The sequence below is a fragment of the Pseudomonas sp. TWP3-2 genome, assembly GCF_049897765.1.
In the GTDB taxonomy this organism is placed as follows: Bacteria; Pseudomonadota; Gammaproteobacteria; order Pseudomonadales; family Pseudomonadaceae; genus Aquipseudomonas.
In genome coordinates, this window is record NZ_JAFCWW010000004.1 from 1 (window position 1) to 57,671 (window position 57,671).

41 protein-coding genes (1 of these 41 running past the window's edge) are annotated in these 57,671 nt (G+C 60.5%); 16 read left to right on the plus strand and 25 right to left on the minus strand.

Annotated elements, in window-relative coordinates; genetic code table 11:
- Window positions 1–79 precede the first annotated feature (79 nt).
- From ACP7EE_RS07685 to ACP7EE_RS07700, 4 genes are all read left to right on the plus strand, one after another.
- Window positions 80–1,753 carry a nitrite/sulfite reductase gene (locus tag ACP7EE_RS07685; protein ID WP_426234095.1) on the plus strand — a complete coding sequence of 558 codons (1,674 nt, stop codon included), beginning with the start codon at window positions 80–82 and terminating at the stop codon, window positions 1,751–1,753.
- On the plus strand, window positions 1,750–2,229 hold the full coding sequence (locus ACP7EE_RS07690; protein WP_426200981.1) for a DUF934 domain-containing protein: 480 nt from the start codon (window positions 1,750–1,752) through the stop codon (window positions 2,227–2,229). Before ACP7EE_RS07685 ends, ACP7EE_RS07690 begins: the two co-directional genes overlap by 4 nt.
- A 247-nt stretch (window positions 2,230–2,476) precedes the next feature.
- On the plus strand, window positions 2,477–3,451 hold the full coding sequence (locus tag ACP7EE_RS07695) for a hypothetical protein (RefSeq protein WP_426234096.1): 975 nt from the start codon (window positions 2,477–2,479) through the stop codon (window positions 3,449–3,451).
- A 120-nt stretch (window positions 3,452–3,571) separates the two neighbouring features.
- Entirely contained in the window at window positions 3,572–4,243 is a 672-nt protein-coding gene (locus ACP7EE_RS07700; protein WP_426234097.1) for a DUF3313 domain-containing protein, read from the plus strand.
- A gap of 15 nt (window positions 4,244–4,258) precedes the next feature.
- Here the strand turns inward: ACP7EE_RS07700 and ACP7EE_RS07705 are convergent, their stop codons facing one another.
- Window positions 4,259–4,684, minus strand: a complete 426-nt coding sequence (locus tag ACP7EE_RS07705) for a YciI family protein (RefSeq protein WP_426234098.1) — start codon at window positions 4,682–4,684, stop codon at window positions 4,259–4,261.
- 240 nt (window positions 4,685–4,924) lie between these two features.
- On the opposite strand from ACP7EE_RS07705, the gene tpx reads away from it, so the two are divergent.
- The 7 genes from tpx (at window position 4,925) to ACP7EE_RS07740 (ending at window position 17,873) form a co-directional block, all read left to right on the plus strand.
- Window positions 4,925–5,425, plus strand: a complete 501-nt coding sequence (gene tpx, locus ACP7EE_RS07710; RefSeq protein ID WP_258696018.1) for a thiol peroxidase — start codon at window positions 4,925–4,927, stop codon at window positions 5,423–5,425.
- A 188-nt stretch (window positions 5,426–5,613) separates the two neighbouring features.
- On the plus strand, window positions 5,614–6,921 hold the full coding sequence (locus ACP7EE_RS07715) for an MdtA/MuxA family multidrug efflux RND transporter periplasmic adaptor subunit (protein ID WP_426234099.1): 1,308 nt from the start codon (window positions 5,614–5,616) through the stop codon (window positions 6,919–6,921).
- Window positions 6,918–10,022: an MdtB/MuxB family multidrug efflux RND transporter permease subunit gene (locus ACP7EE_RS07720; RefSeq protein ID WP_426234100.1), complete on the plus strand. Its 3,105-nt coding sequence runs from the start codon at window positions 6,918–6,920 to the stop codon at window positions 10,020–10,022. Before ACP7EE_RS07715 ends, ACP7EE_RS07720 begins: the two co-directional genes overlap by 4 nt.
- Window positions 10,019–13,126: an efflux RND transporter permease subunit gene (locus tag ACP7EE_RS07725; protein WP_426234101.1), complete on the plus strand. Its 3,108-nt coding sequence runs from the start codon at window positions 10,019–10,021 to the stop codon at window positions 13,124–13,126. Before ACP7EE_RS07720 ends, ACP7EE_RS07725 begins: the two co-directional genes overlap by 4 nt.
- Entirely contained in the window at window positions 13,123–14,592 is a 1,470-nt protein-coding gene (locus ACP7EE_RS07730; RefSeq protein WP_426234102.1) for an efflux transporter outer membrane subunit, read from the plus strand. Before ACP7EE_RS07725 ends, ACP7EE_RS07730 begins: the two co-directional genes overlap by 4 nt.
- A 269-nt stretch (window positions 14,593–14,861) precedes the next feature.
- On the plus strand, window positions 14,862–16,943 hold the full coding sequence (locus tag ACP7EE_RS07735) for a putative bifunctional diguanylate cyclase/phosphodiesterase (RefSeq protein ID WP_426234103.1): 2,082 nt from the start codon (window positions 14,862–14,864) through the stop codon (window positions 16,941–16,943).
- Between the two features lie 183 nt (window positions 16,944–17,126).
- The gene (locus ACP7EE_RS07740) at window positions 17,127–17,873 is read left to right on the plus strand and encodes an SDR family oxidoreductase (RefSeq protein WP_426234104.1); all 747 of its coding nucleotides are present in this window, start codon (window positions 17,127–17,129) and stop codon (window positions 17,871–17,873) included.
- A gap of 150 nt (window positions 17,874–18,023) precedes the next feature.
- Here the strand turns inward: ACP7EE_RS07740 and mapR are convergent, their stop codons facing one another.
- The 3 genes from mapR to ACP7EE_RS07755 form a co-directional block, all read right to left on the minus strand.
- Complete coding sequence (gene mapR, locus ACP7EE_RS07745) at window positions 18,024–19,433, minus strand: GntR family transcriptional regulator MpaR (protein ID WP_426200966.1); 1,410 nt, start codon at window positions 19,431–19,433, stop codon at window positions 18,024–18,026.
- A 287-nt stretch (window positions 19,434–19,720) separates the two neighbouring features.
- Window positions 19,721–21,157, minus strand: coding sequence for a cytochrome c oxidase accessory protein CcoG (gene ccoG / locus ACP7EE_RS07750; protein ID WP_426234105.1), 1,437 nt, complete (start codon window positions 21,155–21,157; stop codon window positions 19,721–19,723).
- A 195-nt stretch (window positions 21,158–21,352) separates the two neighbouring features.
- Window positions 21,353–21,586, minus strand: coding sequence for a DUF3203 family protein (locus tag ACP7EE_RS07755; RefSeq protein ID WP_426234106.1), 234 nt, complete (start codon window positions 21,584–21,586; stop codon window positions 21,353–21,355).
- Window positions 21,587–21,708: 122 nt separating this feature from the next.
- Between ACP7EE_RS07755 and ACP7EE_RS07760 the strand changes: the two genes are divergently transcribed.
- The gene (locus tag ACP7EE_RS07760; protein WP_426200962.1) at window positions 21,709–22,227 is read left to right on the plus strand and encodes an MgtC/SapB family protein; all 519 of its coding nucleotides are present in this window, start codon (window positions 21,709–21,711) and stop codon (window positions 22,225–22,227) included.
- A gap of 8 nt (window positions 22,228–22,235) precedes the next feature.
- Here ACP7EE_RS07760 and ACP7EE_RS07765 read toward each other — a convergent pair whose 3' ends face one another.
- Window positions 22,236–22,394 (minus strand): hypothetical protein, encoded by a 159-nt coding sequence (locus tag ACP7EE_RS07765; RefSeq protein ID WP_420649902.1) that lies wholly within the window; start codon window positions 22,392–22,394, stop codon window positions 22,236–22,238.
- 217 nt (window positions 22,395–22,611) lie between these two features.
- On the opposite strand from ACP7EE_RS07765, the gene ACP7EE_RS07770 reads away from it, so the two are divergent.
- From ACP7EE_RS07770 to glgB, 3 genes are all read left to right on the plus strand, one after another.
- A complete protein-coding gene (locus ACP7EE_RS07770) occupies window positions 22,612–24,609 on the plus strand; it encodes an alpha-1,4-glucan--maltose-1-phosphate maltosyltransferase (RefSeq protein ID WP_426234107.1) in 1,998 nt (665 codons plus the stop codon).
- Window positions 24,610–24,798: 189 nt separating this feature from the next.
- Complete coding sequence (treS, locus tag ACP7EE_RS07775; protein ID WP_426234108.1) at window positions 24,799–28,140, plus strand: maltose alpha-D-glucosyltransferase; 3,342 nt, start codon at window positions 24,799–24,801, stop codon at window positions 28,138–28,140.
- A gap of 2 nt (window positions 28,141–28,142) precedes the next feature.
- Window positions 28,143–30,374 (plus strand): 1,4-alpha-glucan branching protein GlgB, encoded by a 2,232-nt coding sequence (glgB, locus tag ACP7EE_RS07780; RefSeq protein ID WP_426234109.1) that lies wholly within the window; start codon window positions 28,143–28,145, stop codon window positions 30,372–30,374.
- A 608-nt stretch (window positions 30,375–30,982) separates the two neighbouring features.
- Here the strand turns inward: glgB and ACP7EE_RS07785 are convergent.
- The 17 genes from ACP7EE_RS07785 to ACP7EE_RS07865 form a co-directional block, all read right to left on the minus strand.
- Complete coding sequence (locus ACP7EE_RS07785) at window positions 30,983–32,053, minus strand: autotransporter domain-containing protein (protein WP_426200955.1); 1,071 nt, start codon at window positions 32,051–32,053, stop codon at window positions 30,983–30,985.
- Window positions 32,054–32,399: 346 nt separating this feature from the next.
- Complete coding sequence (locus ACP7EE_RS07790) at window positions 32,400–33,197, minus strand: endonuclease/exonuclease/phosphatase family protein (protein ID WP_426234110.1); 798 nt, start codon at window positions 33,195–33,197, stop codon at window positions 32,400–32,402.
- A 65-nt stretch (window positions 33,198–33,262) separates the two neighbouring features.
- A complete protein-coding gene (locus ACP7EE_RS07795) occupies window positions 33,263–34,024 on the minus strand; it encodes a PIG-L deacetylase family protein (RefSeq protein ID WP_426200952.1) in 762 nt (253 codons plus the stop codon).
- Window positions 34,025–34,266: 242 nt separating this feature from the next.
- Window positions 34,267–34,866 (minus strand): class I SAM-dependent methyltransferase, encoded by a 600-nt coding sequence (locus ACP7EE_RS07800; protein ID WP_426234111.1) that lies wholly within the window; start codon window positions 34,864–34,866, stop codon window positions 34,267–34,269.
- On the minus strand, window positions 34,863–35,621 hold the full coding sequence (locus ACP7EE_RS07805; protein ID WP_426234112.1) for a PIG-L deacetylase family protein: 759 nt from the start codon (window positions 35,619–35,621) through the stop codon (window positions 34,863–34,865). The genes ACP7EE_RS07800 and ACP7EE_RS07805 overlap by 4 nt, the downstream gene beginning before the upstream one ends.
- Window positions 35,618–36,616 (minus strand): acyl-CoA dehydrogenase, encoded by a 999-nt coding sequence (locus ACP7EE_RS07810; protein WP_426234113.1) that lies wholly within the window; start codon window positions 36,614–36,616, stop codon window positions 35,618–35,620. The genes ACP7EE_RS07805 and ACP7EE_RS07810 overlap by 4 nt, the downstream gene beginning before the upstream one ends.
- A 2-nt stretch (window positions 36,617–36,618) precedes the next feature.
- Window positions 36,619–38,778: a glycogen debranching protein GlgX gene (gene glgX, locus ACP7EE_RS07815; protein WP_426234114.1), complete on the minus strand. Its 2,160-nt coding sequence runs from the start codon at window positions 38,776–38,778 to the stop codon at window positions 36,619–36,621.
- 99 nt (window positions 38,779–38,877) lie between these two features.
- Window positions 38,878–39,189 (minus strand): DUF2934 domain-containing protein, encoded by a 312-nt coding sequence (locus tag ACP7EE_RS07820; RefSeq protein WP_426200944.1) that lies wholly within the window; start codon window positions 39,187–39,189, stop codon window positions 38,878–38,880.
- A 29-nt stretch (window positions 39,190–39,218) separates the two neighbouring features.
- Complete coding sequence (locus ACP7EE_RS07825; protein WP_426234115.1) at window positions 39,219–42,008, minus strand: malto-oligosyltrehalose synthase; 2,790 nt, start codon at window positions 42,006–42,008, stop codon at window positions 39,219–39,221.
- Window positions 42,005–44,083, minus strand: a complete 2,079-nt coding sequence (gene malQ / locus ACP7EE_RS07830; protein ID WP_420649889.1) for a 4-alpha-glucanotransferase — start codon at window positions 44,081–44,083, stop codon at window positions 42,005–42,007. The genes ACP7EE_RS07825 and malQ overlap by 4 nt, the downstream gene beginning before the upstream one ends.
- Window positions 44,080–45,882 (minus strand): malto-oligosyltrehalose trehalohydrolase, encoded by a 1,803-nt coding sequence (gene treZ / locus ACP7EE_RS07835; RefSeq protein WP_426234116.1) that lies wholly within the window; start codon window positions 45,880–45,882, stop codon window positions 44,080–44,082. Before treZ ends, malQ begins: the two co-directional genes overlap by 4 nt.
- An 18-nt stretch (window positions 45,883–45,900) precedes the next feature.
- The gene (gene glgA, locus ACP7EE_RS07840; RefSeq protein ID WP_420649887.1) at window positions 45,901–47,487 is read right to left on the minus strand and encodes a glycogen synthase GlgA; all 1,587 of its coding nucleotides are present in this window, start codon (window positions 47,485–47,487) and stop codon (window positions 45,901–45,903) included.
- Window positions 47,488–48,104: 617 nt separating this feature from the next.
- Window positions 48,105–49,058, minus strand: coding sequence for a D-2-hydroxyacid dehydrogenase family protein (locus ACP7EE_RS07845; protein ID WP_426234117.1), 954 nt, complete (start codon window positions 49,056–49,058; stop codon window positions 48,105–48,107).
- A gap of 13 nt (window positions 49,059–49,071) precedes the next feature.
- Window positions 49,072–50,097 (minus strand): alpha/beta fold hydrolase, encoded by a 1,026-nt coding sequence (locus ACP7EE_RS07850; protein WP_426234118.1) that lies wholly within the window; start codon window positions 50,095–50,097, stop codon window positions 49,072–49,074.
- A gap of 86 nt (window positions 50,098–50,183) precedes the next feature.
- Window positions 50,184–50,618, minus strand: coding sequence for a YqaA family protein (locus ACP7EE_RS07855; RefSeq protein ID WP_426200932.1), 435 nt, complete (start codon window positions 50,616–50,618; stop codon window positions 50,184–50,186).
- Window positions 50,618–51,064 (minus strand): DUF411 domain-containing protein, encoded by a 447-nt coding sequence (locus ACP7EE_RS07860; protein WP_420649883.1) that lies wholly within the window; start codon window positions 51,062–51,064, stop codon window positions 50,618–50,620. The genes ACP7EE_RS07855 and ACP7EE_RS07860 overlap by 1 nt, the downstream gene beginning before the upstream one ends.
- 159 nt (window positions 51,065–51,223) lie before the next feature.
- Complete coding sequence (locus ACP7EE_RS07865) at window positions 51,224–53,215, minus strand: methyl-accepting chemotaxis protein (RefSeq protein WP_426234119.1); 1,992 nt, start codon at window positions 53,213–53,215, stop codon at window positions 51,224–51,226.
- Between the two features lie 381 nt (window positions 53,216–53,596).
- Here ACP7EE_RS07865 and ACP7EE_RS07870 point away from each other — a divergent pair, with 381 nt between their 5' ends.
- Complete coding sequence (locus ACP7EE_RS07870; protein WP_420649881.1) at window positions 53,597–54,130, plus strand: hypothetical protein; 534 nt, start codon at window positions 53,597–53,599, stop codon at window positions 54,128–54,130.
- Window positions 54,131–54,177: 47 nt separating this feature from the next.
- On the opposite strand, the gene ACP7EE_RS07875 is transcribed toward ACP7EE_RS07870, so the two are convergent.
- The 3 genes in view from ACP7EE_RS07875 to ACP7EE_RS07885 are tightly spaced (each overlapping or abutting the next) and all read right to left on the minus strand, a layout consistent with a single transcriptional unit that may run on beyond the window.
- The gene (locus ACP7EE_RS07875; RefSeq protein ID WP_426234120.1) at window positions 54,178–55,116 is read right to left on the minus strand and encodes a GNAT family N-acetyltransferase; all 939 of its coding nucleotides are present in this window, start codon (window positions 55,114–55,116) and stop codon (window positions 54,178–54,180) included.
- Window positions 55,104–56,405 (minus strand): phenylacetate--CoA ligase family protein, encoded by a 1,302-nt coding sequence (locus ACP7EE_RS07880; protein WP_426234121.1) that lies wholly within the window; start codon window positions 56,403–56,405, stop codon window positions 55,104–55,106. Before ACP7EE_RS07880 ends, ACP7EE_RS07875 begins: the two co-directional genes overlap by 13 nt.
- Window positions 56,402–57,671, minus strand: partial view of an aldehyde dehydrogenase family protein gene (locus tag ACP7EE_RS07885; RefSeq protein ID WP_426234122.1) — the 3' portion only. The gene runs 1,184 nt beyond the window's last position; only the last 1,270 of its 2,454 coding nucleotides appear in the window; its start codon lies off the right edge, out of view — the gene reads right to left on this strand; it ends in the stop codon at window positions 56,402–56,404. The genes ACP7EE_RS07880 and ACP7EE_RS07885 overlap by 4 nt, the downstream gene beginning before the upstream one ends.

Sequence of the window (57,671 nt, forward strand, 5' to 3'; positions counted from 1 at the left end):
GGGATCGCGCCAGATCCATCTGATCTGGCGCGATCCCGATTAAACCCGCTCCCACAGAAAACTCTGATGAGGAAGGCCGATGTATCAGTACGACGATTACGACCGGGCGCTGGTGTTCGAGCGCGTTGCGCAGTTTCGCGATCAGGTCGAGCGCTTCATGGGCGGGGAATTGAGTGAAGAGGAGTTCCTGCCGCTGCGTTTGCAAAACGGCCTGTACATGCAAAAGCACGCGTACATGCTGCGCGTGGCGATTCCCTACGGCACCCTCGGCGCCGATCAGCTACGCACGCTGGCGAGCATTGCCGCCGACTACGATCGCGGCTACGGCCACTTCACCACGCGCCAGAATATGCAGTTCAACTGGATCGAGCTGAGCGATGTGCCGGACATCCTCGAGCGCCTGGCGCAGGTCAACATGCACGCGATCCAGACCTCCGGCAACTGCGTGCGCAACATCACCACCGAAGCCTTTGCCGGGGTCGCGGCGGACGAATTGATCGACCCGCGCCCGCTGGCGGAGATCCTGCGACAGTGGTCGACGATCAACCCGGAGTTCCTGTTTCTGCCACGCAAATTCAAGATTGCCATCTGCTCGGCCAAGCAGGATCGCGCGGCGATCATGATGCATGACATCGGCCTTTATCTTTACCCCGGTCGCGACGGGCAGATGCTGTTGCGGGTGATCGTCGGCGGCGGGCTGGGGCGTACGCCGATCCTCGGTTTGCAGATTCGTGACGGCTTGCCGTGGCAGCATTTGCTCTCGTACGTCGAAGCGGTGCTGCGGGTCTACAACCGCCATGGCCGACGCGACAACAAGTACAAGGCGCGGATCAAGATTCTGGTCAAAGCGCTGGGCATCGAGGCGTTCGCCAAGGAAGTCGAAGAAGAATGGCAGCACCTCAAGGACGGCCCGGCGCAGTTGACCGAGGCGGAATTCCAGCGGGTCGCCAACGCGTTTGTGCCGCCGATCTATAAGGCGCTGGCCAATACCGATCTGGAGTTCGGCACGCACATGGCCGAGACACCAGCGTTCGCCCGCTGGGTCGCGCGCAACGTGCAGCCGCACAAAGTGCCGGGTTACACCAGCGTGGTGCTGTCGACCAAACCCGGTCAGGCTTCGCCGCCAGGGGATGTCACTGGCCAGCAGATGCTGGCGGTGGCCGACTGGTCCGAGCGTTTCGGTTTCGGCGAGATTCGCATTGCCCATGAACAGAACATCGTCTTGCCGGACGTGCCGAAATCCCAGCTGTTCGCGCTGTGGCAAAAGGCATGCGCGCACGGGCTGGGGAGCGCCAACGTCGGGTTGCTGACCGACATCATTGCTTGCCCCGGTGGCGATTTCTGCGCATTGGCCAACGCCAAGTCGATCCCGATTACTCAGGCGATTCAGGCGCGTTTCGACAACCTCGATTATCTGCATGACCTCGGTGACATCAGCCTGAATATCTCCGGTTGCATCAACGCCTGCGGCCATCATCACATTGGCAACATCGGCATTCTGGGTGTCGATAAAAACGGCAGCGAGTGGTACCAGATCACCCTTGGCGGCGCGCAGGGTCGCAACAGTTCACTGGGCAAGGTGATTGGCCCGTCATTCAGCGCTGCGGAGATTCCGCAGGTGATCGAGCGGATCATCGGCACGTTTGTGCGTTATCGCGAAAGCGAGGAGCTGTTCATCGATACGGTGGCGCGCATCGGGTTGGAGCCGTTCAAGGAACGCGTGTATCCGAAAGCGCTGGAGGTTTCGGCATGAACAATCTGCTGCGCATGGAGGAGGGTGGCGCGCGGATTGTCACGGATGATCCGTGGACGCTGGTGCGCTCGCCTGAAACCGATCTTCCCGCTGCCATGGCGATCCTGCCGCTGGCGCACTGGCTCGAATCGCCCTCGACCCACGCGGTTTGGCTCGGGCCGGATGACGGCGTTGAAAGCCTGCTGCCGTGGCTGGCCTCACTGCCGCTGATTGCCCTCGACTTTCCGAGCTTTCGCGATGGCCGCGCCTATAGCCAGGCGTATTTGCTGCGCAGTCGTTTCGGCTGGGCCGGGGAGTTGCGCGCGATTGGCGATGTGCTGCGCGATCAACTCAGCCACATGCGCCAGTGCGGGTTTGACAGCTTTGCCGTGCGCGAGGACAAATCTGCAGAGGATGCGCTGAAGGGTTTGGCCGGGATGAGCGTGCTGTACGGCCGCTCGGTGATCGAGCCACGCCCGTTATTTCGTCGGCGCTGATTCTTTTGTGGCGAGGGAGCTTGCTCCCGCTGGGCTGCGTAGCGGCCCCAAAAAAGAGTGGATGCTGCGCATCCAAGCGGGAGCAAGCTCCCTCGCCACAGGTTTTGTGTGGACTCGAGCGCAGGGGAAACCCTTAGATAGCTGCCCATTTCGGGATTTCTCCTTGGGTCGATGCTGGCCTTTTGGTAGAGTCCTCGCCGCCAGCGGGTTTTCGGCTGGACGACGGAACGAAGAAGGGAGTCTGTTTGTGACTGTGGGCAAAAAGATCTTGGGCCTCACGGCGTTGCTTTTGATGCTGATGCTGTGGGCCAGCTATTTTTACGTGTTCAAGGAAAACCGCGACGGCCAGTTGGGCGGCGCCAACCAGAGCACCGCGTGGTGCGGCACGCCGCCGTCCAATGAAGCGGCGCTGCTGGGCAAGGATCAACTGACTTTGCGCATCACCAACAACCTGCGCGGCGAGTTCATGCTCAGCGGCGCGGTGGTGGTTTCCGAGCGCACCTTCAACCGCTACGACCTCGGCCGTAACGAACTGCGCCTGCGGCTGGAGCCGTTGCAATGGTCGTACGGCGTCACACCGATCTTCCTCGAACAGGTGAAAGTTCTGCCCCTGAGCCGTAACCTGGCGGCGACCAACAAAAGCGCGTTCGCCGAACTCGAATCGCGGCCGATCGGCGTTCAGGGCCGCGTCACCGAATTCCCCTTCGACACCTACCGCTACGGCTACAAACCGGTGCTCTATTACCTCAAGGGCACCGAACGCGTTGACCTGCGCTTCAAGAACATCACCACGCTGATGGAGATGTCCAACACCTTCACGCCCATCCAGAAGTACAACCGCGTCGACTACATCAACGAGAACAACTCGATGATCCGCGACGAAGACTACAAGGCTTACGGCCGGCATGAATGCGCGTTCAGCGTCGAGCGTAAAGGGTCGTTCAAGGTTCTGGTGTTCATGCTGTTGCTGGTGCTGTGCCTGCCGTTGCTGCTAGTGTTCTTCCGCGAAGAGCCGGGGATCGATTTCCTCGCGACGCTGGTGGGGATTGCCGTAGTGCGGGTGTTGCTGGTGGGGCCGGTGGAGGACTTTCAGCTGTACAACATCGACTTCCTGTTTGGCGCGGCGATCTTGCTGGTGGGGACGGTATCGTTGATCAAGGCGATGCGCGCGAACAGTCGGCGCGAGATGAAGATGAGGAGTGGTGAGACTTCTTCCTGGTAATCAACTGTGCTTGTGATCGGTTGCGCGAATTTTGCGTTCGGCGAACGCAAAAAACCGGGGTTTAGCTATAACTGTATTTCCCCCGCGCAATAAATCCGAACATCTGACAGGAGTTACAGCATGAAGCTAGCAGTAATGATGAGCACGCTGTGCATTGCCACGCTCGGAGTGGTGGGCTGCTCCAGCAAAACCGTCGCTCCCGATGAGTACTCCGGCTTCCTGAAAGATTACAGCCAGCTCAGGGAAGCCAAATCGCCGTCGGGCGCCGAGGTGATGCGCTGGATGGATCCCAAGCTCGACACCCGCAAGTTCACCAGTGTTTACATCGAGCCGACTCAGCTCTATCCCAAGCCGCAAGCTACGGTGAAAATTCCGCAGCAGACCCTCAATGGCATCACCGGTTATTACGATCAGGCGCTCAAACGTGAGCTCGGCAAGTCGCTGCCATTGGCCGCTGCTCCTGGCCCGGGCGTGATTGTGGTGCGTGCGGCGATCACCGCAGTCAGCAGCAAGACTGAAGGTCTGAAACCGTATGAAGTGATTCCGATTGCACTGGTGGCGGCGGCGGTCAGCACGGCCAGCGGCATTCGCGATCAGGAAACCACGCTGGCCACTGAAGCGGTGTTTCTCGATGGCGGCAACAACCATGTGCTCGCTCAAGTCGTGCGCAAAGGCACCGGCAAACCGCTGCAAAACGATTCGCAGGTGATGCACGCCAGTGACGTTAAAAACGTGATAGATGGCTGGGCTTCGGATCTGCATCAGTCCTACCTCAAGCTCAAATCCAAATAACCAACGTTCCAGGTGTCAGGCTTTTCTGGACTGGTCGCGAATGCGTTCTTCCTGTTCGCGCAACTCGGGGGTGAATTCAGCGCCAAAGTCTTCGGCGCTGAACACCTGGCGAATCTCGATTTCGGCATCGGTGCCGGGCATCGGATTCGGGCAGCGTTTGACCCATTCGATGGCTTCGTCTTTGGATTTCACGTCCCAGATCCAGTAGCCGGCGATCAGCTCTTTGGTTTCGGCGAACGGGCCGTCGATCACGCTGCGGGTTTCACCAGTGAAACGTACGCGCGCGCCTTTGCTGCTGGGGTGAAGGCCGTCGGCCGAGACCAGAATGCCGGCCTTGGCCAGTTCCTCGTTGTAATTGCCCATGGCGGTGAGCAGTTCTTCGCTGGGCATGACCCCGGCTTCGGAATCCGGGCTGGCTTTGACGATGATCATGAAGCGCATGGTTTTTCTCCGGTGGTTTTGCGGCTATTCACGGTGTAGTCGAATGAGCGAAACCCGAATCGACAAATCGAGAAAAAAACAAGAATCACCGCAGACCCCCTGTAGGGGCCCGCTGGTTGTATCCAGTTTCGCGTGCACAACCATGACAATTTCAGTTCAACCATAGGTCGTCGGACAATTTCGTGGTTAACTTCGGCCTCTCAGAAATTCTTAACAACAACGTTCAGAAGGACTACGTTCATGGCTCAAGTCACTCTTAAAGGCAACCCGGTTCAAGTCAACGGCCAGTTGCCACAAGCCGGTTCCAAGGCACCAGCCTTTTCTCTGGTTGCCGGCAATCTGTCCGACGTGACCCTGGCGAGCTTCGCCGGCAAACGCAAAGTGCTGAACATCTTCCCAAGCGTCGACACCCCGACCTGCGCCACCTCCGTGCGCAAGTTCAACGCTCAGGCCAATGACGTGGCCAACACCGTGGTGCTGTGCATTTCGGCTGACCTGCCGTTCGCTCAGGCACGCTTCTGCGGCGCCGAAGGTCTGGAAAACGTACAGAACCTGTCGACCCTGCGCGGCGCCGAGTTCATCGAAAACTACGGTGTGGCCATCGCTGACGGCCCGCTGAAAGGCCTGACTGCACGTGCCGTGGTCGTGCTCGACGAAAACGACAACGTGCTGCACAGCGAACTGGTCAAGGAAATCGCTGAAGAGCCGAACTACGACGCAGCGTTGGCAGTGCTTAAATAAGCATTCGCAAACAGCGTTTTTACAATTGTTAACGGCCTGGCCCTGTCCAGGCCGTTTTCATTTGTGTATCAGTGTTTTGCCTCACACCTTGAAACGTAAGTTGAAGGTAAATTGCCGGTAAAGCTGCTTTGCTTTACCCCCATCAGTGCTTATCGTTCAGCCTCCCGTAGAAGAAGCCCACGCGCCCAATGGTTAATCACTCCATGCAATCGTCCCCCCGTAACTCCCGTCGCTGGCTGATCAGCCTGCTTGTATTGTTGGTCATCGCCGTTCTGTGCTGGAAATTCTGGCCGGCAGGCTCTGCTAGCAAGGAGGGCGCAGACAAGGCTGCGGCCGGGCATACGGGCCGTTCGGGGATGATGCGTCCGGGCTTCGGCGGTGCGGCCGGGCCGATTCCGGTGCGCGTGGCGCCGGCGGTCAAGGGTGACTTCCCGCTGTACTACAAAGCCTTGGGCACGGTGACGGCGCTGAACACCATCAATGTGCGCAGCCGGGTTGGCGGCGAACTGGTGAAGATCCATTTCGAAGAAGGGCAGATGGTCAAGGCCGGCGACCTGCTGGCAGAGATCGACCCGCGCTCGTACCAGAACGCCTTGCTGCAGGCTGAAGGCACCTTGCTGCAGAATCAGGCACAACTGAAAAACGCCCAGGTCGACGTCGAGCGCTATCGCGGCCTGTTCAAGGAAGACAGCATTGCCAAACAGACACTGGACACCGCTGAAGCGCTGGTCGGCCAGTATCTTGGCACCGTGAAGACCAATCAGGCGGCGGTCAACGACGCCAAGCTCAATCTCGAATTCACCAAGATTCGCGCGCCGATTGCCGGCCGCGTTGGCCTGCGGCAGATCGACGTTGGCAACCTGGTCACCGCCAATGACACCACATTCATTGCGGTCATCACCCAGACCCAGCCAATCAGCGTTGCCTTCACGCTGCCGGAAAACACCCTCGATACCGTGCTCGCGCGCTACCGCAGCGGCGCCAAGTTGCCGGCCGAAGCCTGGGATCGCGGTGACACAAAACTGCAAGCCACCGGCGTACTGCAAAGTCTCGACAACCAGATCGACGTGACCACCGGCACCCTGAAATTCAAGGCACGCTACGAAAACCGCGATCAGTCGCTGTTCCCCAATCAGTTCGTCAACATCCACCTTCTGGCTGACACGCTGAAAGGCGTCGTGCTGGCACCGTCGGCGGCGATTCAGTTCGGCACCAACGGCACCTTCGTTTATGCGCTGGACGGCGACAAAAAAGTCACCATCCGCCAGTTGAAAATCGGCGCCAGCGACGGCGACAACACTGTCATCACCGAAGGTCTCGCCGCTGGTGACCGCGTTGTGCTGGAAGGCACCGACCGCTTGAAAGAAGGCAGCGAAGTGGAAGTGGTCAACGACAGCCAGGACGTGCCGACCACTCCGACCGAACACCTGCAAGGCAAATCGGCCGCCACCCCGGCTGACGCCGCTGTCACCGACAAGGCCAAGAAGGGCGCATGAACATTTCGCGGCTGTTCATCCTCCGTCCGGTAGCCACTACGCTGAGCATGCTGGCCATCGTGCTGGCCGGTCTGATCGCTTATCGCTTGTTGCCGGTTTCGGCTTTGCCACAGGTCGATTACCCGACCATCCGCGTCATGACGCTGTACCCCGGCGCCAGTCCGGACGTGATGACCAGCGCCGTGACCGCGCCGCTGGAGCGCCAATTCGGGCAGATGCCGGGCCTGACGCAGATGGCTTCGACCAGTTCCGGGGGCGCCTCGGTGCTGACCTTGCGCTTCAGCCTCGACATCAACATGGACGTCGCCGAACAACAGGTGCAAGCCGCGATCAACGCCGCGACCAATCTGCTGCCGACCGACTTACCGGCGCCGCCGGTGTACAACAAGGTCAACCCGGCGGACACCCCGGTACTGACCCTGGCCATCACCTCGAAAACCATGCTGCTGCCCAAGCTCAACGATCTGGTCGATACGCGCATGGCGCAGAAAATCGCGCAGATCAGCGGCGTCGGCATGGTCAGCATCGCTGGCGGTCAGCGTCAGGCGGTGCGGATCAAGGTCAACCCGGAAGCACTGGCGGCCAACGGCTTGAACCTGTCGGACGTGCGCACTTTGATTGGTGCGTCCAACGTCAATCAGCCCAAGGGTAACTTCGACGGCCCGACCCGGGTGTCGATGCTCGATGCCAACGACCAACTGACTTCACCCAAGGATTACGCCAACCTGATTCTGGCCTACGCCAATGGCGCGCCGCTGCGACTGAAAGATGTGGCGGAAATCGTCGACGGCGCCGAGAACGAGCGCCTGGCCGCGTGGGCCAACCAGAATCAAGCGGTGTTGTTGAATATCCAGCGCCAGCCGGGCGCCAACGTGATCGAAGTGGTTGACCGGATCAAGGCGTTACTGCCAAGCATCACCGACAACTTGCCGGCCGGCCTCGAAGTCACCGTGCTCACCGACCGCACCCAGACCATCCGCGCCTCGGTCACCGACGTGCAGCACGAACTGTTGATTGCCATCGCGCTGGTGGTGATGGTCACGTTCCTGTTTCTGCGCCGCGCCAGCGCGACGATCATTCCCTCGATTGCCGTGCCACTGTCGCTGATCGGCACCTTCGGCGTGATGTACCTGGCCGGGTTCTCGGTGAACAACCTGACGCTGATGGCACTGACCATCGCCACCGGTTTTGTGGTCGACGATGCGATTGTGATGTTGGAGAACATCGCGCGTTTCATTGAAGAGGGCGACAGCCCGATGCAGGCTGCGCTCAAAGGCGCGAAGCAGATCGGCTTCACCCTGATTTCCCTGACCCTGTCGCTGATCGCGGTATTGATTCCGCTGCTGTTCATGGCCGATGTGGTCGGGCGGTTGTTCCGCGAGTTCGCCATCACCCTGGCGGTGGCGATCCTGATTTCGCTGGTGGTCTCGCTGACCCTGACGCCGATGATGTGCGCGCGTTTGCTCAAACGAGAGCCTGAGCCGCACGAGCAGGGCCGGTTCTACCGTTCCAGCGGCGCGGTCATCGACTGGATGATCGCCGCGTACGGGCGCAAGTTGCAGTGGGTGCTCAAGCATCAGCCGCTGACCCTACTGGTGGCCATCGGCACACTGGCGCTGACGGTCGTGCTGTATATGGTGGTGCCGAAAGGTTTCTTCCCGGTGCAGGACACCGGTGTGATTCAGGGCATCTCGGAAGCGCCGCAGTCGATCTCCTTCGCGGCGATGGGCGAGCGCCAGCAGGCACTGGCCAAGGTGATTCTTGAAGATCCCGCCGTGGAAAGCCTGTCGTCCTACATCGGGATCGACGGCGATAACGCCACGCTCAACAGCGGCCGCTTGCTGATCAACCTCAAGTCTCACGCTGATCGCGATCTGAGCGCGACTGAGGTGATAGCTCGCCTGCAACCACAACTGGACAAACTGGTGGGCATCCGCCTGTTCATGCAGCCGGTGCAGGATCTGACCATCGAAGACCGGGTCAGCCGCACGCAATACCAATTCAGCATGTCCTCGCCAGACTCCGAACTGCTCAGTCAGTGGAGCGGGCGACTGGTCGAAGCATTGGCGCAGCGCCCGGAACTGACCGACGTCGCCAGCGACTTGCAGGACAAGGGTCTGCAGGTGTTCCTGGTGATCGATCGCGATGCGGCTTCGCGCCTCGGCGTGTCGGTGTCGAACATCACCGATGCCCTGTACGACGCCTTTGGCCAACGGCAGATTTCCACGATTTACACCCAGGCCAGCCAGTACCGCGTGGTGTTGCAAGCGCAGTCCGGCGAGAAGATCGGCCCGCAGGCGCTGGATCAGATTCACGTCAAAACCACCGACGGCGGTCAGGTTCGCCTGTCGAGTCTGGCGCATGTCGAAGAACGCCAGGCGCAACTGGCGATCACCCACATCGGCCAGTTTCCGGCAGTGATGATGTCCTTCAACCTCGCGCCCGGTGTGGCGCTGGGGCATGCGGTGGACGTGATCGAGCAGGTGCAGAAAGACATCGGCATGCCGATCGGTGTGCAGACCCAGTTCCAGGGCGCGGCCGAAGCCTTTCAGGCTTCGCTGTCGAGCACCTTGCTGCTGATTCTTGCAGCAGTGGTGACCATGTACATCGTGCTCGGCGTGCTCTACGAGAGCTACATCCACCCGATCACCATTCTCTCGACCCTGCCGTCGGCGGCCGTCGGCGCCTTGCTGGCGTTGCTCCTGAGTGGCAACGATTTGGGGATGATCGCGATCATCGGCATCATTTTGCTGATCGGCATCGTCAAGAAGAACGCGATCATGATGATCGACTTCGCCCTCGATGCTGAGCGCAATCAGGGCATGGATCCGGAAACCGCGATCTATCAAGCCGCGCTGCTGCGCTTCCGGCCAATCCTGATGACCACGCTGGCTGCGCTGTTTGGCGCGGTGCCGCTGATGCTGGCGACCGGTTCCGGCGCTGAATTGCGTCAACCGCTGGGTCTGGTAATGGTCGGCGGTTTGCTGCTGAGCCAAGTGTTGACGCTGTTCACCACGCCGGTGATCTACCTGTACTTCGACCGTCTCGGTCGGCGCTGGGGCCGCGCGCCTTCGGCCGTGGAGCCGGTAGAACAGCCATGAACCTGTCCGGTCCTTTCATCAAGCGCCCGGTGGCGACCATGCTCCTGAGCCTGGCGATCATGCTGCTCGGTGGCGTGAGCTTCGGCCTGCTGCCGGTGTCGCCGCTGCCGCAAATGGATTTCCCGGTGATCGTGGTGCAGGCCAGCCTGCCCGGTGCCAGCCCGGAAGTCATGGCCTCGACCGTGGCGACGCCGCTGGAGCGCTCGTTCGGCGCGATTGCCGGCGTCAACACCATGAGCAGTCGTTCCAGCCAAGGCTCGACCCGGGTCATTCTGCAATTCGACCTCGACCGCGACATCAACGGCGCGGCGCGCGAAGTGCAAGCGGCGATCAACGCCTCGCGCAACCTGCTGCCGAGCGGGATGCGCAGCATGCCGACCTACAAGAAGGTCAACCCGTCGCAAGCGCCGATCATGGTCTTGTCGCTGACTTCGGACGTGCTGGAAAAAGGTCAGTTGTACGATTTGGCCTCGACCATCCTTTCGCAGAGCCTTTCGCAGGTGCAGGGCGTCGGTGAAGTGCAGATCGGTGGCAGTTCGCTGCCGGCGGTGCGCATCGAACTCGAACCGCAAGCGCTGAACCAGTACGGCGTGGCGCTCGACGATGTGCGCAAGACCATCGCCGAAGCCAACGTGCGCCGTCCCAAAGGCTCGGTCGAAGACGACCAGCGCTTGTGGCAGATCCAGGCCAACGACCAGTTGGAGAAAGCCAAGGATTACGAATCGCTGATCATCCACTACGCCGATGGCGCCGCGTTGCGTCTGAAAGACGTGGCCAGGGTCAGCGATGGCGTCGAAGACCGCTACAACAGCGGCTTCTTCAACGATGACGCGGCGGTGCTGCTGGTGATCAACCGCCAGGCCGGCGCCAACATCATCGAAACGGTCAACGAGATCAAAGCCCAGTTGCCGGCGCTGCAAGCGGTGTTACCGGCCAGCGTCAAACTGAATCTGGCGATGGACCGCTCGCCGGTGATCAAAGCCACGCTGCACGAAGCGGAAATGACCCTGTTGATCGCCGTGGCGCTGGTGATTCTGGTGGTTTACCTGTTCCTCGGTAACTTCCGCGCTTCGTTGATTCCGACGCTGGCGGTACCGGTGTCGCTGGTCGGCACCTTCGCCGTGATGTACCTCTACGGATTCTCGCTGAACAACCTGTCGCTGATGGCGCTGATTCTCGCCACCGGGCTGGTGGTGGACGATGCCATCGTGGTGCTGGAGAACATCTCCCGGCATATCGACGAAGGCGTCAAGCCGATGCAGGCCGCGTACCTTGGGGCCAAGGAAGTCGGTTTTACCTTGTTGTCGATGAACGTGTCGCTGGTGGCGGTGTTCCTGTCGATTCTGTTCATGGGCGGGATTGTCGAAAGCCTGTTTCGCGAGTTTTCGATCACGCTGGCTGCAGCCATCGTGGTGTCACTGGTGGTTTCGCTGACGCTGACGCCGATGCTCTGCGCGCGCTGGCTCAAACCGCATACGCCCGGTCAGGAAAATCGCCTGCAACGCTGGAGCCGCCACACCAACGACTGGATGGTCGGCAAATACGCCACCAGCCTCGACTGGGTGCTGCGCCATCGGCGCCTGACCCTGCTCAGCCTGTTCGTCACGGTCGGGGTCAACGTCGCGCTGTATGTGGTGGTGCCGAAGACTTTCATGCCGCAGCAGGACACCGGCCAGTTGATCGGCTTCGTGCGTGGCGATGACGGACTCTCGTTCAGCGTGATGCAGCCGAAGATGGAAATCTTCCGCCGCGAAGTGCTCAAGGACCCTGCAGTAGAAAGCGTTGCCGGTTTCATTGGTGGCAGCAACGGCACCAACAATGCGTTCATGCTGGTGCGTCTGAAACCGATCAAGGAGCGTAACCTCTCGGCGCAGAAAGTCATCGAGCGCATGCGCAAGGAAATGCCCAAGGTGCCGGGCGCGCAACTGATGCTGATGGCCGATCAGGACCTGCAATTTGGCGGTGGCCGCGAACAGACCACGTCGCAGTACAGCTACATTTTGCAAAGCGGTGACCTGGGGGCCTTGCGCGAGTGGTACCCGAAAGTGGTGACCGCGCTGCGAGCCTTGCCGGAACTGACCGCGATCGATGCCCGCGAGGGCGGAGGGGCTCAGCAGGTGACGCTGATTGTCGACCGGGATCAGGCCAAACGTCTCGGCGTAGATATGGAGATGGTCACCGCTGTGCTCAACAACGCTTACAGCCAGCGGCAGATTTCGACGATCTACGACAGCCTCAACCAGTATCAAGTGGTGATGGAGGTCAATCCGAAATATGCCCAGGATCCGGTGACGCTCAAGCAGGTCCAAGTGATTACCGCCGATGGCGCGCGAATTCCGCTGTCGACCTTCGCCCATTACGAAAACAGTCTGGAAAACGACCGTGTCAGCCATGAAGGCCAGTTCGCCTCTGAAAGCATCGCGTTTGACATGGCCGAAGGCGTGACGGTGGAGCAGGGTGGCGCTGCCATCGAGCGGGCGATTGCCAAGGTCGGATTGCCGGAAGACGTGATCGCGAAAATGGCCGGCACCGCCGACGCCTTCGCCGCCACGCAGAAAAGCCAGCCGTTCATGATTCTCGGTGCGTTGCTGGCGGTGTATCTGGTGCTTGGCGTGCTGTACGAAAGCTACATTCACCCACTGACCATTCTGTCCACGTTGCCATCGGCCGGGGTTGGTGCGCTGCTGTCGATCTATGCGCTGGGCGGTGAATTCAGCCTGATCTCGTTGCTCGGATTGTTCCTGCTGATCGGCGTGGTGAAGAAGAACGCGATCCTGATGATCGACCTCGCGCTGCAACTGGAGCGCCATCAAGGACTGTCGCCGCTGGAATCGATCCGCAGCGCCTGCCTGCAACGTTTGCGCCCGATCCTGATGACCACGCTGGCGGCAATCCTCGGTGCCTTGCCATTGCTGCTCGGCCGTGCCGAAGGCGCGGAAATGCGCCAGCCTCTGGGCCTGACCATTATTGGCGGGCTGATTTTCAGCCAGGTCCTGACCCTTTACACCACCCCGGTGGTTTACCTCTATCTCGACAAGCTGCGCCATCGCTTCAACAAATGGCGTGGCGTGCGTACTGATGCTGCTCTGGAAACTCCGCTATGACCGACCGTTCGCTTTTCACTCTGGCCACTGTTCGCGGTTCGCGTCTGTTGAGCCTGTCACTGTGTGTGGTGATGCTCAGTGCCTGCGCCGTCGGCCCGGACTACCAGCGCCCGCAAACCGCTGAAATCGCTCAGTACAAAGAGGCCGAGGGCTGGCGTCAGGCCAACCCGAGCGATTCATTGGCGCGTGGCGCGTGGTGGGAGCTTTATGGCGACCGCCAGCTCAACGAACTGATCGAGAAACTCAACAGCTCGAACCAGACCGTCGCCCAGTCAGAAGCTCAGTATCGTCAGGCGCAGGCGTTGGTGCGTAGCGCGCGCGGCGCGTTTTACCCAAGCGTTGATCTGAGCGTCGGCAAGACCCGCTCCAGCCAAGGCACCGGCAGCAGCAGTTCGAGCCTGAGCAGTTCTTCCAGCGGCATTCGTGACACCTACAACGCCGAATTGGGCGTCAGTTGGGAGGCGGATATCTGGGGCAAATTGCGCCGGGGTCTGGAGGCTGACCAGGCCAGCGCTCAGGCAAGTTTTGCCGATCTGGCAGCGATGCGTCTGAGTCAGCAGTCGGAACTGGTGCAAAACTATCTGCAATTGCGCGTGATCGATCAGCAGAAACGCTTGCTCGAATCGACCGTCGCGGCTTATCAGCGCTCGCTGAAAATGACTCAGAACCAGTACAACGCGGGCGTTTCCGGGCGTGATGCAGTGGCGCAGGCGCAGACTCAGCTGAAAACCACCCAAGGTGATCTGGTCGATCTGATCTGGCAGCGCGCGCAGTTTGAAAACGCGATCGCGGTGCTCACCGGTCAGCCGCCGGCGCAGTTCAGCATTGCCGAAAGCCAGGACATTCCCAAGCTCCCGCAGATTCCGCTGAGTCTGCCATCGCAATTGCTCGAACGCCGCCCGGACATCGCCTCGGCCGAACGCTCGGTCATCGCCGCCAACGCCAACATCGGTGTGGCCAAAGCCGCCTATTACCCAGACTTGTCTCTCAGCCTCAGTGGCGGTTACAGCAGCAGCACCTCGCAGAACCTGATCAGCCTGCCCAACCGCTTCTGGTCGGTCGGCCCGAAAATGACCCTGCCACTGTTCGACGGCGGTATCCGCTCGGCAGAAGTCGACCGCACCGAAGCGGTCTACGACCAGACCGTGGCCAAATACCGCCAGACCGTGCTCGACGGCTTTCGCGAAGTTGAAAACTATCTGATCCAATTGAAGGTGTACGAAGACGAAGCGGCCGTACGCCAGGAAGCGCTGGATGCTGCACGTGATTCCTTGCGCCTGACCGAAAACCAGTACAAGGCCGGCGTAATTGCCTACCTCGACGTTGTCACGGTGCAGGCCACCGCACTGAGCAACGAGCGCACGGTCCTCAATATCCTGCAGAACCGCCTGATCGCCAGCGTGCAACTCATTGCCGCATTGGGCGGCGGCTGGGACGGCGAGCTCGAACCCACCGAAACCCCATAGGCTGGATCCGATCCTGTAGGAGCTGCCGCAGGCTGCGATCTTTTGATCTTGATTACGCCAAACAAAGTCAAAAGATCGCAGCCTGCGGCAGCTCCTACATGAACCGAGCCACCGTGCTAGAGCGTTGTAGAACAATAAAACAAGCGTTTCATCGGCTTGATGGCCAATTGCTCAGTTTGTCAGTGCGTTCTTCCGTGCAATCAGTACAATCGCCGCCTTGGCCCCGCTGAGAACGGACGCAGTACGGCGGGGTGGTCACGAGAATTCGCATGCTCATCGGTAGTTATTCCTTCACCCTGGTTTTCATTTCGCTGTGTGTGGCGATTCTCGCGTCGTACACCGCGCTTGATCTGACCGGGCGCATCGCCACGGCCAGAGGCCGCGCCGTGCATTTCTGGATGGCGGGTGGTGCGTTCGCCATGGGCATCGGCGTCTGGTCGATGCATTTCATTGGCATGCTGGCTTTCAAACTGCCGATAAATCTCGGATACGACGTCGGCATCACTGCGCTGTCGCTGGTGATTGCCGTGCTGTCCTGTGGTTTTGCGTTGTGGCTGGTCAGTCAGCCGAAGTTGCCGGCGTGGCAACTGGCGTTCGGCGCGTTGATCATGGGCGCTGGCATCAGCGCCATGCATTACACCGGCATGGCCGCGATGCGCATGACGCCCGGTATTGATTACGATCCGAGCTTGTTCGGTGCTTCGCTGATGATCGCGGTTGGCGCTTCGGCGGCAGCGTTGTGGATCGCTTTCCGCCTGCGACAGAATTCGCCCCATGTGTGGCTGTTCCGCGCAGGTGCGGCGATCATCATGGGCGTGGCGATTGTCGGCATGCACTACACCGGCATGGCGGCGGCGCGTTTCCCCGAGGGCAGTTTTTGCGGTGCAGCGCTCAGCGGATTGAACGGTAACGGTCTCGACAGCCTGGTGCTGATCACCACGCTGGCAGTGTTGACCATCGCCTTGCTGACGTCGGTGCTCGACGCGCGCCTCGAGGCACGGACTGCCGATCTGGCGCATTCGCTGACCGTGGCCAACCGCGAACTCACCCAACTGGCGTTGCACGACACGTTGACCGGTCTGCCCAATCGTCTGCTGCTGGACGACCGGATCAATCAGGCGATGAAAAAGGTCAACGAGCAGGGCGGCTGTTTCGCGCTGATGTTCATCGATCTGGACGGCTTCAAACCGGTCAACGACGCCTTCGGCCACCACATGGGCGATCAGCTGTTACGTGAAGTCGGGGTGCGGTTGCGCGAAGATCTGCGCAGTCTGGATACCTTGGCGCGGATCGGCGGCGATGAGTTCGTGCTGCTGGTACGCCTGAGCGAACCGAACGATGCGCTGGGTCTGGCCGCGCGCCAGGTCAGCTTGATCGGGCAATCGTTCCGCGTCGCCGACCACGACTTGCAGATTTCCGCCAGCGTCGGTATTGCGCTGTACCCCGGTAACGGCGAAACCGCGCAGGAATTGTTGATGAACGCCGACGCCGCGATGTACCACGCCAAGGGCGGCGGTAAAAACGGCTACAGCTTCTTCGACGCTTCGATGAACAGCAACGCGCGCAAGCAATTGCAACTGCTCCAGGATCTGCGCGCGGCGCTGGAACACGGCGAATTCAGTCTGCATTACCAGCCAAAATTCGATGCGGTTGGCGGTCGCCCGGTGGGTGCCGAAGCGCTGCTGCGTTGGGAGCATCCGCTGCACGGCATGCTGATGCCCGACAAGTTCATCGATCTGGCGGAGAAGTCCGGCCTGATCATCCCGATTGGCGAATGGGTACTGAATGAAGCCTGCCGGCAGATGCGCGAGTGGTATGTGCTCGGTTACACCGATTGGCGGATCGCGGTGAATCTGTCGGCGTTGCAGTTCTGTCACGCCGGACTGGTGAAGAGCGTCGCCAAAGCCTTGGCCACCCATCATCTGCCGGCCAACAGCCTGACGTTGGAAATCACCGAAACCACGGCCATGAGCGATGCCGACGCCAGCATGATGGTGTTGCAGGAGTTGTCGGACATGGGCGTCGACCTGTCCATCGATGACTTCGGTACCGGGTATTCGAGCCTGATGTACCTCAAGCGCCTGCCGGCCAACGAACTGAAGATCGACCGCGGTTTCGTGCGTGATCTGGAGCATGACAGTGATGACGCGGCGATCGTGTCCGCGATCGTGGCGCTGGGGCAGGCGCTCGGTTTGCGCATTGTGGCCGAAGGTGTGGAAACCGGTGTGCAGCAGGACTTCCTGACCAAACTGGGGTGTGATTCGTTGCAGGGTTATCTGCTTGGCCATCCGCTGCCGGCGGATCGCTTCATGCGCGACATCGTGCGCGGCGAGCAATTGGCCGAGGTCTGACAGCAGACCGAGTCATCGTTCATCGCGGGCAAGCCCGCTCCCACAGGGATTGCGGCGGACCTGTGGGAGCGTGGCTTGCCCGCGATGGCGTCCTGCCAGTCGCCACAGACTCCATGCAAAACCCGGCAGTGACGGTTATTCTTGGCCCCGACTGTCAACAGTGCATTTCGGAGAGCAGCCAGCATGGATAAAGTCATTGTGATCACCGGCGGCGGGCGCGGTATCGGTGCCGCCACGGCATTGTTGGCTGCCGAGCAGGGCTATCGAATCTGCATCAATTACCAGTCGGACGAACAGGCTGCGCATCATGTACTCGAACAGGTGCGTGAACGCGGCGCCACCGCCATTGCGGTTCGTGCCGACGTCAGTATCGAAGACGAAGTGATCGCGCTGTTTCAACGGGTCGACAGCGAGTTGGGTCGGGTCACCGCGCTGGTGAACAACGCCGGTACCGTCGGGCAAAAGTCGCGGGTCGACGAAATGTCCGAATTTCGCATCCTCAAAATCCTCAAGACCAATGTTCTGGCGCCGATCCTCTGCGCCAAGCACGCGATCCTGCGCATGTCGCCCAAGCATGGCGGGCAGGGCGGCAGCATCGTCAATGTGTCCTCGGTTGCTGCACGCTTGGGCTCGCCGAATGAGTACGTTGATTACGCAGCGTCGAAAGGCGCGCTCGACACCTTCACCATCGGCTTGTCCAAGGAAGTCGCGGGCGAGGGGATTCGGGTGAATGCGGTGCGGCCGGGCTACATCTTCACGGATTTCCACGCATTGAGCGGTGATCCGGACCGGGTCAGCAAGCTTGAGTCGGGGATTCCGATGGCCCGCGGTGGGCGTCCGGATGAAGTGGCGGAAGCGATTGTCTGGTTGCTGTCGGACAAGGCTTCGTATGCGACCGGGACTTTTGTGGATTTGGGTGGTGGGCGTTAATTTCTGAGAGCTGTGTTGTCCGGGCGGGCCTCATCGCGGGCAAGCCCGCTCCCACAGTGTTCTATGCTGGCCGCAAATTTTGTGTACGGCACTAAAACCTGTGGGAGCTGGCTTGCCAGCGATGGCGTCAGATCAGACAACACGGAAACGTCAGAACGACCGCACAATCCGCCCCAACGTCTCCATCGCCTTTTCGGTGTCTTCAGTCCACGGGCTGCCGTAATTCAGGCGAATGCAATTCCTAAAGCGCTGGGTCGGTGAAAAAATCGGCCCCGGCGCGATGCTGATGCCTTGCGCCAGCGCCATCTGAAACAACTTCAACGAGTCCATCTGCGCTGGCAGCTCCAGCCACAGAAAGTAGCCACCCGCCGGTTGGCTGACCCGCGTCTGCGCCGGAAAATAACGCGCAATTGCCGCAAGCATCGCACTCTGCTGTTCTTCCAGTGCGTAGCGCAATTTGCGCAGGTGTCGGTCATAACCGCCGTGTTGCAGGTAATCGGCAATGGCCGCTTGCGCCGGCATTGAAGCACACAAAGACGTCATCAGCTTCAGGCGTTCGATCTTCTGCGCGTAACGTCCCGCAGCAACCCAGCCGATGCGGTAGCCGGGGGCCAGGCTTTTGGCGAACGAGCCGCAATGCATCACCAACCCTTCGGTATCAAAAGCCTTGGCCGGTTTTGGCGCCTGCTGGCCGTAATACAGCTCGGCGTAAACGTCGTCCTCGATCAGTGGCACTTGATGCCGGCGCAGCAGTTCGACCAGTTCCTGCTTCTTGGCTTCGGGCATGGTCGCGCCCATCGGGTTCTGGAAACTGGTCATGCACCAGCAGGCTTTGATCGGATGCCGTTCCAGCGTTTGCGCGAGCACGCCGAGATCGATGCCGTCGCGCGGGTGCACGGGGATTTCCACGGCTTTGAGTTTAAGCCGCTCGAGCACTTGCAGGCTGGCGTAAAACGCCGGGGCTTCGATGGCCACCAGATCGCCGGGTTCGGTGACGGCTTGCAGGCACAGGTTCAGCGCCTCGAGCGCGCCGTTAGTGATCAGCAGTTCTTCCATCGGCAACATCAAGCCGCCGACCATGTAGCGCAGGGCGATCTGCCGACGCAGTTGCGGGTTGCCCGGCGACATATCGGTGACGACCATGCGCGGGTCCATCTCGCGCGCCGCGCTGGCCAGCGAACGCGACAGGCGTTGTAGTGGGAACAGCGTCGGGCTAGGGAACGCCGAGCCGAATGGCACGGTGCTCGGGTCCTTGATCGAATCCAGTACCGAGAACACCAGCTCGCTGACGTCAACTTCGGTCGAATCGCTGACGTGGCTGCTGATCACTGGCTCCGAGAATGGGCTCGGTGCGTGGGTGTTGACGAAGTAGCCGGAACGCGGCCGCGCCCGGATCAGGCCCCGGCGTTCCAGCAGGTAGTAGGCCTGGAACACGGTGGACGGGCTGACGCCGTAGGTCTGGCTGGCGTAGCGCACCGACGGCACCCGTTGGCCGGGGCCGAGAACGCCGGAGCGGATCAGTTCAGCGATGTCTTCGGCGAATTTTTCGTAGCGTTTCATCGGGGGCCTTGGTGCTTGCTGGATGTGTAGGGTGGCAGGGAAAAGCCCCTCACCCTAGCCCTCTCCCGGGGGGAGAGGGGACTGATCGGGGGATGCTCACGAAATACATCGACCTGCTGTTGCTTTGCTGAATCCATAATCGACCCGGTATTTCAAGTCGCCAATTATCGAAAGACTCTTCGGTCGGTTCCCTCTCCCTTTGGGCGGTCCGACGTTTCGGGAGGGCTAGGGTGAGGGGCAATCGAGCTGACACCCCGAACGCTAAAAACCGCCGCCATCTTAAAGCCTCAACGATTCATCGGCGCAACAAACCGGCTCTTCGCCACGCTATTCACCGCCGGCTCATCACTGTCTTCAATCTTGAAACTCACCGTCTGCGAGCTGCTCGACGGCCGATCCGTGGTCATCGCTACCGACACTGGCACATCAACAATCTCGCCCGGCGCCAGGCTCAGTTCGGTCTTGCCCTGCAACTGGAAGCCGTCGCCATCCACCAGGCTCAGTTTGTAGTCCTGGCGCTGCTGGGTCTTGTTGATGACCTTCAGGCTGTAGATGTTCTCGATCTGGCCCAAGGCGTTCTCGCGGAACAAGCCGCGATCCTTGGTGACGTCCAGCGACACCATAGGCCGTTCAACCAGTGCCAGCGCAAGCGCTCCAATCATCACCAGCAACACCGCGACGTAACCAATCAGGCGCGGGCGCAGCAGATGCGTCTTGCCACCCTGCAATTCACGCTCGGAGGTGTAGCGGATCAGGCCGCGGGCGTAATTCATTTTGTCCATGATCGAATCGCACGCATCAATACACGCCGCGCAACCGATGCACTCCATTTGCAGACCGTCACGGATGTCGATCCCGGTCGGACAGACCTGCACGCAGAGTTGGCAGTCGATGCAATCACCGAGGCCGGCCTCAAGCGGTTTGACGTCGCGTTTGCGCGGGCCACGGTTTTCGCCACGCGCCACATCGTAGGAAATCGCCAGTGTGTCTTTGTCGAACATCACGCTCTGGAAGCGCGCATACGGGCACATGTGCATGCACACCGCTTCGCGCAGCCAACCGGCGTTTATATAGGTGGCGGCGGCGAAGAACAGCACCCAGAACAGGCTGACGCCGCCGATTTGCAACGTCAGCAACTCTTCGGCGAGCGGGCGGATCGGCGTGAAATAGCCGACGAAGGTCAGGCCGGTCAAGACGCTGATCGCCAGCCACATGGTGTGTTTGGCCGCGCGGCGCGCGAGTTTGTTCAGGCTCCAGGGCGCGGCTTGCAGCTTGATCCGCTGATTGCGCTCGCCTTCGGTGATCTTCTCGCACCACATGAAGATCCACGTCCAGGAACTCTGCGGACAGGTGTAACCGCACCAGACTCGGCCGGCAAACACCGTAATCGCGAACAGTCCGAACGCAGCGATGATCAACAGCGCCGACAGCAGAATGAAATCCTGCGGCCAGAACGTCGCGCCAAAGATGTGGAATTTGCTTTCGGAAAGGTCCCAGAGCACGGCTTGGCGCCCGCCCCAGGTCAGCCACACCGTGCCGAAGAACAGCAAAAACAGAAACCCCGCGCCACTCATGCGCAGGGTTCGAAACAGCCCGGTGAAGCTGCGGGTGTGGATCTGGTTGTCGCTGGAGCCGGCCTTGGTCTTCATTGGACGCAATGGCACATTCTGAATCTTCGGCTTGGAATCTGGTTCTAGGGTTCGGACGGGGATTTGTTCGCTCATGGTCAGTCGCTCATCAGCCTCCATCAGGCCGATGCACTATGAGCGCCGATCTGTTTGCATAACAGACTCAGCTAAATGAATAAAAAGCGGATCAGATGGGACTTGGCGGCGTGCCTGCGACAACTTGAAGCAGCCGGCAGGCACAGGCGCAGATGTCTATCCCAGACGTCTGCGCGGGGTGTTGATCAGGGTCAGTCAAATCACCGAATCACTGCTGTCGGCCTTCAGATGCTTACGCCCGTCGGCGGCGCCTGCAACGGTCAATGCGTCGGCTTCTGCTTCGGTGATGTAGATACGCCGGCCATCGATTTCCACGGCGGACATGGCTTTGTCGCTGTCGGTGATCACCGTCAGATCACCGCACAAACGGATTTCCTCACCGTTTTCACTGGCGAAGAAGCAGGTCTGGTTTTCGATGCGCATGGTCATGAGGCTGTCCTTTTTTCGAGGGGTGTTGAGAGGTTAGGACGCGTGGCGTGGCGATGGTTCTACGCAACTGATTAATGGTCGGCGCTGTCCACCGTTCATCAATCTGAAACAAGGATGACGCAATGAATGCGTGGTGGCATGAAGTCTGGGTGACCCTGCAGGCGGAGTTCGCCGAAATCGGCGATGCGTCGCAATTGACGCGCATTACCGTGCGCTTGCTGGTAGCGGCGATTCTGGGCGGGATTCTCGGTTTTGAACGTGAATCCAAAGGCAAGGCTGCCGGGGTACGCACGCACATGTTGGTTGCGCTCGGCGCAGCACTGTTTGTATTGGTGCCGCAAACCTCCGGGTCCGAATCCGATGCAATGAGCCGAGTGGTGCAGGGCGTGATCGCGGGTATCGGTTTCCTCTGCGCCGGCACCATTCTGAAAAATCAGGACGGCGAGGAAGGTCGGGTCAAAGGCCTGACCACGGCCGCCGGTCTGTGGATGACCGCCGCCATCGGCGTCGCGGCCGGTCTGGGCCGCGAAGCGACGGCGTTGCTCAGTACATTGCTTGCGTTGGGCATCTTCAATGTCATGCCGAGGATCGTGAAAATCTTCGACAAGGATCACGACGAGCGACCTAACGACAAGTTGTAATTCAAGGGCTAGAGAATCACCGGAGGCATCGTCGTCGGTGGTTCTTCCTTGGGCGGCGGCGTGGTGCCTGGCGGCTCCTGCTCGGGGATCGGTTGCGGCTCGGTCTCCGGAATCACCGGGTTGTCGATGTTCGGATCTGGCGTTTCGGCCGGGAACGGGTTGTTCATCAGATCTACCTCCGTGTGGCACATGGCGTGAGAAGTGCTTAAGTGGATTGACCACCTCGCAGCGAATTCGATCCAGTTTTGTTGTGCGGCAAATCCCTGTGAACTTTTCCCCGCGCCGGTCGCTCGGTATCTAGGTGAGTTCGTGGCGGACAAGTGCTTCGCTGTGGACATCTATCAGGCAAACGAGCGTCCTTGGGGCGTTAAGGAGAGATGCTCAATGACTGCTGAAACAGGTTCCGATTCGAGCTACAACCCGCATATTCCGCTGTCGCAGGCGCTCTTGCTGCCACGCATAGCAATAGAAGACGTTACGCCGACCCTTGATGGCGGACAGTTTGCTGTCAAGGCGATTGCCGGCCGTGAAGTCGTGGTCACCAGCAAGGTCTTCGCCGATGGTCACGACAAACTGGCGGTGCGTATCCGCTGGCGTGAAGAGGGCGAGCAGACCTGGCAAACCGAGGCCATGGCCGATCAGGGCAATAATGGCTGGCAGGGCCAGTTCCGTCCGGAACGCATGGGCCGCTATCTGTTCCTGATCGAAGCATGGATCGACCAGTTCGCCAGTTTTCAGTACGAACTGGAGAAGAAACACGCTGCAGCCGTGCCGGTCAGCCTGGAGTTGCAGGAAGGCCGGACCATGGTGCAACAGGCCGCCGAACGCAGCGAAGGGCAGCTCAGCGAACAACTGGCGGCTTTGCATCATGAGCTGTCCGGGCTGCTCGAAACCGAGCAGGTCGCGCTGTTTCTGCACCCGCAAAGTGCGCAACTGATGGCCGAGGCCGATCATCGCGCCTATCTGAGTGTCAGCCCGGAATTCCCGCTGGACGTCGAGCGTCAATTGGCTGAATTCGCCAGTTGGTACGAGTTGTTCCCACGTTCGATCACCGATGATCCGGCCCGCCACGGCACGTTCAATGACGTGCACGCGCGCCTGCCTATGATTCAGGACATGGGTTTCGACGTGTTGTACTTCACGCCGATCCACCCGATTGGCCGTAGCCACCGCAAGGGCCGCAACAATTCCCTGACCGCCGGCCCTGACGATCCGGGCAGTCCGTACGCGATTGGCAGCGAGGAGGGCGGGCACGAGGCGATCCATTCGCAGCTCGGCACCCGCGAGGATTTCCGCCGACTGGTTGCCGCAGCTGCCGATCACGGTCTGGAAATCGCGCTCGATTTCGCCATCCAGTGTTCCCAGGATCACCCGTGGCTCAAGCAGCATCCGGGCTGGTTCAACTGGCGCCCGGACGGCACGATCAAATACGCGGAAAACCCGCCGAAAAAATATCAGGACATCGTTAACGTCGACTTCTATGCGCCGGACGCGATTCCGAGTCTGTGGATCGAGTTGCGCGACATCGTCACAGGTTGGGTGGAAGAGGGCGTGAAGATCTTTCGCGTCGACAATCCGCACACCAAACCGCTGCCATTCTGGCAGTGGCTGATCGCCGATGTGCGCGCGCTGCACCCGGAAGTGATCTTCCTCGCCGAAGCCTTCACCACGCCGGCAATGATGGCGCGGCTGGGCAAGGTCGGTTACACCCAGAGCTACACCTATTTCACCTGGCGCAACACCAAGGCCGAGCTGGCGACTTATTTCACCGAACTCAACGAGTCACCGTGGCGCGAATGCTACCGGCCGAACTTCTTCGTCAACACGCCGGACATCAATCCTGCGTTTTTGCATGAATCCGGGCGCGCCGGGTTCCTCATCCGCGCGGCGCTGGCGACCATGGGCTCGGGCCTGTGGGGCATGTATTCCGGCTATGAACTGTGCGAAGCGGCGCCGGTGCCGGGCAAGGAGGAATACCTCGATTCGGAGAAGTATGAAATCCGCGTCCGCGATTTCAATGCGCCGGGCAACATCATTGCCGAAATCGCTCAGCTCAACCGCATTCGCCGGCAGAACCCGGCGCTGCACACGCATCTGGGGCTGACGGTCTACAACGCGTGGAATGACAACATTCTGTACTTCGGCAAACGCAGCGCGGATGGCAGCAACTTCATTCTGGTGGCGGTGAACCTGGATCCGCATAACGCGCAGGAGGCGAATTTCGAGTTGCCGCTGTGGGAAATGGGCCTGCCGGACGATGCCACCACCCACGGCGAGGATTTGATGAGCGGGCATCGTTGGGACTGGCATGGCAAATACCAGTTCATGCGGCTCGACCCGGCGCAACAGCCGTTCAGTATCTGGCGCATCACCACTTCTTGAATTTGCTGCACAGCACTGTGGCGAGGGAGCTTGCTCCCGCTCGGCTGCGCAGCAGTCGTCAATCCGGTGCATGCGGTTTGTACGAAGAAATGCAATGGGGCTGCTTCGCAACCCAGCGGGAGCAAGCTCCCTCGCCACAGGGGCGCATTCCAGTCCATGTGGCTTCAGTGAATTTTTCAGGAGTTACACATGGCGAAGAAACCCAAGGCTGCCACTTTTATCAAAGACCCGCTCTGGTACAAGGATGCGGTGATTTATCAGGTTCACGTCAAATCGTTTTTCGACTCCAACAATGACGGCATCGGCGACTTTCCCGGGCTGATCGCCAAACTCGATTACATCGCCGAACTCGGCGTCAACACTATCTGGCTGCTGCCGTTCTATCCATCGCCACGCCGCGATGATGGTTACGACATTGCCGAATATCGTGGCGTGCACAGCGACTACGGGACCATGGCCGACGCCAAGCGCTTCATCGCCGAGGCGCACAAACGTGGCCTGCGGGTGATCACCGAACTGGTCATCAACCACACCTCTGACCAACACGCGTGGTTCCAGCGTGCGCGCAAGGCCAAACCCGGTTCGGCGGCTCGCGACTTCTATGTATGGTCGGATGACGACCAGAAATACGATGGCACGCGGATCATTTTCCTCGACACCGAAAAGTCCAACTGGACCTGGGATCCGGTCGCCGGCCAATACTTCTGGCACCGCTTCTATTCGCACCAGCCGGACCTGAACTTCGATAACCCGCAAGTGATGAAAGCGGTGATCTCGGTGATGCGTTACTGGCTGGACATGGGCATCGACGGCCTGCGGCTGGACGCGATTCCGTACCTGATCGAGCGCGACGGCACCAACAACGAAAACCTGCCGGAGACCCACGACGTCCTCAAGCAGATCCGTGCCGAAATCGACGCCAATTACCCGGATCGCATGCTGCTTGCCGAAGCCAACCAATGGCCGGAAGACACTCAGCTGTATTTCGGTGACGCAGACGCACATGGCCTGAATGGCGACGAATGCCACATGGCATTTCACTTCCCGCTGATGCCGCGCATGTACATGGCGCTCGCTCAGGAAGATCGCTTCCCAATCACCGACATCCTGCGCCAGACTCCGGAGATTCCAGCCAATTGCCAATGGGCAATCTTCCTGCGCAACCACGATGAACTGACGCTGGAGATGGTCACCGACAAAGAGCGTGACTACCTGTGGAATTACTACGCGGCTGACCGTCGCGCGCGGATCAACCTCGGTATTCGTCGACGTCTGGCGCCATTGATGGAGCGCGACCGTCGTCGTGTGGAGTTGCTCAACAGCCTGTTGCTGTCGATGCCCGGCACGCCGACTTTGTACTACGGCGATGAAATCGGCATGGGCGACAACATCTACCTCGGCGACCGCGATGGCGTGCGTACGCCGATGCAGTGGTCGATCGACCGCAACGGCGGTTTCTCGCGCGCCGACCCGGCGAGTCTGGTGCTGCCGCCGATCATGGATCCGCAATATGGCTATCAGTCGGTCAACGTCGAAACCCAGGCCGGTGACCCGCATTCGCTGCTCAACTGGACTCGGCGCATGCTCGCCGTGCGCAAGCAGTCCAAGGCGTTCGGTCGCGGCACGCTGAAAATGCTCTCGCCGAGCAACCGACGGATCCTGGCCTACACCCGCGAATTTACCGACGTGGATGGCAAGCACGAGATCATTCTGTGCGTGGCCAACGTCTCGCGTAGCTCGCAAGCAGCGGAGCTGGATCTGTCGGCCTACACCGGCATGGTGCCGGTGGAGATGCTTGGTGGTAACGCATTCCCGCCGATTGGCCAGTTGAATTTCCTGCTGACGCTGGCGCCATACGGCTTTTACTGGTTTGTACTGGCCGCCGAAAATCAGATGCCGAGCTGGCACGTGGAACCGGCGCAGAGCCTGCCGGACTTCACCACGCTGGTGCTGAAAAAGCGCATGGAAGAACTGCTCGAAGCGCCATCGCGCACTACGCTGGAGCAACAAATTCTGCCGAACTGGTTGCAGAACCGTCGCTGGTTCGCCGGCAAGGACGCAGCCATCGATAAGGTCAATCTGACTTATGGCGTGCGCTTCGGCGATGCTCAGCATCCGGTGCTGCTCAGCGAAATCGAAGTCACCAGCGGCGGGCAGACCAGCCGTTATCAACTGCCGTTCGGTTTCATTGGCGAAGATCACGTCGGCCCGGCGCTGCCGCAACAATTGGCCCTTGCCCGCGTACGACGTGTGCGTCAGGTCGGCTTGATCACCGATGCCTTCAGCCTCGAAACGTTTGTTCGCGCCGTGCTGCAAGGCATGCAGGCCAACACGGTGCTGGCGTCGGACGCCGGCGAGATTCGCTTTGAGTCCACGCCGCAACTGGACGCGCTTGGCCTTGGCGCCGAGTCCGAGGTGCGTTACCTGTCGGCCGAACAGTCGAACAGTTCGGTGGTGATCGGCAACAGCCTGGTGCTGAAACTGATCCGCAAAGTCGCCTCTGGCGTACACCCGGAACTGGAGATGAGCGCGTATCTGACCGCTGCCGGTTTCGCCAATATCTCGCCGTTGCTGGGTTCGGTGATTCGTCGAGACGCGCAGGGTGAAGACAACTTGCTGATGATCGCCCAAGGCTATTTGAGCAATCAGGGCGATGCATGGGAATGGACGCAGAACAACCTCGAACGGGCGCTGCGTGATGAGCTGGCGGACGCCATGTCCGAGCAGGAGCAACATTACAACGCGCTCGGCGAACTGAGAGATTTCGCCGGCATGCTCGGTCAGCGTCTGGGCGAGATGCATCAGGTGCTGGCAGCCAAGACCGACGATCCGGACTTCGCGCCGCAAGTCAGCTCGGCCAAGGACGCTCAGACCACCGCCAAAGACGTTGCGGCGCAGGTCGAGCACGCGCTGAAACTGCTCAAGCAGCATCAGGGCGAATTGACCGCCGCGGATCAGAAACTGGTCACGCGGCTGCAAGACAACAAGAAAGCCATCCTCAGCCATGTGCAGGATCTGGCGAAAAAATCTGCTGGCGGCCTGCGCATCCGCGTGCACGGCGACCTGCATTTGGGTCAGGTGCTGGTGATCAAAGGCGATGCGTTCCTCATCGATTTCGAGGGCGAACCGGCGCGGCCGTTGTCCGAGCGTCGTGGCAAGCACAGCCCGTATAAAGATGTCAGCGGTGTGTTGCGCTCCTTCGATTACGCGGCGGCGATGACCATTAATGTGCATACGGTCGACATGAGCGCCGAGTCCGAGGCGGCGCGCAAACGAGTCGCTGATCGCTACTTGCGTGAGGCCCGTGAGGCATTTGTTCAGGCATATCGCCAAGCGGCAGCTAGTCTTGATCATGCTTGGCAGGACCCTGAAGGTGCTGACGCCGCACTGGCGTTGTTCGGCCTGGAGAAAGCGGCTTACGAAGTGGCCTATGAAGCCGAAAATCGCCCTACCTGGCTGCCCGTGCCGTTGCACGGTCTGTACGGGTTGTTGTCGGGGCTTAAACCCTTTTCCGATCTTGGTGGAGAGTAGTCATGAGTTTCTCAAACAAGGAACAGGGTCACGCTAAAGAAAGGTTGCTGCCCGCGGCCAGGGACATCGATGCCTTGGTGCGCGCGGTGCATCACGATCCGTTTTCGATTCTTGGCCCGCATGGCGATGGTGCTGGCGGGCAGTTCATCCGCGCGTATCTGCCCGGCGCGTTAAGCGTTGCGGTACTGGACAAGGACAGCGGCGAAGAAATCGGCGCATTGGAGGCGACTGAAACTGCGGGGCTGTTTGTCGGCCACTTCCCGCAGGCACGTCCATATTTATTGCGCACGCGTTGGGCTGGCGGCGAGCAGGTTGCGGAAGATCCGTACAGCTTCGGCCAGTTGCTCGGCGAGATGGACTTGTACCTGTTCGCCGAGGGCAATCACCGCGACCTGAGCAGTTGCCTCGGCGCACAGCTGACCAGCGTCGATGGCGTTGACGGTGTGCGCTTCGCCGTGTGGGCGCCGAACGCCAAACGCGTTTCGGTGGTGGGCGATTTCAACGTCTGGGATGGTCGTCGGCACCCGATGCGCCTGCGTCACCCGTCCGGGGTCTGGGAGCTGTTCATTCCGCGCCTGCAAGCCGGGGAGTTGTACAAATACGAGATTCTTGGCGAACACGGCATTCTGCCGTTGAAAGCCGATCCGATGGCGCTGGCCACCAGCCTGCCGCCGGACACCGCTTCGAAAGTCGCCGCGCCTCTGCAAGTCGACTGGCAGGATCAAGACTGGATGAACAGCCGCCGCGAGCGCCACGCGCATGCCGCGCCGCTGTCGATTTATGAGCTGCACGCCGGTTCGTGGCAGTGCGAGCTGGATGATCTTGGTGAAGTGGCGCGCCAGTACACCTGGCCGGAACTGGCGGATCGGCTGATCCCGTACGTCAAGGAACTCGGTTTCACCCACATCGAACTGATGCCGATCATGGAGCATCCGTTCGGTGGCTCGTGGGGTTATCAATTGCTCTCGCAGTTCGCGCCGAGTGCGCGCTACGGCACGCCCGAGCAGTTTGCTGCGTTTATCGACGCCTGCCATCGGGCTGAAATTGGCGTGATCCTTGACTGGGTCCCGGCGCATTTCCCGACCGATACCCATGGTCTGGCGCAGTTCGACGGCACCGCGCTGTACGAATACGGCAACCCGCTGGAAGGTTTCCATCAGGACTGGGACACGCTGATCTACAACCTCGGCCGCACCGAAGTGCACGGCTACATGCTCGCTTCGGCGTTGCACTGGTTGAAGCATTTCCATATCGACGGACTGCGCGTGGATGCGGTGGCTTCGATGCTGTATCGCGATTACTCGCGCAAGGCTGGCGAGTGGGTGCCGAACCGTCACGGCGGTCGCGAGAATCTTGAAGCCATCGACTTCCTGCGGCATTTGAACGACGTGGTCGAGCTGGAAGCGCCGGGCGCGTTGGTGATTGCCGAGGAATCCACCGCGTGGCCGGGCGTGAGTCAGAGCACCCAGCAGGGCGGCCTCGGTTTCGCTTACAAGTGGAACATGGGCTGGATGCACGATTCGCTGCACTACATTCAGCAGGATCCGGTGTACCGCGCGCACCATCACAACGAGCTGAGTTTCGGTCTGGTTTACGCGTGGTCCGAGCGCTTTATCCTGCCGATTTCTCACGACGAAGTGGTGCACGGCAAGCATTCGCTGATCGACAAGATGCCCGGCGATCGTTGGCAGAAGTTTGCCAACCTGCGCGCGTATCTGAGCTTCATGTGGACCCATCCGGGCAAGAAGCTGTTGTTCATGGGCTGCGAGTTTGGTCAGTGGCGCGAGTGGAATCATGATCAGCAGCTTGATTGGTATCTGCTGCAGTATTCGGAGCACAAAGGCGTGCAGAAGCTGGTCGGCGACCTCAATCGTTTGTATCGCGAGGAGCCGGCGCTGCATGACCAGGATGACGCGCCGCAGGGCTTCCAGTGGTTGATCGGTGACGATGCTATCAATAGCGTTTTCGCCTGGTTGCGCTGGAGCAAGGACGGTACGCCGGTGCTGGTGGTGGCTAACTTCACGCCGGTGCCGCGTCAGGCTTATCGGGTCGGCGTACCGTTTTCCGGGCGCTGGAAGGAATTGCTCAATAGTGATGCCGAGCAATATGCCGGTTCCAATTATGGCAATGGTGGTGGGGCGTTTACTGAAGAGGTGGCGAGTCATGGTCAGTCGTTGTCGCTGGAGCTGAATTTGCCGCCGCTGGCGGTGTTGATCCTGAAACCTGAGGGCTGATCCTGGACCGGCTCGCCGCCATCGCTAGCAGGCTATCTTTCAGGCGCTGAAGCTATGGTGGATGTACCCAGAACCTGTGGGAGCTGGCTTGCCAGCGATGGCGACGGGTCAGGCGATGGATTTTTCTGGCGGTGTACATATCCGTTGCTGCGGTAACGGCTTCTTGGGGTTCCGCCCTGACGGCGGGTCACCTTTTCCAAACGCCGAAAAGGTAACCCAAAAGGCTTTTCCCTGACGTTCGGCCCTCGCTTAGGCTCGGGTTCCTTCGCTCCGGGATTGATCCGGGGGCATCGCCTCCGGTTTGCTGCGCTGCACCTCCTCTCGATGTGTTTGGCTGCGCCAAACGGTCGCTTCGCTCCCACCCCCCGGATCAATCCCTCCACTCAGCCTGCCGACGGGCGCTCGAGATCAAGAGCGGTACTCGAGCTAACGCTCATTGTGTTGAGTGGGGCGGCTTCGCCGCATGGGGCGTGTGCAAATCAAAATGTGGGAGCTGGCTTGCCAGCGATAGCGTCGGCACATTCAATATCATCGCTGAATGTGCCAACGCTATCGCTGGCAAGTCGAATCGTCGCACCGCAGCTCCCACAGGGTCTCGGCGAATCCACTTACCAGCGCATGCGCACGCCCATGCTGCCGATCAACCCGTTCAAGTCGTTGTCATCCACGTCACTGCTGTAATCCGCGCTGACGTACAGACTCACCGTCGGTGTCACCCGCGCCACCAGTCCCAATCCGACTTCCACGGTCGAGGATTTGCGGCTGCTGCTGATCTTGTCCACCTGATCCAGCGTCACCGTGTTGCCGGTGTAGACCGTGTGCCACAGGTTGGTGCGCACGTACGGCTCGACTGGCAGACCATTCAGATCGTAACTGCCTTTCAAGCGCGCGCCGACCCGGCCGCTCCACGATGAGATATCGCTCGATGACGCGTTGCCAGAGCCGGCATACGGCGTGTCGAGGGTGATGCGTTGGTTGATCAATTGCGCCTGCGGCTCGACCACCCAGTTTTCGCTGATGCCGATGGGGAATCCGCCTTCCACCGACAGCGTCATTGCGCTGCCTTCGGTGGCTTGGCGTGCGCCTTGTTGGTTGCGGCTGAAACCGCTGACGCGGCCGCCACTGGCCGACAGATCGACGTGCCAGCCTTGCGGGCCGGTCAGGCTGTAGTAAGCGCCGAGGCTCTGGCCTTGCAGGTTGAGGGTGTCGGAATTCGGGTCGGCGAGGGCGCGGCTGCTGATCAGGCCGTTGCCGTTGGCCTGGATCTGATTGACCCCGCCGATCAGGCCGATTTTTTGTGTGTGGCCGCTGCTACTTTGCAAGGTCAACACGGCAGGGCCTTTGAAGTCGCCGCTGCCGGGCATCGCGAAACCGGGGCTGAGGACGTCGGTTTGTGCCTGGCGTGAACTCGGTCCGTAAAGCTGATCCCACGCTGTCGGAGATATGTCTTCGGTAATCAGGTGATTGCCGCGCAGATCGGGGCGCGGACTCAGGCGTTGCGGCTCGGGTGTGATGACGGTGGCAGGCAAGGTCATGACCGGCACGTTCTCTCGGTACCAGGACGTTGTCTCATCCGCCGCAGAACCGGCCTGCGCCTCCATGGATGAGCACAGCAAGATAGAACTCGAAACAGTGCAGAAGGTTGTTTTGATCTCTTGAGCAGTGAATGAAGTTTTCATGGAGGTCTACCTTGCTATCGCATGCGCACTCTCGCCTTGTCGTCTCTCCTACCCCGAATGAGGGGCGACCGAATGAGACGGGGCGAACCGCCGGGCGCCCGTTTTCGCGGGTGTCCGTGGGTTAGCCCCGAGTAGTATTTCCGGGGGTAGTAACCTAGATTCAAGAAGACCCGCGCCCATGCGTCAAGAAAATGAACGATGAGCGGTAGGGGGAAAACAGGCAATGCAAGTGTTTGTTTATCCGTACATATCTAAGTTCTTGTTTGTATGGAAGAACGGCCTCGAGTCCGTGATTCAGAGCGCTTGGGCAACTGACCACCGGTGCGCGCCGCTGTCAAAACTGCGACTACAGATGCACCTCCACCGCCAACGGCAAATGATCCGACAGATGTGTCCACGGCTTGTTGCCGAGAATCTGTGGGTCGTGGCTGCTGGCATTGCGCAGGTAGATCCTGTCCAGTCGCAACAGTGGAAAACGCGCCGGATAGGTTTTCGCAGGTCGACCGTGATGACGTTCGAAGGCTTCGTGCAGATAGTCGCGGCGGGAGAGGGCGGCGTTGCCCTGCAATTGCCAGTCGTTGAAGTCGCCGGCGATGATCACCGGGGCATCTTCGGGCAACGACTCGAGCAGTTGGCAGAGCAACTGCAACTGCAATTGCCGATGACTTTCCAGCAGGCTCAAGTGCACGCAGATCGCGTGGACTTCCGCATGTCCCGGTACGTCGAGCACGCAATGCAACAGTCCACGTCGCTCGGGGCCGGTGATCGAAACATCAAGGTTGCGGTACTCGCGGATCGGGTACTTCGACAGCAGGGCGTTGCCGTGGTGGCCATGGGGATAAACGGCGTTGCGCCCGTAGGCGAAATCGGCCCACATGCTGTCGGCGAGAAACTCGTATTGCGAGGTTTGCGGCCATTCGTTGTAACGATTGGAATGGCGTTCGTGTTCGCCAACCACTTCCTGCAGAAACACCAGATCGGCTGACGTGCTGCGCACTGCTTCGCGCAGCTCGGGGAGGATGAAACGCCGATTGAGTGCGGTAAAACCCTTGTGTGTATTAACCGTCAGCACGCGCAAGCGATGGATGGCCGACGGCTCCAGGGGTTGAGCGTCGATAGCGTGACGCTGGGGTTCACTGGACACGTTTACTCCTATGAATCATGACTGCCTGTGCATGCGACTGACGTGCGAACGCGCAGTTCAGTGTTTCAGTCGACGAGCACGATTTCATAGGGCAGGCGCATGCGTTCAAGAATCGCCCGCGGCAGCATCGGGGCAATGCCGATGGCCGGCTCGCCTGTGAGCTGGCTGGCGTAGGCGTGGGTCGCGTGGCTTTTGCGCGCGACAGTCCAGGTGTCCAGACGCAATTTGCGTGCGCGGTGCCAGGGAATCTGCGCGTGATCGCGTTCCGGCCAGTGCCAGGCCCAGACCGGCACATCATGGTAGGTAGCACCGGCCTGCAGGGCGGCGCGGGCACTGGCGCGACCTACCACTTGATGGTCGTCGCTGCCGTCTTTGCACCAGGTGCTGAACACCACATCGCCAGGGCGCAGGTAACGCATGATGAACTCGCTGAGCTGGAGTTCCTTGTCGAACAGGGCGTTGTGGGTAAAGCCGCCACGCACCCATTTCAGGCTGTGCATCGGCAACCCCAGACGCCGTAGCGCCTCGACGCTCTCTTGCGGGCGGAACACGCTCAGGCGTTTTTCCGACCATTGACGCGAGCCGGGATGGCTGGCGCTGCCGTCGGTGATAGAGAGCAGTTGCAACGGGTGACCGAGGCTGGCGAGCAGTTGCAGCAGGCCGCCGCAGGTCACTACCTCGTCGCCGGGATGCGGGGCGATGACCACGGCACGTGCGCCGGCCGGCACCAGACTGCGGGTGTTGATGACGGGAATGTTGTCGAGTTGCGCGGCGCTGTTCCAGATTTGCGCCGGCAGGCTGCCTTCATTTAGGGATAACGGTTTCATGAGTGCTACGTCCTTGTTGTGTCTCGCCCTCAATCGCGCGCGGCGAGCATCGCTCAAGCGCTTCGACCCGTGAAGGCTGGTGGAAAACCATGCGGCGCTCCGAACCCTGGATTGCCGCGCAGGAGAGTATTGCTTATGGCGCGCGGTTCGTCGCGTCGGCGAGCAATCTGATCTGTGTTTTTTTGTTATAGCTGTGTTGGAGGTCGCAGACCGGCGCAGAAACGTTGAGCGACATCAGTGATTCAACGCAAACCTTCCAAAGCCGCGACGGAGCGCGGTTCGCGGCTCCAGACCTCGAGAATGAAGTCTGCTTCCTGATGCAAAACCAGCCTCGGCAGAGCCAATTGGTCGTGGATCTGATCGTGCACCTGACGCGCATTCAACGGGCATTGATCAATCGGCGGGCGCCAGTGGCACGCCAGCAGTTGCCCGTCGGCGGTCAGGCAATTGCTGATGTGACGGATCACGGCTGTCAGATCATCGCCATCGAGGTAGTAGCCGATTTCGCTAAATACGATCAGGTCGAATTTTTCTTCCGGCCAGTCATCTGGCAGGCGGCTTTGGCGGACCTCGGCGTGATCGAACAAGCTCAAGCGTGTTTGCGCCAGACCCACCGCAGCGGCAGCCGTGTCGCAACACAATAAGCGGTCACAGCGCTGCGCCAGCTCGGCACTCAGTTCACCATTGGCGCAGCCCGGTTCGAAGATTGCGCGATAGTGCGGGCGCGGCAGTACCGCAAGCGTGATCGCCCGTTTGCGCTGCTCGTACCAGCGTTGGCGAAACGCCCAAGGGTCGTCGTTGCCGGCAAACAGCCCGTCGAAATAGCGGTCGTCGACGCTCACAGGAAGATCACCTCAAACGGTTGCAGCAGTCGATCCAGTACGTACGGTGCCAGCACCGGGCCGAGTCCAGCCACTGGGTCGCATTCCAACTGACTGGCGAACGCATGCACCGCGTGGCGTTTGCGCGCGACTTGCGCACACGTCAGATTGATTTTGCGCGCGCGCTGCCAGGGCACGAAGGCATCTTCGGGCGTCGCCCAGTGCCACGTCCAGACCGGTAATTCGTGACAGGTTGCGCCCGTGCGACGAGCCGCTTCGCTACTCGCGCGGCCAACCGCTTCATGGTCGCAGTGACCGTCCTCGCTCCATGTAGTGAACACCACGTCGTTGGGTCGCAAATGGCGCTGGATGAATTCGCACAACTCGGCTTCACGCGCTGCCACTTGGGTATCGGCAAAGCCGCCGCGCAGCCATTTCAAGCGATGCATCGGCAGGCCGAGGCGACGCAGGGCTTCGGCGGATTCCTGCGGACGGACCACGCTCAGGCGCTCGACCGGCCAACGTTGCGAGCCGGGGTGGCTGGCGCTGCCATCGGTGACCGAGATCAATTGCAGCGGACGTCCGGCAGCGGCGAGCAATTGCAGCAAGCCGCCGCACCCGAGCACTTCGTCGTCCGGATGCGGCGCGATGACCACCGCGCGCGAACCGGGCGGCACCAGGCTGAGAATGTCGATGCTGTCCAGTCCGGCCAAATGCTGCGAGCTCTGCCATTGGTGCAGGGTCGTGCCCTGGCCGACAATCGGATTGGTTTTCATAACGTCCATGTCTCCGTGGGTTGCGCTGCGATCAATTGCCCGAGGGCGGCGAGGTCACGTTCGGCATGGCTTTGACGCAGGAACACCGGCAGATCAGCGCTCAAACGGGCGAACTGGCGATCCTTGCAGAACGGCCCGGCGCCCAATGCGCGACCAACATGATCAATGACTTGTGCGGCAGACTGCTCGACCACCGCCCGCGCACGGCGGGCCAGCAGTTCGGCATTGGCCTGCGGATGAGCATCAATGTGCAGCGCGCTGAAACGCAGCACATCGGCAGCAGCCTGCAACGCCACATCGACCGCACCCAGATGCGCCAATGCATGCGGCTCCTCGCGTTGTGTGCAGTGTTGGCGCAAACGTTCGGCTATCCCCCTCGCAGCGCCGTACCAACAGGCGGCGATGCCGATTCCGCCTTGCCAGAAACCCGGCCGTTGCAGGTAGTCACCGGGACTGCCAATCGCTTGGCCCTCGACCCTGTCAAACAACACCTCAACCGACCCGGTGGCGCCCATGCCGACCGCTTGCCAGCCTTGATCGGTGATGGTCACGCCCGGTTGATCGAGCGCAACCGCCACCAGTTGCTGGCGATCTGCTTCATCCCACGCCGTCAGCAGCGCATGACTGAGCACGGCAGCGCCGGAACACCACGCCTTGCGCCCGTCCAGCACCACCATGTGCCCGGATGGACTGACCTTGACCCGCGCCTGTGGTGGCTCGGCGGCCCACATGCCCCAGGTGCTGCCAGGAGTCGGCGCGCCACCCAGTTGTTCGATGATCGACAATGCGTCGGTGTGGCCTTCATAGAGTTTGCACACGCCCAGATCATGCCCGCCCACCAGCGCCAGCCCTTGAAAACGCTCAAGGGTGTGGCCACTGCCCGGCAGTGGCAGGCGATCCAGTCCGGCCTCGACCAGTTCGCGCAGACACTGGCCGAGGGCTTCGGGGTCGGCGTAATCCGCCGTGCGCGCGGATAAATAGCCGTGCAGGTCCATGATCAATCTTCTTCTTCGCGTTGCAGTTCGAACATCAACAGCGAGCGACCGGTGACCGAGTATTCATGGCCGAACTCGAAGCGCTCCTGGCCGCGAATTGCCGGCTGATTAGTGTCGATCATGCAGGTCCAGAAACTGCCTTCCGGGACTTCCGGCAGCGTGAAGTTGACGATGTCGTGATGCGCGTTGACCACCAGCAGCAAGGTCGCGTCGGCGCCTTTGCGGCGAATCCCGGTTTCCTGCGCGCGACCATCGAGCAACATCCCGAGGCAACGGTTGTGCGCGTCGTGCCAGTGCTCGGTGGTCATCTCGGTGGCGTCCGGCGCCAGCCAGGTTACGTCCTTGACGCCGATGTCTTCGTTGTACTCGCCGACCAGGAAACGCCCGCGACGCAGGATCGGATAGGCCAGACGCAGCTTGATCAGGCGTTTGACGAATTTCAGCAGGGCCTTGCCGTCTTCGCTCAGGTCCCAGTTGACCCAGCCGATCTCGCTGTCCTGGCAGTAAGCGTTGTTGTTGCCGTCCTGAGTGCGCGCGAACTCGTCGCCGGCGACGATCATCGGCGTACCTTGGGCCAGCAGCAGGGTGGCGAAGAAATTGCGCATCTGCCGCTGGCGCAGCGCATTGATTTCCGGATCGTCGGTCGGGCCTTCGACGCCGTGGTTCCACGACAGGTTGTTATTACTGCCGTCCTGATTGTTCTCGTCGTTGGCCTCGTTGTGCTTGTCGTTGTACGACACCAAGTCATTCAGGGTGAAGCCGTCGTGGGCGGTGATGAAGTTCACCGAGGAATATGGCCGGCGCCCACGTTCATTGAACATTTCGCCAGAGGCGGTCATGCGACTGGCGAAATCGGCAACCTGGCCGTCGTCGCCTTTCCAGAACGCGCGCACGGTGTCGCGGAATTTGTCGTTCCACTCGACCCAGCCCGGTGGAAAGTTGCCCACCTGATAACCACCTGGGCCGCAGTCCCACGGCTCGGCGATCATTTTCACCTGACGCAGCACCGGGTCCTGACGGCAGGCCACGAGGAAGCTGTGGCGTTCGTCGAACCCGTCGTGATAACGCCCGAGAATGGTCGCCAGGTCAAAGCGGAAACCGTCGACGTGCATTTCGCTGGCCCAGTAGCGCAGCGAGTCGGTGACCATTTGCAGCACGCACGGGTGGCTCAGATCCAGCGTGTTGCCGGTACCGGAATCGTTGATGTAGTAGCGCTTGTCGTCCGGCATCAGTCGGTAGTACGACGCGTTGTCGATGCCGCGCATCGACAGGGTCGGGCCTTGCTCGTTGCCTTCGGCGGTGTGGTTGTAGACCACGTCGAGGATCACTTCGAGGTTGGCTTCGTGCAGGTGCGCGACCATCTCCTTGAATTCAGCGATCTTGCCGCTGGCCAGATAACGCGGGTCCGGGGCGAAGAACGCGATGCTGTTATAGCCCCAGTAGTTGGTCATGCCTTTGTGCAGCAAGTGCTGATCGTTGACGAAAGCGTGGATCGGCAGCAGCTCGACCGAAGAAACCCCGACGCTGCGAATGTGTTTGAGCACATCGTCATTCATCAGACCGGCAAACGTACCGCGTACGTTTTCCGGCACCGAGGGGTGACGCATGCTGATGCCGCGTACGTGGGTTTCGTAAATGATGGTTTTGTCCCACGGCACGCTGACGCGCTGGTCGTTGCCCCAGGTGTGCGCCGGGTCGATGACTTTGCACTTGGGCACGAAGGGCGCGCTGTCGCGTTCGTCGAAGCTGAGGTCGGCGTCCGGGTGGCCGATGGTGTAGCCGAACAGCGCTTCCGACCATTTCAACTCGCCGACCAGTTGCTTGGCGTACGGGTCGATCAGCAGTTTGTTGTGGTTGAAACGGTGGCCGTTGGCCGGGTCATAAGCACCGTACACGCGGTAGCCGTAGATCAGCCCCGGATGCGCGTCGGGCAGGTAGCCGTGGTAGATCTCGTCGGTGTATTCCGGCAGTTCGATGCGCTCGAGTTCAACTTCGCCAGCATCGTCGAAAATGCACAGTTCGACCTTGGTGGCGTTGGCGGAAAACAGTGCAAAGTTGACCCCCAGACCGTCCCAGGTCGCACCGAGCGGGAAGGGCAGGCCTTCACGGATTCTCGAAGGCTCGGCGTGTGCGGCGGGATCGGCTTTTTTTGGACTGGTCATACAATTGCTCCTGCAAAATCGGGGAAATCCGGGACGAATTTGTCCTCGGTGGCGAGCGAGCTCGCCACCCGGTGGTTCAAATCAAAGTTCTAAGTAGCGTCAGTTCGCCGGTTTGCGCGAGGTGCGCGGTTTCTTCTCGGCGGCTTTTTCGCCTGGTGGAATCACTTTGGCAGCGCCGGCAGGCTTGGCCTTGTCCGCCGCCTTGGGCTTGGCGTCAGCAGTCTTGGCGGTCGCGGTTTTGCCAGCAGTTTTGCTGCCAGCAGCCTTCGGTGACTTCTTCGGTGCCAGTGCTTCGGCTTCGGCCAGTTTGCGTGCCATCTCCCAATGACGAGCGTCTTCGCCCTCGGGTTGACCTTCGGATTCCCAGATCTGATAGGCGAATTCGCGAATGCGTTTATCGTCGGTACTCATCGCAATGCTCCTGAACTGAACTAGTGCTTCTATAAGTGTTGGATAAACAGATTGACCGGGAAATCCCCCAGCGCGGCGCTGACGTTCAGCTCCCTGTTTTTTGTGACTGCGACGCTGGAAAAAAGTCCCTTCAGATTTGCGTCAGAGGCGAGGAACGGTAAAACCACCCGCGTATCGCCCCAGCGCAGCGCATCTATCTGAGGTACGGCACTGTCTTCCAGCAGTGTCGCGCAACGGACTGGAACAACCACGATCGCCCGGTGCCCTGCATGTTCGCGACTGAACGCGAGCACTCTGTGTGCCTGGCTGCCCAGTACCTCAAGCGCCTGGTACGAACCACGGCGAAACAACTCCAGCTGTTCGGCGCGCAGGTTCAATACCTGTGCAATCAGCGCCTGCTTGATGCGCCCGTCGCGCCAGTTCGCCAGCAGCTCTGGCACCGGCGCGACTTGCTGTAACGCCTGTAAGCGCGCCGGGTAATCCACCGGCCGCCGGTTGTCCGGATCGACCAGGCTGAAATCCCAGAACTCGTTGCCCTGATACAGATCGGGAATCCCCGGCACGGTCATGCGCAGCAATGTTTGCGCCAGACTGTTCAGCGCACCCGCCGCGGCGATGTGGTCGACCGTATCGGCGAGTTTGCCGCGCAGCAGTCGGCCCTCGGGTGACAACAGCAGGCGTTCGGTGAAGTCTTTGGCGCTGGTTTCGTAAGCCTCGTTCGGCGCGCTCCAACTGCTTTGCAACTTGGCTTCGCGCAAAGCTTTCTGTTGCCACTGCCAGATGCGCCGGGCGTAATCGCTCAGGGCGTTCTGATCATCCGCGCGCAAATCCAAGGGCCAACTGCCGAGCAGGGCTTGATAGAGGATCAATTCGTCACCGGCTGACGGTTGTTGCTCATCACCACGCAGCGGCCGCGCCAGCACGCGCCACAATTCGATCTGGTCGGCATACCAGGCGCTGCGTTCGCTGAGCACTGCCAGTCGCGCGCGGGTGTCTTCGCCGCGCTTGTGGTCGTGGGTAGCGGTGGTCAGCAAGTTGTCCGGGAAGCTCTTCAAGCGCTGCTGACAGATGTCGTGGAAATCACTCAGTGGCGCGCTGAATTGTTCGGTGTTGTAGCCGACGTCATTGCGCGACAGCAGCACCGCCGAGCGATACAGCGCGGTGTCTTCCACGGCTTTGGCGGCGGCGGGCGAAGTCAGTTGCTGGAAACGCACACAGGCATGCTTGAGAATCTTGCGTGAGCGGCCACGCGGTTTGTTGCGCCATGGTTCGCCGCCAAGCCACGCGGCCACGCAGTCGAGTACTGGCCAGTCGCCTTCGCCGAGGGTCTGGCGCGCACCGTCCATGGCTTGCTGAAAGAATGCGTCGTCCTGCGCCGAACGGCCCATGGCGCCGATGTAAGTGCGGTAAACCGGGAAGTGCACGATCAAGGCTTGCAGTGCGCGGCGGATCGCGCCGAGTGTCAAATCTCGGGTCATCAAGTCGTCGCGCGCCACTTGCAGCAGGGCTTGAGCAACGCTTTCGAAATCACTGGCCAGCGAGCCGTTGAGGATTTCCCGACGAGCGAGCTGCGCTTCTTCAATGAAAGCAGGAGGGCGTTCGGCATGGCGTTGCCACAAATCGCCCAACACTTGCTCGCCGCTCGGCTCATGTTGCAGCAGCGACAGTTGATTCATGAATTCGTAACCGGTGCTGCCGTCTACCGCCCAATCTTCGTGCAACGTTTCGCCTTCGCCGAGGATTTTTTCGACGTACAGCGGCAGATGCCGATCCGGGGCGAGCAGGTCGAGACGGCGGCGCAGTTTGCGGCAGTACCCGCGTGGATCGGCCAGACCGTCGATATGGTCGATGCGCAAACCATCAACCAGACCTTGGCTGATCAACTGGAAAATCTTGCCGTGAGTCGCTTCGAACACCGCTGGGCGCTCGACGCGCAAACCACCGAGTTCATTGACATCGAAGAAGCGCCGCCAATTGATGTCATCGGCAGCGGTGCGCCAGCTGGCGAGGCGATAGCTCTGGCGCTCCAGCAGTTGATGCAGGCGCTGGAAGCCTTGTGCGGTTTTCGAGTCGTACAGCGCGAGGTTACGTGTGATGGCTGCAAGTGCCTGCGCATCGCTGACGAGTTCGCTGAGTTCCTTTTTCAACGGAATCGCCAGTGCATGCGCGTCAGTCTGATGGCTGAGGCTGTTGAAACGATCGGCTAGGTTGTTCAGTGCCTGGGCGCGTTCGCTATCGACAGCCGCGTCGGGCTTGAGCAGGTCGCCGTAGTCCTTGGGGCAGATCGGGAAGTGATGCTCGTAGTGCTCGACATGGAAGCTGCCGGTATCGGCGTTGAAGCACAGCGGCAGCGTCGCATCCTGCAAGGCGATACCGTAATCGCTGCCGAGAAAGGGCAGCAGCAACTGGCCTTCCATGAGTGGGTCGGGCGAGTGCCATTGAATATCGAAGAACTCGCCGTACGGGCTGAGGCGTCCCCATTCCAACAGGTCCAGCCACCACGGGTTGTCACTGCCGCCAACCGCCATGTGGTTGGAGACGATATCGAGGATCAGCCCCATATCGTGTTCGCGCAGCGTCTTCACGAAGCGCCGCAGTGCCACTTCGCCGCCCAGTTCCGGATTGACTTGAGTCGGATCAACCACGTCGTAGCCGTGCATCGAACCTGCGCGGGCCGCGAGCAGCGGCGAAGCATAAATGTGGCTGATGCCGAGCCTGGCGAAGTACGGCACCAAAGGCACCGCTTGATCCAAGGTGAAATCTTTATGGAATTGCAGGCGCACCGTGGCGCGTATGGGTTGGGTTATTGGCGTGCTCATTGGTCACGCTCGGCAGCTTGCAGGCGGGCGCAGGCCAGCAGTTCCAGACGGCGCGCGGCGTCAGCGCCATCGAGCAATGCTTCACTGGTGCCCGGCAGCCGTCGTGACCAGTTCGGATGAGTGTCGATAGTGCCGGGGAGGTTGGCCTGTTCGTCGAGGCCGAGGGCGTCTTCCAATGGCAGCAAAACCAGTGGTGCGCGAGTGTGGCCGAGGAAACGTACGGCCGCGTCCACCACTTGGTCGGCCTCGTGGGATTCTTCGCGAAAGTTTTGCGGGTCTTCACTCAACGCGCTGCGCAGGCCTTCGCGTTCGCGAGCACGATGATGGCGCCATTCGATCTCGCCATTGGCATCGACAAAACCCAGGCGCGAATTCCAGTCGATGTCGCGGCCATGCCACCAGCCATTGAGCGTCGGCAGGTCGTGGGTGCTGGTGGTCGCCAAGGCATTGTCCGGCCAGTCGAGGATCGGTTTGAAACGGGTGTTGTCGTGTTCAAACAACAGAACGCGCATGCCGAGCATGGCGCGGGCGATGAGTTTTTCCTGGAGACCGTCGGGTACGGTGCCGAGGTCTTCGCCCAGTACGATCGCTTGATGGCGGTGAGACTCGAGGGTCAGCAAGCGCAGCAAATCGTCTACCGGGTAATAAAGATACGCGCCGTCCGCCGGAGCTGCGCCGTTGGGAATCACCCACAAACGTTGCAGGCCCATGACGTGGTCGATGCGCAGACCGCCTGCGTGGGCAAAGTTGGCACGGAGCATCTCGATGAACGCGCGGAAACCGTTGCGCACCAGACCTTCCGGGGAAAACGCGGAGATTCCCCAGCCCTGACCGGAGCGATTAAGAATGTCCGGCGGTGCGCCGACCGTCAGTGAGGCGAGCAGCTCGTCCTGAAAACTCCAGGCCTGACTGCCGCCACCATCGGCGCCGACGGCGAGATCGGCGATCAGACCAATGCCCATCCCGGCGCTGCGCGCGGCGGTTTGTGCACGCTCGAGGCAGCGGTGGATCAGCCATTGGCAGAAGGCGAAGTAGCCGATGCGCGCGGCATTCTCTTCGGCAAACTCGCCAAGGGCGGTGCCGCGCGGGTCCTGCCATTGTTCTGGCCAGGTGCGCCAGTCGAGACTTTCGCCGCGGGCGGCGCGCATCTCTTGAATGGCTTCGAAACGGCAGTGGTTTTCCAGCGCCGCGCCGCCGACGTGACGGAAACTGGCGAAGTCCTCGTGCAGCGGATGCGCGCCGCTGGTGAAGCCTTCGTACAAGGCGTGCAGGAGTTTTTGCTTGGCCTCGGCGGCGGTTGGCCAGTCGATCAGTTTCAGCTCTTCGAGCTGTTTGAACTGCTCGGTCAGCCCGGCGGACTCGATTGCATCACGCAGGGCGCGCTCGCCGAGAATCGCACCTGGCGCCGCGTAAAGCGGATTGAGGAACAAGCGGCTGGAAGGCGAGTACGGGCTGTAACGCCCGGTGTCAGCACTGAACATCGCGTGCAAAGGGCTGATCGCCAGCGCTTCGGCACCGCGTTCACCCGCCACTCGGGCCAGTTCTTCCAGCGCCTGAGTGTCGCCGAAGCCACCATCGCCGGGGCGACGCAGCCCATAAAGTTGAACACTCAAACCCCAGGCGCGGGGGATCGGACTGTCCACCGCATCGCCAACGCTGTAGCAACGCTCAGGGGCCACGGCCAAAGTGAAATGCTGATCGTCGATGTGCACTTGCTGGTAACCGACCGGGATCAGGCCGGGCAAGCGTGCTTCACCGTCGAGCTTGAGGTCCATGCGCGAACCGTCTTCGAGGTGAATTTCGCAAGGCGTTTCAGGCTTGAAGTAACGTGCCAGATCCACGCCGACACCGACGTCGGCGGTCAGCAGCGGCGGCAGGTGGCGATCCTGCTGCACTTGTTGCAGTTGCAGCAGACTGGCGTCGATTTCCTGTGCGGTACTGGCCGGGTGGCCAAGTCCGGTGAGGACATTGCGCAGCACTGCCGGAGCGACTTTCTGCGGACGGCCGTTGGCATCGATCCAGTCGACGGCCAGGCCCGCGCGGCTTGCCAGAATTTCCAGTTGCGCATCGCTCATAGGCGCTCTCCATCCAAAGGTTGCAAAGGGGTTGCGGCCGTGAGGCTGACAAGTGCGCAGTACGGAGGGAGCAGGCCCTCATCCGCCGTCTCGTCGGCGGGTGGCTGCTGAAAGCGCCACACCGCGTCGGTCCGTGGAAGGTTGACCACTGGCTTGTCGCTGAGGTTCAGGTCGATTCGCAGCTCACTGCCATCACCCAGTCGCCAGCGCGCGCTGACGGCGGCGCGATCAAGCAGTTGCGCGCCGAGTGCCTGGGTGCCAGGCAGGTTCGGAATGATGTATTGATGGCGCAGTTTCAGCAGTTGCCGGTACAGCGCCAACGTCGCTTGTTGCTTGGGTGAGCCGTTGCCGATCAGCCGCGGTTGCGAGGCAAGGAAGGTTTTTTCGGCATTCGGATCGGGAATTCGCTGACGTTTTTCCGGGTCAGCGAAGGCACTGAAACCGGCGAATTCATTGCGACGGCCATCGCGCACCAACTCGGCCAGTTCATCGTGATGGTGGGTGAAAAACACGAATGGCTGCTCGGCGGCGAATTCATCGCCCATGAACATCAGCGGAATCATCGGCGACAGCAGCAATAGCACCGTAGCCGCTTCCAGGGCTCGTGGGTCGGCCAGTTGATGCAAGCGTTCGCCAAACGCGCGGTTGCCGATCTGATCATGGTTCTGCAAGAACAGCACGAAAGCGGTCGCTGGCAAATGGTCGCTAGGCTCGCCGCGCGGTTCACCGTGGCGCGTGATGTGGCCCTGAAACACGAAGCCCTGACTCAGACAGCGGGTCAACTGGCGTGTCGGTTGCAGCGCGTAATCCGCGTAATAAGCGTCGGTTTCACCGGTCAGCAGCACGTGCAGAGCGTTATGGCCGTCATCGTTCCACTGCGCGTCATAGTGCTCTTCGAGCAGGCTCGACTGGTTGAGTTCGTTTTCCAGGGTCAGCCATATGTGGCGGCCCGGGTCAGTCTGCTGGCGAATGCGCTGCGCCAGTTCCGGCAGGAAATCCTCGCTTTCTATCGCGTGAACCGCGTCCAGACGCAGGCCGTCAAAGCGATATTCGAACAGCCACATCAGCGCGTTGCCGATGAAAAAATCCCGCACTTCAGGCAGGCGAAAATCAATCGCGGCGCCCCACGGCGTGTGTTTGTCTTCGCGGAAGAAGCTCTCGGCGTAGCGATGCAGGTAATTTCCGTCCGGACCGAAATGGTTGTAAACCACGTCGAGGATCACCGCCAGGCCATGGCCGTGGGCGCTGTCGATCAAGTGTTTCAGTTGTTCGGGCGTGCCGTAGGAATCTTGCGGCGCGTAATGCAGGACGCCGTCATAACCCCAATTGCGTTCGCCGGGGAATTGCGCGATGGGCATCAGTTCGATGGCCGTGATGCCCAATTCGGCGAGGCGCGCGAGGTGCTGTTCGACTTCGGCGAAGCCGCCAAGCGCACCGACGTGCAGCTCGTAGATCACCGCTTCACTCCACGGCCGACCCTGCCAGGATGTGTTTCGCCATTGATAGGCGAGGGGGTCGACCACCACGCAGTGGCCTTGGAGGCCACCATTTTGCGCCCTGGAGGCCGGGTCCGGCACTTGCAGTTCGCCATCGATATTGAAGCGGTACTGACTGCCAGCGGGGCAGCGAGTCTTGACTACAAACCAGCCGTCATCCTGCGGCAGCATTGGTAAGGATTGCCCATCGGCCAGTTCGACACTGACGTAAAACGCATCCGGCGCCCATAACGCAAACTGTGTGTGTTCGGCGTCCAGCATGATCGCGCCGTGGGGCCAGGTTGCTATAGACCGTGACGGCATTGTGGAAAATCTCTCTGTTTATCTGTGGCTGGCTTTACCTAGCGCCTTGGCGACCAGTTGTTCGTAAAGTTCAGCGTAGGGTTCGACCGCTTTGGACCAATTGAACGGTGCAGCCATCGCCCGGCAACGCATGGCGTTGAGCAGTTCGGGATAAGCGAAGACTTTGAATGCGCGGCTCAGGGCCTCGCGGTAACTGTCGGCAGTGGATTCGTCGAAGAGGAAACCGGTGACGCCGTTTTCGATGGTGTCAGCCAGGCCGCCGGTATTGCGTGCCACCGGCAACGAGCCGAAACGCTGGGCGTACATCTGGCTCAGGCCGCAAGGTTCGTAACGTGATGGCATCAACAGGAAATCGCTGCCGGCGAACATGCGTCGGGCGTCGGTTTCATTGAAGCCGATGCGCACGCCGATCTGGCCGGGGAAGCGCAGCGCCAGTTCGCGCATGGCTTGTTCTTCCTCTGGCTCGCCACGACCGATGATCGCGATCTGGCCACCGTTCTGCACGATGTACTCAGACACTGCTTCGGTCAGATCCAGACCTTTCTGGTAAACCAGACGCGAGACCACGGCGAACAGCGGGCCGGTGGAATCTTTCAAGCCGAACAACTGGCGCACATGCGCGGCGTTGACCGCTTTGCCTTCCCAGTCACCAATGGCGAATGGCGCAAACAAGTGCGGATCAGTAGCCGCATCCCAGCTCTCATCGATGCCATTCGGGATACCGCTGAGCAAACCTTGCTGGGTCTTGGCGGCGAGAAAACCGTCGAGGCCGCAGCCGAAATCCGGGGTGGTGATTTCCTGCGCGTAGGTCGCACTGACGGTGGTGATGTGGCTCGAATAAGCCATGCCAGCCTTGAGGAACGACATCTTGCCGTAGAACTCCATGCCTTCCTGTTGCAGTGCATGGTTGGGAATGCCGAGTTCCGGGCACGAACCGAGGCTGGTCACGCCTTGATAGGCCAGGTTGTGAATGGTGAACAGGGTCGGTGTGCGTTGCCCGCGCCAGTGCATGTAAGCAGGCGCCAGACCGGCCGGCCAGTCATGGGCGTGCACCAGATCCGGGCACCAGTGAATTTGTGCGAGGTTGGCGGCGATATCGGCAGCGGCCAGGCCCAGACGGGCGAAACGAATGTGGTTGTCCGGCCAGTCGCGACCGTTGTTGGCGCCGTAAGGTGAACCCTCTCGCTCGTAGAGTTCGGGGCAGATCAGCACATAGATGACCAGACCATCAGGCATGTCCATGCGCCCGATCTTGCAGGGTGGCAACGCGGCATGCCCGCCCAGCTCGCCGATAATATGAATCGGGTTTTCGCTGTTCATCACCTGCGGATAGCCGGGGATCAACACCCGCACGTCATGCAAGTGGGCCATGGCCCGTGGCAGGGCGGCAGAAACGTCACCCAGACCGCCGGTTTTCACCAGGTCGGCGATTTCCGAGGTAACGAACAAAACTTTCTTCTTGTTGGGATTCTGGCGGATTACCGGCGTCAGTGGCTTGGTACCCGGGACGTTGATTGTCCGGGTGCCGGGAACGCTCACTGTGGTCGATTCACCGATCGACTGCTGCACACGCTCTCCCTGAATATCCAATGCCACGCTGATCATATGAATCTCCCGTCGTTGATCTGATTCTTGTCTGGAACACCCGATGACCATGGCCAAGTCCTGTGGCCGGGCGCAAACGCGCCACGCATCGGTGAGCAAACGCTACCCAACACGTGCAAGCAGAATGGGTGAGGAGGCCATTGCAAAAGTTGAACCACTCGCGTTGGCCTTGCCTTTCAGATGACCCGCCGCCTTCAGCAAAAGTTTCGATTAATTTTCTGCTATGTGACGGCGAGATTTCGCCCCGCGAAAACCAGTCTAGGCCAGATCCTAGAGCGGGCGAGGGCAATCGGACGAATTGTTCGACAATCTGTTTCAGCGTCAGGTAAATCGCGGGTTGCAGCGGGGGTACGCACCGACGAAGTGCAGGTTTTCAGTATCGGGCGGGTCAAAATGGTGACTGATCAGTCACCGTTTCGGGCGCGGCAGGCGTCCGGGTGCACCGTTGCGGTGCGGACAGTTTTGTTGTTGGGGTGTCAGTCAGTGCCTCATCGCGGGCAAGCCCGCTCCCACAGGGTACGTGGTGAACACCAATGTCGCGTATCACCTCGGAACCTGTGGGAGCGGGCTTGCCCGCGATGACGGCGGTAAAACCAGCGGTGATTCCAGTATTAATATCAGTTCAGTAGTCGAATCGGCTTTCCAGCTGACCAAGCCTGAACATCTTCGATCATCTGCGAAAAGAACAACTCATAGTTTTGCCGGCTGACATAGCCCACATGCGGTGTCGCCAAGACATTCTCCAACGTGCGAAACGGGTGCAGCGCTGGTAAAGGCTCCTGAGCGAACACATCGAGTGCCGCGCCGCCGATCTGTTGTTTCTGCAACGCCTTGATCAACGCAGCTTCATCGACGATCGGCCCGCGTGCGGTGTTGACCAGCAGCGCAGTGGGTTTCATCCAGCCCAAGGCCTGAGCATCAACCAGCCCACGGCTGCGCTCGCTGAGCACCAGATGCACCGATAACACATCGGCTTGTTCGAACAGTTGCTGCTTGCTGACATAAGTAGCGCCGACCTCGGACGCGCGTTCGGCGGTAAGGTTTTCGCTCCAGGCAATCACGCGCATGCCGAACACCTGCCCGAACTGCGCAACCCGCTGGCCAATGCTGCCCAGCCCGAGGATCCCCAGGGTCTTGCCGTGCAGGTCGCCACCCAGACCTTGCTGCCACTGGCCGTCGCGCAGGGCATTGGCCTCGGTCACCAGGTTACGGGTGGCGGCCATGATCAGCGCCCAGGTCAGTTCCGGAGCGGCGTGCTTGTAGCTGTCGGTGCCGCAGATGCGGATGCCCAGCTTCGCAGCGGCTGGCATGTCCAGCGCGGCGTTGCGCATGCCGCCGGTGACCAGCAACTTCAGGTTTGGCAGTCGCTTGAGCAAATCCTCATCGAACCGCGTGCGCTCGCGCATCACGCAGATCACTTCGAAGCGTGCCAGACGTTCGGCCAGTGTGGCGTTGTCCGCCGGATACTCATGCACAAAACTCACTTCGCCCAGGCTGTCCAGCACCGACCAGTCGACCACATCGCGAGCCACGTCCTGCCAGTCATCGATCACTGCGATTTGCAACGCCATCAGCCTTACCTCATCAAGGAGCGAGTTTGTTTTGCGCCAGCCAGCCGAGCAATGCCTGGTGGAATTTGGCTGGTTCTTCCATCTGCGGGGCGTGGCCCATTCCGGGGAATTCCACCAGCGTCGAATGTGGAATCAGCTTCGCTACCTGCTTGCCGAGCACTTCGTAATGCCCGATCTTCGCCTTTACCTCAGGCGGCGCGATGTCCTTGCCGATGGCCGTGGTGTCGGAGGTGCCGATCAACAGCAGGGTCGGCATTTTCAGGTCTTTGAACTCGTAGTACACCGGCTGGGTGAAAATCATGTCGTAGATCAGCGCCGAGTTCCATGCGACTTGTGTCTTGCCCGGGCCGTTGCTCAGACCCGCGAGCATGTCTACCCAGCGGTTGAATTCAGGTTTCCAGCGGCCGTCGTAATAAGTTGTGCGTTCGTAGTCGCGGATGCCTTGGGCGGTGACTTTCAGTTCACGCTGATACCACTGGTCTACGGTGCGATACGGCACGCCGAGGGCTTTCCAGTCTTCCAGACCGATCGGGTTGACCAGCGCCAACTGGTCGACCTGATCCGGGTATTGCAGTGCATAGCGGGTGGCGAGCATGCCGCCTGTGGAATGGCCGAGCAGGGTGGCTTTCTGGATACCCAGCGCCTTGAGCAATTGCTGGGTGTTGGTCGCCAGTTGCTGGAAACTGTACTGATAGTGCTCGGGCTTGCTGGAGCTACAGAAACCGATCTGATCCGGTGCGATCACCCGGTAACCGGCCTCGCTCAGGGCTTTGATCGAACTGTCCCAGGTCGCGCCGCAGAAGTTCTTGCCGTGCATCAGAACTACCGAACGACCATTGGCCTTGCCATCGGCGGCGACGTCCATGTAGCCCATTTGCAGGGATTTGCCCTGGGATTGAAATTCAAAATGCTTGAGGGTGTAGGGATAGTCGAAACCTTGCAGTTCCGGGCCGTATTGCGCGCCTTCGGCATGCGCAACCAGCGGCAGAGTGGCGGTCAGGAGCAGGCCGGGCAGCCAGCGGGAAAGCGACACAGACATAGGGGCAACTCCGTAGGAAATCGGCCGATGCTTGATCGGCCGGATTATGGCGACGTTAACCACAGGCAATACCCGCGCCCGAACGTTCAACCGAGCCAGCCGAGCGTGAGCATCGCGACCACCGCATAACGTGCACCTTTGGCCAGCGTGACGATCAACAGAAAACGCCATAGTGGCTCGCGCATCACGCCCGCAACCAGCGTCAGTGGATCACCGATCACCGGCAGCCAACTGAGCAGCAGCGTCCAATGTCCGTAGCGCTGATAGTGCTTGCGTGCTCGCGCCATGTGTCTGGCGCTCACGGGAAACCAGCGCCGATCCTGAAACCGCTCAAGCCCGCGCCCCAGCCACCAATTGACCAGCGAACCGAGCACATTGCCCAGCGTTGCCACAGCCAGCAGTCCCCACAGCCAATAGCGCTCGCTGACAATCAAGCCGACCAGCAATGCCTCGGATTGCAGCGGCAGCAACGTCGCGGCACCAAATGCGGCGAAGAACAGCCCGGTGTAAGCCGCCGCCATCAATGCGCCGGGTAGTCCGCCACGATCACGTCAGTACCGTCCTTTTTCAGACCGATGACTTGATACGCATCGCTCATGCCGTCCATTTCCATGCCGGGCGAACCCATCGGCATGCCCGGTGCGGCCACGCCAAGCAGGTCGTCACGCTTGCTCAGGGCGAGGACTTGTTCCGCGGGCACGTGGCCCTCGACGAATTTGCCGTTGATGATTCCGGTGTGGCACGAGTTCAGACGTGGCGGCACGCCGTGCTTGAGCTTGAACTCGCTCATGTTGCTTTCGACGTGATCCTCGACCTTGAAGCCGTTGGCTTCGAGGTGGCTGATCCACTTTTTGCAGCAGCCGCAATTGGCGTCACGATGGACTTCAATCGGGATCAGGTCGGCGGCTTGCGCCAGGGAGGAAATGAACAGGGCGCTCAGGGCGACCAGACGCAGAGGGTTTCGCATACAGGGCTCTCGGCTTGAATGTGGGTCAGAAAAGAACGCATTTTGACCTGGTTTTCCTGCAGGGCTTCAACGGAGTGTTTCCAGTTAATTCAAGGCAGGCCTGCCAGGATGATCGTAGATCAAACCTGACAGGCCGCTGAGTGGCAGATGACAAATCTGTCAGCGAACCTTGAAGCGTCCCATGATTGCGCTGACGCGGCTGTTGGCTTCGAGCAACTGACGGGTGTTAAGTTCGCTGGTGTGGCCGCTCTGCACCAGCTCTTCGACCATGTGGCGGATCTGCACCATGCTGCGGTTGATCTCTTCGGTCACCGCGCTTTGCTGTTCGGCAGCGGTAGCTATCTGTGTGCTCAGGCTGTTGATGTGGCTGACCGAACCGGCCATTTCGTCGAGGCCGGAATTGACCCGGGCGGTTGCGTCGGCGGCCGACTGGCAACTGACCTGAGTGTTTTCCATGGCGCTGACCGACGAACTCACGCCTTGCGTCAAACGGGTCAACATCTCGTTGATTTCCGAGGTGCTGGCCTGGGTGCGGGCGGCGAGGGCGCGTACTTCGTCAGCTACCACTGCGAAGCCGCGACCCTGCTCGCCAGCGCGGGCCGCTTCGATGGCGGCGTTCAGCGCCAGCAGGTTGGTCTGACCGGCGATGGCGCCGATCACGCCAAGGATTTCGGTGATGCGCTGTGCGTCCTGCTGCATGCTCTCGACTTTGCGCGTGGCGCTGGCGACTTCGTCGATCAAGGCCACGACGCTGTTGGAGGCCTCGCCGACGACGATCCGCGAGCGGTCGGCGTTTTCGTTGGCGCGCTGGGTGAAGGCTGCGGTTTCGGCGGCGTTCTGCGCGACGCTTTCGGCGGTCGAACTCATTTCGGTGATGGCGGTGACGGTCTGGTCGGTTTCCGAGGCGTGGCGCAGCAGGATCTGGCTGGTGTGCGCCGAGGTGCGTTGCAGATCGTCAAGGCCGGACGCCATCGCGCCGGTGGCCTGGGTGACTTCGCCGATCATGTTTTGCAGGTAAACGATGAAGGTGTTGACCGAGTGGCCAATGGCGCCCAGTTCGTCTTCGGCGCGAATGGTGATGCGTCGGGTCAGGTCGGCGTCGCCGCTGGACAGCAGATCGATGTTGGCTTTGAGGGCTTTCATGCGCTGCACCAGTTGGCGGATCGCATAGAGCTGCAACAGCACCAGCAGGATCACCATCGGAATCTGCAACAGACTCAGCGTGCTCAGTACGTCATCGCGCTGAGCGGTGATCAGGCGGGTCGGCAGGGCGGTGGCGAGGAACCACGGCGTGCCTTCGATCGGACGCATGAAGAAGGTGCTGGCTTCGCCGTTATTGTCGAATTCGACACGCTGCGCCTGATCGCGGTTTTGCAGTCCGGCCTTGACCTGGCTGGCGAAGGTCGAACTGGCGGCGAGTTCGCTGATGTTTTTCAGAACGATCGGGCCGCTGATGCGCGAGCTATTGCTGATGACCTTGCCGTCGGCTTCGACGATGAGCATTTCGGCGTTGAGGTCTTTTTCCTTGCGCGCCACCAGGTCGTTGAAGAAGCCCAACGTAACGTCGATGGTCGACACGCCCCACGCGCTGCCGTTTTTCTGGATGGCCATGGCGCAGTTGGTGCGCGGTTCGGCACTGGCGTCGTCTTTATAGGCTGCGGCCCATGCGCACTGGCCGCGCGGGGTCTGCATGCCGCCCTTGTACCAGCTCTGATCGTAATAGTTGGGTGCCGCGTCGCTGTTCCAGAAGGTGTTGACTGCCAGTTTGCCCGAGGCATCGCGGTGCCAGAACGTACTGAATTTATTGCGCCCGGCTTCACGCTGTCCCGGCAACGGCCAGATCCCGCCACCGAACACCTTCAACTCGCCGTACTGATCCACCAGCCCCGGCAGCACCGTGTCGATGGCTGCGCTGTCGAGCAGCGGAATAGTCTGGGTGATGCTGCGCTGCTGCGACTGCACCTTGTTCAGTTCGCCCTGGATCTGCTCGGCGACTTCGGCGATGCGGTTGAGCACTACCTGCTCTTCGGTGTGGCGCAGCTTGGGTGCAACCAGTTGGCTGATGCCAACCACCGTCAGCACCGACAGCAGCAGAATGAACAGAACCAGAAACAGCGTGTAGCGAGCCTGAATAGTGCGGAATGCGGGCATGGAAACCGGTCCTTGAGCAGGGATTCTTATTATCGGCGGAGAGAAAACAGCGCGGGGTTCTACTACTTATCGTCGTGGCGCAAAGAAGCTTGAGGTACTCGAGTACTAAAAAGTGCTTTGAAGACCAGTGGCAGGTAACGAGATCGATACATGCGGACTAACCAGACGGTTCGCGAGTCTTAAAGCTGCAATCTGGTGATCCGGTCAGAGCCGACAAAAGTCAATGATTGCTAGGGGAGGCTGGTTTGTATCCGGAATGTACAAGATTTGTAAAAAATATGAGAAAAGAGTTGGATCCATCTGTTCATCGACCGATACTCGCCGCAATTTGCAGTCGATCAATAAGGAAATACCCATGTCTTTCTCGCAAGGAACCCGCTCATGACGATCGGCCTTACTGGAACCTGGCAACCCAAGGCAGGTTTGCTGGTGCGCGATACTTCGGTTTCCGGCAAACCGGTGTCGCAAAACCTCAAGGTCAAGCAAATGCTGGCCCTGGTCGGTAACGATCCAACAGCGATCAACACCGCGGAGATGGACAAGCAGGGGTTGCACAAGGCAATCAGGGGTTTTGATCCGGAAAACGTTTCGACCAAACAGATGGGCAAATTGAGTGAGATGCTGCGCAGCCGCGGCCTGATCTCCGAGATCACGTCGATCAACCTGTTCAATGCCGGTGACAAGTTCGATCGCTTCGGCGTGCCGAAGGACATCGACGCCAAGTTCAACGCGCTGGAGTATTTCGCCACGCAACTGGACAACATCCAGAGCAACAATATCCAGGGCAACAAGTACGCCAACGCGTTGATCCCCGAGTATAAAAAAGCCATTTATGTGCTGCAGAACCTGAAGACCTACGGCCAGGGTGGCGAGCGCCTTCCGCCTACCGACAAGGGCGTCAGCGCCAAGGCCTGATGCTGGTTTGTGGCCCGTCCGATGACGGAACGGGCCTTGTCCTCCGATCAGCTTCCTTCAAACCGCGTGGTTTCCACAGATGATGACTGGATGCCCATCCGGTCATGCAGATCCTGCATGTGCGTACAGCGCAGCGCCATCGGCCGTGGTTGATAGCCGCGATGAAACAACGCCAGCCATCCTCCCCCCCTGTCGTCGGGCGCCAGTCCGGTGAACACGAACCCCATGTTCGATAGCGTGTGTTCTGCGGTGTCGAAACCTTGTGCCAACCTGAGCCGGATCGAGATCATCCAGTGCGCGGGCAGACGCTCTAGCTGCGTCAGCAGACTGGCGTCCAGCTCCTTGAACGTCCCGTCGTAACGGTCGGCATTCTGTTCGAGATGCACCGGGGCACCGATCCATGGCGACGCGGTCGGCTGCGTTCCGAATACTGCGCATTGGCGCAGCATGAAATCGCGACACGCCACGGGCCAGGCCAACGCCGGAATTGCGCGTTGATAACCGTCGATGGGTTGATAACCGATGAGCAGCGTCACCGGCTCCGACTCGCCATACGGAGATCGGGCGTAGTCAGGCAAAACGCCGATGTTGTGAAAGCCGAGGCGGGCAGCCATGCGTTGCGTGTAGTCATGGTGGGTGACCTGCTTGATCGTCACGCCTTGACAGCCCAGCGCCTGGGCGTGAATCAACAGGTGCTGTGACAGCCGGGTAGCGATGCTCTGGCCGCGGGTATCCGGGTCAACCACGGTCAATGCCAGTTCAGCGATACATGACCCTTTGGCGCGCACGAGCGTGGCATGCCCCAGCATCTGATCATCGGCCACCGCCACCAGTGAGTGCCAGCGACCCGCCGCGTGGTTCTGGTTGATCATGCATGGCAGGTAGACCTGAGGTTGCACGTAACAGTCGCCATAAACCTTGCGAAACAAATCGGTAACGGCCGAAGCGTCGCTCTTGCGGAAGCTTCTCAGAATCACGCTTTGCATGATGAAAGCTCCTGAGGCGAACTGTCGTACTCGCGCAGATCGATTACCTGGCGGTGCTTGCCCGAACGCGGATGGCGTGACAGCGCTTCGACCGGGCAGCACTGCGTGTGCAAATCGAGGAGCTGATCGGCGCGCAGTTGGTCAATCAGTGGGTAGTGTTCGATCAACGCCTGGCGCAGTGCGCGATTGGCCTCGGCAGGTGTAAGCGTGGTGCCGACCGGCGCCCATTTCACGCTCAGTACATCTTTGCGCCCGGTCTGCTCGATGACCAATTGCCAGTCGACACTGCCAGTGCAGCGTTGCACGAGCTCGCCAAGCGTGCGGGTCAGCAGCGTCAATATGCCCACGCGCACACGCTGGCTGTCAGCGCTGCGGCCCAGCAACGCGAATTTGCGCATCGGCGTCGCGCAAGGCTCGCGCCAGCAGGCCCGATCACCCACCGGGTAGCGGATCATTGGCATCAGGCGCCGCGTGAGGTTGGTCGTCACCAGCATGCCGATGCGATCACATTCAGTAATCACTTCGCCGGTGTGCTCGTCGATGATCTCCAGAACGCTGTGGCCATCCGGCGTTCGGTGTTCACCCAGGATGCAATCAAGATGACTGGCGCCGAGGAACCCGGCGTCGACGCTGGCGTAGCCCATCGAGGCAACGCGCACGTTGGGGAAGACCCGGCCGAGCAATTGCAGTTGCGCGGGGAACAGGCTTTCGCCGCCGTAGAGCAGGGTTTCAACGCCGTACAGCGTCTGGTCGTGTTGATCCAGCCACGCAGCGAATGTCAGTAGCTGTGCAGGTACGCCGGCCAACACATTGATCCGTTGCTGCGCAATCGCTTCGGCCAGAACTGCGGGCTCGACCATGCCGGTAAACGGAAATTCGACGACCCCCGGCCCTGCGTGTGCCAAGGCATCATGCACAAATATGAAACTGGCATACAGGTCGCCTACAAAGAACAGGTTCGCCACGCGGTCGCCTGCATTCAGTTGCTGCGCAAGACTGTTGCCGAAGTCTTGCACCAGCATTCGCCATTCTTCCCGGTCGAATACCGAAAACCGGCCTTCGCCGGTGGTGCCTCCGGTTTTGTAGATCAGTGCGTTGCTTATCGCGCAACTCAGCACTGGCCACTGGTCCAGATCATGGCTGTCTTTCCAATAGGCAACCGGGTCGACGATCGGCAGTTCGCTGAGCAAACGTATGTGTTCGGGTACGCCGGTGAAATGCTCGCGGTAAAAACTTGAATGCTCACGCGCGAAAGCGACCAGCTCGTTCAGTTCAATGAAGTCGTTCATGACGTTTGCTCCAGAGCGACCGTGCGAGTGGCGGGTGCAGATCGCGGCGGGCGCCGGTTATCGATCACCAGCGGTGTCTTGCCGCTGTGGGTATTTCGCGCGAATTGCCCTTCGTCGCAGACTTCAGCGTCCACGCGCAGCAACCCGGTCTGAATCACCGTGGCCAGTGTCGGGTAGTTCAGCAGTCGCGCATGCACCTCGTCTGGCGCTGTTGCGCTGCGCAACAGCATGCGTTCGAGTCCGTCATCCGCGTGATCCAGCACCAACTGAAACGGTGTTTGCAGGTGCTGCGCCAGTTCCGTCAGAGAGATGAAGTCCGTGCCGATGCGCAGCAGCTTGCCGTGGCGTTGCAGCAATTCGAAGCGTGGCGATGTGAGGCCGCATGCGCATGGACCGTTGACCCAGCGGCCGCTGTCGCCGATGTCGTAACGGTGAACGTGCTGGCCTTCGCGAGCGATTGATGTAAATAGCAGTCGACCGATTTCATCGCCGCTGACTGGCTGATCTGCCTCGAGCGCGACTATTTCCAGATGCTGCGCGTCGCTCATCAGGTGAAACACACCATCACCCGTAGCCGCGCAGGCATGGCCCAACGGGCCGGCATCGACGCTGCCGTAGATCGCCGAGCGAATCAACGTGGCGCCGCAACTGTGCATCAGCTGGCGGCTTTGCTCACCCATGTGCTCGCCGCCGAGGAAGATTTTTTCCACGCCGCCATAGTCGCGCAGTCGCTGCCCCTCATTGAGAAACAGGCGGTGCAGGGTGCTGGGCATACCGACCAGCGTTGTTACACGTTGATCGACGATCAGTTGGGCAATTTCGCTGTAATCGTCGTCGGCCGGCGCACCCATCGGCAGATGCGTCACGTCCAGTTGCTCGAGGACCTTGGCGAAACTGAAGAACCCCCCGTACAAGCCACCGCAGAAGAACAGATTCATCACCCTGTCCCGGGCTGGATCGAGACCGGCGGCAAACAAACCGTCGGCCGCGGCGCGCATTTGCTGGTAGAAGTCGCGATAGCTGTAGCCCGCCAACGCTGGCACGCCGCTGCTGCCCCCGGAGCGGAAGTACAGCTGCGCCGACGGATTGATCGGGTGCGCGGCAAACGCCTCTTTGCTCAGGATCGGCTGGCCGATGACGCAGGGCGCTGATGGCAACGCGTCAAGTGTGGCATGGCGGGGCAATATCGCTGGCGACAGGCTGACCGACACCCGTCGGCTCAAGCGTTGCAGGGCGTAGACGCCATCGTGCGGCTCGCCATCGTAG

What these genes read in the sequence shown, in the direction of transcription:
- ACP7EE_RS07765 (WP_420649902.1), bottom strand. Translation starts at nt 22,394, where the DNA reads ATGAACAACCCGTTCCCGGCCGAAACGCCAGATCCGAACATCGACAAC.
- ACP7EE_RS07805 (WP_426234112.1), bottom strand. Translation starts at nt 35,621, where the DNA reads ATGAAAACCAATCCGATTGTCGGCCAGGGCACGACCCTGCACCAATGG.
- ACP7EE_RS07760 (WP_426200962.1), top strand. Translation starts at nt 21,709, where the DNA reads ATGAATGCGTGGTGGCATGAAGTCTGGGTGACCCTGCAGGCGGAGTTC.
- ACP7EE_RS07770 (WP_426234107.1), top strand. Translation starts at nt 22,612, where the DNA reads ATGACTGCTGAAACAGGTTCCGATTCGAGCTACAACCCGCATATTCCG.
- ACP7EE_RS07690 (WP_426200981.1), top strand. Translation starts at nt 1,750, where the DNA reads ATGAACAATCTGCTGCGCATGGAGGAGGGTGGCGCGCGGATTGTCACG.
- glgB (WP_426234109.1), top strand. Translation starts at nt 28,143, where the DNA reads ATGAGTTTCTCAAACAAGGAACAGGGTCACGCTAAAGAAAGGTTGCTG.
- ACP7EE_RS07855 (WP_426200932.1), bottom strand. Translation starts at nt 50,618, where the DNA reads ATGGCGGCGGCTTACACCGGGCTGTTCTTCGCCGCATTTGGTGCCGCG.
- ACP7EE_RS07705 (WP_426234098.1), bottom strand. Translation starts at nt 4,684, where the DNA reads ATGCGCTTCATGATCATCGTCAAAGCCAGCCCGGATTCCGAAGCCGGG.
- ACP7EE_RS07730 (WP_426234102.1), top strand. Translation starts at nt 13,123, where the DNA reads ATGACCGACCGTTCGCTTTTCACTCTGGCCACTGTTCGCGGTTCGCGT.
- ACP7EE_RS07810 (WP_426234113.1), bottom strand. Translation starts at nt 36,616, where the DNA reads ATGGACCTGCACGGCTATTTATCCGCGCGCACGGCGGATTACGCCGAC.
- ACP7EE_RS07795 (WP_426200952.1), bottom strand. Translation starts at nt 34,024, where the DNA reads ATGAAACCGTTATCCCTAAATGAAGGCAGCCTGCCGGCGCAAATCTGG.
- ACP7EE_RS07755 (WP_426234106.1), bottom strand. Translation starts at nt 21,586, where the DNA reads ATGACCATGCGCATCGAAAACCAGACCTGCTTCTTCGCCAGTGAAAAC.
- ACP7EE_RS07860 (WP_420649883.1), bottom strand. Translation starts at nt 51,064, where the DNA reads ATGCGAAACCCTCTGCGTCTGGTCGCCCTGAGCGCCCTGTTCATTTCC.
- ACP7EE_RS07870 (WP_420649881.1), top strand. Translation starts at nt 53,597, where the DNA reads ATGACGATCGGCCTTACTGGAACCTGGCAACCCAAGGCAGGTTTGCTG.
- ACP7EE_RS07720 (WP_426234100.1), top strand. Translation starts at nt 6,918, where the DNA reads ATGAACATTTCGCGGCTGTTCATCCTCCGTCCGGTAGCCACTACGCTG.
- ACP7EE_RS07825 (WP_426234115.1), bottom strand. Translation starts at nt 42,008, where the DNA reads ATGAGCACGCCAATAACCCAACCCATACGCGCCACGGTGCGCCTGCAA.
- ACP7EE_RS07880 (WP_426234121.1), bottom strand. Translation starts at nt 56,405, where the DNA reads ATGAACGACTTCATTGAACTGAACGAGCTGGTCGCTTTCGCGCGTGAG.
- treS (WP_426234108.1), top strand. Translation starts at nt 24,799, where the DNA reads ATGGCGAAGAAACCCAAGGCTGCCACTTTTATCAAAGACCCGCTCTGG.
- mapR (WP_426200966.1), bottom strand. Translation starts at nt 19,433, where the DNA reads ATGAAACGCTACGAAAAATTCGCCGAAGACATCGCTGAACTGATCCGC.
- ACP7EE_RS07820 (WP_426200944.1), bottom strand. Translation starts at nt 39,189, where the DNA reads ATGAGTACCGACGATAAACGCATTCGCGAATTCGCCTATCAGATCTGG.
- ACP7EE_RS07865 (WP_426234119.1), bottom strand. Translation starts at nt 53,215, where the DNA reads ATGCCCGCATTCCGCACTATTCAGGCTCGCTACACGCTGTTTCTGGTT.
- ACP7EE_RS07740 (WP_426234104.1), top strand. Translation starts at nt 17,127, where the DNA reads ATGGATAAAGTCATTGTGATCACCGGCGGCGGGCGCGGTATCGGTGCC.
- treZ (WP_426234116.1), bottom strand. Translation starts at nt 45,882, where the DNA reads ATGCCGTCACGGTCTATAGCAACCTGGCCCCACGGCGCGATCATGCTG.
- ACP7EE_RS07735 (WP_426234103.1), top strand. Translation starts at nt 14,862, where the DNA reads ATGCTCATCGGTAGTTATTCCTTCACCCTGGTTTTCATTTCGCTGTGT.
- ACP7EE_RS07785 (WP_426200955.1), bottom strand. Translation starts at nt 32,053, where the DNA reads ATGAAAACTTCATTCACTGCTCAAGAGATCAAAACAACCTTCTGCACT.
- ACP7EE_RS07715 (WP_426234099.1), top strand. Translation starts at nt 5,614, where the DNA reads ATGGTTAATCACTCCATGCAATCGTCCCCCCGTAACTCCCGTCGCTGG.
- tpx (WP_258696018.1), top strand. Translation starts at nt 4,925, where the DNA reads ATGGCTCAAGTCACTCTTAAAGGCAACCCGGTTCAAGTCAACGGCCAG.
- ACP7EE_RS07850 (WP_426234118.1), bottom strand. Translation starts at nt 50,097, where the DNA reads ATGTCTGTGTCGCTTTCCCGCTGGCTGCCCGGCCTGCTCCTGACCGCC.
- ccoG (WP_426234105.1), bottom strand. Translation starts at nt 21,157, where the DNA reads ATGAGCGAACAAATCCCCGTCCGAACCCTAGAACCAGATTCCAAGCCG.
- ACP7EE_RS07700 (WP_426234097.1), top strand. Translation starts at nt 3,572, where the DNA reads ATGAAGCTAGCAGTAATGATGAGCACGCTGTGCATTGCCACGCTCGGA.
- ACP7EE_RS07845 (WP_426234117.1), bottom strand. Translation starts at nt 49,058, where the DNA reads ATGGCGTTGCAAATCGCAGTGATCGATGACTGGCAGGACGTGGCTCGC.
- glgX (WP_426234114.1), bottom strand. Translation starts at nt 38,778, where the DNA reads ATGACCAGTCCAAAAAAAGCCGATCCCGCCGCACACGCCGAGCCTTCG.
- ACP7EE_RS07685 (WP_426234095.1), top strand. Translation starts at nt 80, where the DNA reads ATGTATCAGTACGACGATTACGACCGGGCGCTGGTGTTCGAGCGCGTT.
- malQ (WP_420649889.1), bottom strand. Translation starts at nt 44,083, where the DNA reads ATGAGCGATGCGCAACTGGAAATTCTGGCAAGCCGCGCGGGCCTGGCC.
- ACP7EE_RS07875 (WP_426234120.1), bottom strand. Translation starts at nt 55,116, where the DNA reads ATGCAAAGCGTGATTCTGAGAAGCTTCCGCAAGAGCGACGCTTCGGCC.
- glgA (WP_420649887.1), bottom strand. Translation starts at nt 47,487, where the DNA reads ATGATCAGCGTGGCATTGGATATTCAGGGAGAGCGTGTGCAGCAGTCG.
- ACP7EE_RS07725 (WP_426234101.1), top strand. Translation starts at nt 10,019, where the DNA reads ATGAACCTGTCCGGTCCTTTCATCAAGCGCCCGGTGGCGACCATGCTC.